Origin of the sequence: Flagellimonas spongiicola, assembly GCF_023502425.1 — a bacterium.
Lineage (GTDB): Bacteria > Bacteroidota > Bacteroidia > Flavobacteriales > Flavobacteriaceae > Flagellimonas > Flagellimonas spongiicola.
This window is the reverse complement of the sequence record NZ_JAMFMA010000003.1, coordinates 57,672-115,342: the sequence shown is the minus strand read 5'-3', so window position 1 is coordinate 115,342 and position 57,671 is coordinate 57,672. Positions and strand designations below refer to the sequence as shown.

Sequence of the window (57,671 nt, the reverse complement as noted above, 5' to 3'; positions counted from 1 at the left end):
ATTTTCTTGTTGTTTTTAGCAATTGAAACTGCACCCATCATTGCCAAATTATTGGCGCCCAAAGGGGAGTACGACTATAAGTTTGAAGAACAAGAGAGCGTTGTGGCCACTTGGGTCACCCAAAAAGTCGAGCAACGTAAGTTATTGTTAGCTACCGATGGTGCCATCAATGAACAGATTTATGCCGATATACGAAATGAGGAGGAACTCTATCGGTATAAAAAGGAGAAGGCAGAGGAATTGCTACGACTACAAGCGGACAGCTTCCATAAGGTGCAGGTGAAGGGGCTTTAATAGGCTCAATTACGCCGTACAACTAAGTGTTTTACAGACCAATTTTAAATGCTATGGCCTGATAAAAGCATTGTTTCCGAATAAATTGACCGGGGAACATGCATTTGTCAATCCAACCGAAGCATCCGTAAACTTAGCAAGGCATTTTAGCTAAAAATCCGTTAACTTCCCTTAGCGTAAGATATAAATCATTAAAACGATTGATATCTTTTATGTTAGCAATAATTTAAGAAAATTGAATCGAATCATTACCGTACTGTTTTCATTGCTTTTAATCTCGTGCGGTAGCGATAAAATTGTCTTTGAATTTTATCCCGCATTTATTACACCTGTTCAATATACTATTGACATTGATAAAGGAATACTGTACCAAGATAGTAAGCAATTTAAGATTGAAGGACACATTCAAGGGTCGAACCACTTAATTAATGTGGAATATGAAATCGACCGAAAGGAGCTAAATACATTTTTGGAAAGGATAGAGTCTGTCAAATTGGACAGTTCAATTCGACATGGACGCGAAGTGCTCGACGGAATTAGTTTTAGGTTTAGTAAAATTAATCAATGGAATGACTCTATTTTTTTGATTTCAACAAATCCAAATAGGCAGGAGAAATATCAGAAGGACTACCAAATTCTGGATGCTTTTTTTGAATTAGCTCATAGTACAATCAAAAACAATAATAAAGGACAAAGCCTTACTGAAAATATTCAGGATTACTTTCATTACGGTTTGCCAATAAAGAGGGTAAGCAATAATCCAATTGAATATCGGGTTTGGGGCAGGATTTCTGGATGTCGAGACGGAAACAACACTTTAGTAAGCCTATTGGACTCTTTACCAAAAAATGAACCCGTAATATTTGATATTAGAAATGGGTCCTTCGCACCTTGCTTGGAAGAGTTATTAAAAGAATTCGAACAGAAAAGACAAATTTACTATTATGGTAATAATGAACTCAATCAATTGGACTTAGATATTGAAACTTTGGAAGACGAACTTTCCGAGGCTGAAAAAGACAACTCGAATGGACTGATTGGTAGTATTAGGATTGAGTTAAAGGAATTAAAAAAAGAGAGGAAGAGAATTGTTGCCGACACGACTTCGAAAACAAACTCATTCAAGACAAAAAAAGAGTTACTAAAAACTATTGCTAACATGGTGTATAATTAATTGCGGGCGGAATTTCCACTTGGAAATTCCTGCAATCAATTATCTTTAAAATCAGGCGGACATTTTCCGTTGGAAAAGTCCGCAACTAATCATACACAAGACCGATAAGTGCCACTGTAATTTTCCACATAACTCATATTATTCTGATAACATCTGAAAGAAATACTATTTAGCGACTTAACTTAACGAGTAGCACGTAACTCAAGACTACAAAAAAAGGGAAATCATAGGATTTTAATCATCCCTAATGGAATACTCTTATTTAAATTGGTAAGGGGCTGTAAAATCAAATATTTATCTTGGAATAGGCCTTAAGCGCAACGGAAAGGCTGTCCTTCCAATGAGGAATAGCCAACTTAAAGGTATTCTTGATTTTAGATTTATCCAGCACACTGAATTTTGGCCGCTCAGCCGGTGTAGGATATTCTTCGGAACGAATGGGATTTAGTTGGACTTCAATCCCAAATTGGTCAAATATTGCCTTGGCAAAATCGTACCAACTGGCCACTCCCTCATTGCTATAATTGTAAACTCCATAGTCTATGCTATGGGCATTTATGATGTGTAATATTACTTTGGCCAAATCTGAGGCATAAGTGGGTGTGCCTACTTGATCATAGACCACTGATAATTCATCCCGCTCATTACCCAGTCTAATCATGGTTTTCATGAAATTATGTCCAAACTCGGAATACAACCAAGAAGTTCTTAGGATAAAATACTCTTCTAAATTGTTAACAATTGCCCGTTCACCTTTGAATTTGGTATCGCCATAAAAACCGATAGGACGTGCAATGTCGTCTTCCAAATAAGGCGTGTTCAAGAACCCATCAAAAACAAAATCTGTGGAGATATGAATCAGCACGGTAGTGCTTTCGTTACAGTTCATGGCCAAATTTCTGGCACCTGACACATTGATGGTATAAGCCAATTCGTTATCCGTCTCCGCTTTGTCCACATTGGTAAAGGCCGCGCAATTGACGCAATAGGCGTAATCTTTTGAAAGCAATTCTTCACGTACAGCGGCAAAGTCTGTTATATCAAGTTCTGCTGATGAGCGAAACTCAAAATCCAGTCCTTTTGCATGACCGCCATCCGCCAATGCTTTGAATGTACTTCCTAATTGCCCGGATGCCCCGGTTACCAATATTTTCATATACCAATTAAATTAATGCGGCACCGCTTCTTTGAAGGCAGGTAACGCTATATCCTTTTCTGAAATGATCAAATCCTCTTGATTTAAAATCCAGTCAATATTAAACGCTGGATCATTGTAAATAATGCCTCCTTCAGATTCAGCATTGTAAAAATTATCGCATTTATAGGAGAATTTCGCTGTGTCACTCAAGGTCACAAACCCATGTGCGCAACCCCTTGGTACGAACATTTGCTTTTTGTTGTTGGAAGACAACAAGGTGGTCACGACCTTCCCAAAGGTTTTTGAGTTTGGCCTAATATCCACAGCAACATCCAACACCTCGCCATCCAAAACGCGTACCAATTTGGCCTGGGCATGTTCGCCTTTTTGAAAATGCAAACCCCGCAATACGCCTTTTAAGGACAGGGATTCGTTATCCTGAACAAAAAAGGGCTTTGCCCCAGTAAGTCGTTCAAATTTTTCTTGGTTGTAACTTTCCATGAAATACCCACGCTTGTCTTCAAAGACCCTCGGTTCCAGGATAAAACAACCTTCTATTTCTGTTTTACGAATTTCCATAGTGCTTAAGATAATACCTCCAATAATCGGGTACTATACCCACTTTTTAGGAAAGGTTCGGTTAGTTTTTTAAACTGATTTTTTGTGATGAATCCCATTTTATAAGCTGAAGATTCAATAGCTCCAATTTTAAGTCCTTGACGTTCTTCAATGACCTGGACAAATTGTGACGCCTGCATTAAGGACTTGAAAGTACCGGTATCCAACCAGGCTGTACCCCTATCCATTATGCTCACTTTGAGTTTTCCTCTTCTTAAATATTCTTGATTGATATCCGTAATTTCCAATTCGCCTCTGGCACTAGGCTCAATGTTCTTGGCAATCTCCACAACATCGTTATCATAGAAATAAATTCCAGGGACCGCATAATTGGATTTTGGCTTCTTTGGCTTCTCTTCTATGGAAAGCACACTACCTTCTTCATCAAATTCCACAACACCATAGCGCTCCGGGTCATTAACGTGGTAAGCATAAATAATTCCCCCATCCGGATTATTGTTGGACTGCAATAAAGTCTCCAAACCGGTACCGTAGAAGATGTTATCCCCAAGAATCAAGGCCACTTTGTCATCGCCAATAAACTTTTCTCCAATAATAAAGGCCTCAGCCAAACCGTTGGGTTGATCTTGGACCGCGTATTCAAATTTACACCCGTATTTACGTCCATCACCCAATAGGCGTTGGAACATTGGTAAGTCATGTGGAGTTGATATGATCAATATTTCCCAAATTCCCGACTCAATTAGAGTGGACAGCGGGTAATAGATCATTGGTTTGTCGTATATGGGCATCAGTTGTTTGCTCACCGCCAAGGTTATGGGGTGCAAACGCGTTCCAGAGCCACCTGCTAATATTATTCCTTTCATTGTTTTGGGGTATTGTGCCAGGATTTCCCTAAGCCAAACTCTTTGTATTGTTTTCGATAAATTTCTTTAAATACCAATCTATGGTTTTATCAATCCCACTTTCAAAGTTCTCATCGGCTTTCCAGCCTAATTCATTTTCTATTTTTGAGGCATCAATGGCGTATCTGAAATCGTGCCCTGCCCTATCCTTTACATAAGTGATCAAATCCTTGTACGACGAGCTATCTTTTCTAGGATGTTTTAAATCTAGGAGCTCACATACCTTTTTTGCTATATAAAGATTGTTTCTTTCGTTTCTACCTCCAATGTTGTACGTCTCACCAGAAACACCATTGAAATAAGCCAAAGCAATTCCCTTGCAATGGTCTAAAACGTACAACCAATCACGGATATTGGAACCATCGCCATAAATTGGAATGGACTCCCCACCCAATGCCTTTCGGATTATGGTTGGAATCAACTTTTCATCATGTTGTTTTGGTCCATAATTGTTGGAGCAATTGGTGGTAACCACATTCATACCATAGGTATGATGGTAACTTCTAACAATAAAATCGGAAGAAGCCTTGGAGGCACTATAAGGACTGTTTGGTGCATAAGGTGTTGTTTCCATGAACAACCCTTCCTTACCTAAAGTACCATATACCTCATCTGTGGAAACATGATGGAATCTTGAATGCTTGTATGCTTCTTTATAGACTCCAGGACTAACCATCCAGTAATTTTTGGCAACATCAATCAAGTTGAACGTGCCTAAAATATTCGTCTGCATAAATGCATCCGGATTTGTAATTGAATTATCCACATGTGACTCTGCGGCAAAATGAATAACTCCCTTGATATCAAACTGTTCAAATAGTTGTTCTATGAGTTTTCGGTCACAGATATCACCTTTAACAAAGGTGTACCGTTCATGCCCTTCCACTTCTATCAAATTGTCCAAATTACCTGCATAGGTAAGAGCATCAATATTGACTAAATGGCTATCGGGATTAGCTTCCAAAAAATAGGGGACAAAGTTGGAACCGATAAATCCTGCGCCCCCGGTTACCAAGATATGAGTCATGAATATTTTACTTTTATTACTTACTTTGTAAATATAATCCTACTTTTTATTTGGGTTCAATTAATGTTGTGAATGGTCGGTTTTTGTTGGTGGAACACTTCAATATAGCTTTTAAAGCGGCCTCAACCTATTATAATGGTCATATTAAGCATGACCGAAAGGAAATTCGTATCAATCCTAAAATCTTTTTCCTACTTTCGTAAAGGACTTTAGCGCTTAAATGGAACACCAAGTTACGGAAAAACCCTATATCCTTGCCGTTGATGATGAACAACTCAATCTTGAGTTACTTCAATTCATATTGGAACGGAACCAATATGAAATCAAAGGCACCAGCGATGACGATTACTTCTTCGAATTATTGGCAGAACGCAAACCAGATTTAATCCTGTTGGATGTGATTATGCCAAGAATTGAAGGATTTGAGCTCTGTGAGAAAATAAAAGAGCACAAAGAATACAAGGACATCCCTATTATTTTCCTTACGGGAAAGGTAAATGTGCAAGATAAAATCAAAGGTTTTGAAGTAGGTGGTGTGGATTATGTTACCAAACCATTTAACGAACAAGAGCTCGTAGCCCGTATACATACGCATGTTGCCTTGGTCCGGGCTAAAAATCAGATTGAGGAACAAGCACTAAATCTTAAGCAATCCAATGATCTAAAAGACCGAATGTTTTCGATTATAGGCCATGACCTTAGATCTCCGCTTAGTGCGGCCAAATTGAAAATGGATTTCATCATGCGGGGTATTATCGACCCAAAAGATGACAAGTTTTTAGACGAAACGGTCTATGATCTATTGAATACAATGGATGAAGCCCTGAATCTTCTTCAGAACCTATTGGGTTGGGCCAAATCCGAAAGTGATCAAATCCAAATGATCCCTGAAAAATTGGATATAAATGATTTGGTTCAGCAGACTTTTCGATTGCTACAGTTAGGTAGTGATCACAAGAAAATCGTTATGGAAAACAATGTCCCCGAAGGCGTTTTTGCATTTGCGGACAATAATATGATCAAAACGGTATTGCGGAATATTGTGTCCAACGCCATCAAGTTCACACCTTTGGAAGGCAGAATCAAAATCAATAGCAAGCTAAGTAAGGAGACTGTTGTAATAGAAATTGAGGACAACGGTAATGGGATTCCAAAAGAGGACATCAAAAAAATCCTGAATCCCAACGAACACTTTAGCAAATTGGGTACTGAAAAAGAACCAGGGACTGGTCTTGGTTTAATTCTATGTCAAAATTTCGTCATCAAAAATGGCGGCAGTTTGAAAATTCGCAGTGAAGTGGGTAAAGGCAGTACTTTCTACTTTGACCTCCCCATTTATTCCGAAGAAAGCTAGGCGATAGCCTCTTTCTGTACACCGCGTTTTGCTCGTTCCCAGTTAACCGATTGATTTCCTTTTAGATACCTTGCAAAGCCAAGAAAAACAGAAAGGTTCATGATGAAAAAATAATAGGGAATAAACAGAACCTTTAATCGAATCTGGCGATTTTCCAAGAACCAACCCAGCAAAGCTGAAGCATAAAACAGTACCTGACCCCAAAACAAAATACTAAATAACCGGAATTCAAATAGCCCTTCGTTCATGGCCAAAATCAAATTAATGGGAATGATCAGCAGTAGTAACAAGGGTGTCAAAGTCCAGCGTAATACTCGATGCGAAATGTATTGGAACGATAAGGTCCCATATTTAAAGAAGTTCAGCAATGGGTGTAATCTAACCACGGATTGGATCCCTCCAGCTGAGATTCGTATTTTCCGTTTCAATTCTTCCTTGACATTTGCAGAGGCAGTTTCAATAGCATATGCTTCCGGATTGTACTGGATGGTGTAACCCGACATGGCAACGCGTAAAGAGATCATAAAATCGTCAAGTAACGTATCGCGCTCTACTTCTTGCCATAATTCCGTTCTAATGGCGAACAATTCGCCCGCTGCACCGACCACAGAATATAGTTCCGCGTCCCATTTTTTTAACTGGGACTCATACTTCCAGTACATGCCTTCACCCGCACCGGCAGCGCCATCCACCGCTTTGGAATAAATCCTTTTTTCGCCAGAAACGCATCCAACCTTGGGATTCCTAAACAAACGAACTATTTCTCGTATGGCGTTTTCTCCTAAATCGGTATTTGCGTCTGAAAAAATAACGATTGGCGTTTTTACAAACTCCATTCCGCGGTTCATGGCTGCTATTTTACCAGCTCTTTCATCTTTATGGTATACCTCAACTCCATCGTAGTTACGCAACAATTCTGGCGTTCCGTCATCAGAGCCATCCGTGACCCAAATCTGTGTTACCTTGTCTTCAGGATAGTTTAGATTTTTGGAATTTTTCACTTTGCGGTCCAAAAAGTCTTTTTCATTAAACGCAGAAACAAAGAGTGTTACCTGAGGTTCATAATCCTCATTCCCTTCAAATTTCTTAGCCAATCCCATAACCCGTCTTAGCTTAATTATTGCAAAAAGCAATATCCCATATCCCAAATAGGAATAGAAAATCACAAACAACGCTATCCAGAAAACTATCTTGAAATACTCCATACTTTTAACGCTTTACGAATTGAAATTAAACTGCCACGAGATTTTTTTTCACCGCTTTTTCCCATGCTCCTGTATCATGATTGTAGGTCTTTACCACCCTGGCTGGATTTCCTACTGCAACAGAATAATCAGGAATATCTTTTGTGACCACACTCCCTCCAGCAATAATGCAGTGCTTTCCGATTGTAACACCAGCAACTACCACGGCATTGGCACCAATCCATGTCTCTTCCTTAACAACAATTGTTGCCGTGGATACCCCTTGGGCGTGAATAGGTTGTGAAACATCTTCATAGTTGTGATTAAGGCCGGACAACACTATGTTCTGAGCCAATCGAACATCATTTCCGATGGTCACTGGTCCAATAATGGTATTCCCCAGACCAATTCGTGTGCGATCTCCAATTTTTACCGGCCCAACGCCATTGTTGACCGTAGAGAAGTCTTCAATAGTGGAATTGGAACCTAACTCAAAGCCGTTCCATGGCAATACGTCCATTCTTGTCCTGCGGCAAATGGTAGCACCTTTCCCCTTTTTGTGATAAAATGGATTTACAAACCATCTGACCCAAAGTCTAGGTTTTGCTTGATTTTTGGGAATCAACATCCAATGTACCAATTTTTTGATCCGATTATTGTTCTTGATTTTTTCCTTGATTCCCATAACTAGATATTTTAAGCTGATTTTTTAATGGCTTCGTAAATTGCCTTTACGTTGTTCTCCCAAGTATGGCTCTTGGCAAATTCAATCCTGCTTTGCTGAAGTTGCTCAGAATTATCCGCAAGCGCTTTTTCTGCCAATTTGATGTATTCCTCTTTTGTACTACCTAAGTACACATGATCTTGGAACATCTCCATGGCTTTGGTCCGGGTTGCCAATGTTGGTTTTCCCATTGCCAAGTATTCATCAATCTTTCTTGGATAATTTCCTATGGTCCAGTCGTTGACCACCTGAGGGTTCATTGCTACGTCAAACCCTTTTACATATGCGGGGAGTTCAGCAGCATCTTTGCTGCCTAAGAAGTGTACATTATCCAATTGGTGAAGATTGGACTTTTTAAAATCGTCATCTTCGGGCCCAACCAATACGATACTCCAATCCTTTTTCGCTTTTGCCATATGTTCCAACAATGCTATATCCAATCGCATACTGGTCAGGTAGCCAACATAGCCTAAAATTGGACCTGGAATTTCCTTGAATTCCGGAGGAACTTCTATTTGATTCTCGGCATCGTTGAACAAGGCCACATCACAGCCTTGACCTACCATGTAACTATTGGGATTATAAAGGGCACCATACTCCGCATACAATGTGGAGTTATTTACCACCGTATCGGCCAATTCGATTACTTGAGGTTCAATACGTTCGCCATGTTTTCTCCAGTAGGGAACCTTTATCAAATAATCCCTCATGTAATACGTGTAGCTCTGTGGTTTTAGAAATTCCTTTAAATGAAGTCCTAAAAACATGGAACTATCATTAAATAGCAATACGTTCTTGAACTTCAACTTATGCATCGCTTCCAAAATATCATTTGAAAAAAGCTTGGCATTTCGCCTATTCAATTTTTTGAAAAGGAAGTGGGAGGGTATCCAATTGATGGATTCTGTCATGGATTTTGGGAATAGATTCCATAAGTTTTCTTGAACTGGAACCAATCCTGTTTCCTCGCCTTTAGCAATGCGAAGCCTTTTTTGAACTTTTTCTGAGTTCTTGTCCCGTTTTAAGGTTGCACGATCCAAAGGTGGATTTACATAAAGCACGCGGTTATGTTTGGCAAATTCAACGGCAATATTTTTACAATTGCTGCCAATTTCTATGTCCCAAGCTTGAATGCCCACAACGATGATATCCTGTCCTTTGATCATATCAATTCTTTTTTAGTTCCGAAAAGACATCTTTATATAGTTTCAGTACGTTCTTTGCCATGGTATCCCAAGAAAACTCTTTAGCGCGTTCTATTCCTTTATCACCAAGCATTTTTGCGAGCATCTTGTCCTCAACTAGGCGTCTCATAGCTTCGGTAATTTCCAATGGCTTTGTAGGATCAACCATCAATGCAGATCCATCACCAGCAACTTCTGGCATTGATGAAGTATTGGAAGTGATAACGGGAACCCCACAGGCCATACCTTCCAAAATTGGAATTCCAAAACTTTCCCGAAGGGAAGGATAAAGGAATATGGTAGCTTGATTGATCAATGCAGGCAAGTCCGCATTGGGAACATATCCTGTCAAGTGAATCAATTCCCTGATTTCCGGACTTCCATTTGCCAGCAATAATTTTTGCAGTTCTTCTTCATCATAGTCCAGCATTACCAATTGGTATTTTCCTGGATATATTTTATTGAAATCGGCAAATGCCTTCAGTACACCTTTGGTGTTTTTCTTTGGATCCGTATTCCCTAAGAAAAAGAAAAAGTTATCAGGCAGATTGTATGCTTCCTTTATCCGTTTCAATCGTACTGGGTTGACCACTTTTTTAAAATGGTTTCCAACACCATTATAAATGGCAGTCAATCGGTTGTCCTTGAATCCGAAATGGGAGTTAATACGTTCTTTCTCGTAGTTGGATACCGTAATGACTTTTTTACTTTTTCGAATCACGGGAGGTACAAAGTACCTTCGATACATATTGCCAAACTTTTGGTACCAGGTACCTTCCTTTTTAAAAAGGCTGATACTCTCCAAATAAATGATATCGTGCAAGGTGGTTATCAAGGGCACCCTTGAGAATAATGGCCCTGTATTACTAGTGCAATGTAGCACGTCACACCCCTCTTTTCTTGCAGCCCTTGGCAGCACAAGTTGTTCCCAACCCGGGTATCCCCATCGAGATTCCAATTCCACGATTTTGAAATTTTCCGCTTTGGGGATGCAAGAGTCATCCAAGTCTGGTCTGACAAAAATGACGTATTCGTTTTCATGGTCTATGTTTTGGAGACTCTTGATCAATTCCAAAGCCACCATGTCCATACCATGTTTCTTTTTCCTAAAAAGGCGTTGTCCTTCAATTCCAATCTTCATAATCGATAACTAAGGATTAACTGTTCCATGTTGGGTATGGATGAATTTTTTGTTGGCCCCTTTTAATTTGAAAAGGGACAAAAACATCAACGCGAATGCCTTTGGCAAGGTCAGAATCGCATTTAATGTGCTCATATTGTAGAATTTTTTAGGTATTGCGAATGCAAATGCAGCTATGGTCAATCCAAAGACCGCATACCACCAAGGAGCTGTAATGACAAGAAGATTCTCAGGCAATACGATTTGAACCAATGCGTAGACTGCCGTGAGTATGGTCACCAAACCCAATAGCAAAACGCGTGGTGGTGAAATCATTTGATAGACCTTGTCAAAAAAATCGATGTTACCTTTGGTAATCAGTTCTTTTAGGCCAGGAAAAAAGTAACGGGCAAAATAGACGAATTGCGCGGATAGCCATCGTTTACGTTGATTAGCGAATACTTCCGATTTCTGTACTTTTTCATCCAAAACCAATGCACCGTTCAAGTATTCAATTTTTATGCGGTTTTTGAGCAATTTCAATTCCAATTCCTTATCAAAACCACCCACGGCATTAACCTTGGCCATGGTAATTTTGAAAAAGTAGTAGTCAAACGCCATACCCGAACCAATCAAAGCAGAGGATAGTCCAAATACCCGATGTCCTTTTCTAAATATGTGATTATTGACTTCTTCACTTATTGCATCCAAAATAGCAAAGGAGGTATTGGTGTTTTTGGCAATACGATGTCCCTGCACTACTTTGTATCCTTGATTGAACGCCTCATTGATTTTTAAAACAAAATCCTTTTCCATGATGTTGTCAGCATCCAATATCAAAGCCACATGGTATTCGTCACCAATTACCTTCATGGCCTTATTCAGTGCTTTGGATTTGGTACTTTTTTCAAAGGAAACCTCTACCAAACGAATTGGTAATTGCCTTAATGCATCCAAGGTTTTTTTCTGAAATGAATCGGCAATTATCACAACTTCATAAAGGTGTGAAGGATAACTTTGCTTAAGTGCACTTTTCGCAACTTCGATAATTACATTGTCTTCTTTGTATCCCGGTATCAAAACAGCAAATTTTCGCTGTTTCACCGATAAAATATCCCGTTCCTTAGCCTTAAAAAGTCCAGCAACCGAAAAGACAAAGACATAGATGGATGCGAACCCAAAATATCCAAGTAAGAGGAACTCTATAAAATTGATAATGATTCTTAATACATCCATCCTCTTCGTATTAACCGGCGACCAATTCCTTAATGGACTGATCTTTTAACAAGTTGTCAAAATATGCTATCGTATGGCCCAATCCTTCTCGAAGCTCCACCTTAGGACTCCATCCTGACAACTTTTCTTGAGCCAAAGTGATATCTGGCTTTCGTTGCATTGGGTCGTCTGACGGTAAAGGCAAATGAATTATTTTGGATTTTGAACCTGTTAGGTCAATGATATTCTCTGCCAACTCCAACATGGTGAATTCTCCTGGATTGCCAATATTTATTGGGCCAATGAACTCATCTTCAGTACCCATCATTTTGATCATTCCATCTACAAGATCACTTACAAACTGGAAGCTTCTGGTTTGCATACCATCGCCAAACACGGTTATATCCTTGCCTTGCAATGCTTGCATTATGAAATTGGATACCACGCGACCATCGTCAGGTTCCATTCGTGGTCCGTAGGTATTAAAAATCCTAACGATTTTCACCAACACATTGTTGAATCCATGATAGTTGACAAACAAGGATTCCGCACAGCGTTTTCCTTCATCGTAACAGGAACGGATTCCTATTGGATTAACATGACCCCAATACCCTTCGGGTTGTGGATGTAATTCTGGATCTCCGTATACTTCACTGGTTGAAGCTTGAAGAATTTTTGCGTTTATACGTTTTGCCAATCCCAACATATTAATTGCTCCTAATACGGAAGTCTTTATGGTTTTTATGGGATTATGCTGATAATGTACGGGAGATGCCGGACATGCGAGATTGTAAATTTCATCTACCTCAAGAAAATAGGGCAGTGTAACATCATGGCGGATCACTTCAAAATATGGGTTGTCCATGAGATGCACTACCTTACTCTTTCTTCCGGTGAAGTAATTGTCCATACATATTACTTCATTTCCTTCATTTAAGAGTCTTTCACAAAGATGTGAACCCACAAATCCGGCTCCACCTGTAACTAATATCCGTTTCATTTTTTTAGGCTTTAACCGTTTCTTTTTTTATGTTTCCAACGGCATCCCTACCAATACTGTAATAGGTAAATTCCGATTCTTCCATTTCTTCTGGATCGTAAATGTTACGACCATCAAAAATGGTTTTCTCTACCATAAGCTTTTCAAGAATCCTGAAGTTCGGCATCCTGAATTCAGACCATTCCGTGACAACAATCAATGCGTCTGCATCAATAATGGCATCGTATTCATCCTTGGCGTATTCTATTTTATCTCCTAGAATTCGCTCGGCCTCTTCCATAGCCACAGGATCGTATGCCCTAACGTTGGCACCCAATGCTTTTAACTCTTCAATAATCACCAAGGCAGGTGCTTCTCGCATGTCGTCCGTCTTAGGTTTAAATGCCAAGCCCCAAAGTCCAAACTGTTTGCCTTTTAGGTTTTCGCCAAAATGACTTTTGATTTTGTTGACCAGTACTGACTTTTGTCTGTAGTTCACACTTTCAACAGCTTTCAATACTTCAAGCGAATGCCCGTACTCATCTGCTGTACGCACCAAGGCCTGAACATCTTTAGGGAAACAACTTCCTCCATATCCAGTTCCTGGATAGATGAATTTGTTACCTATTCGTGAATCTGAACCAATACCTTTTCGTACCAAATCCACGTTTGCTCCTACCAACTCACATAGGTTGGCAATATCATTCATGAAACTGATCTTTGTTGCCAACATGGAATTTGCGGCATATTTTGTCATCTCTGATGAAAAAATATCCATGAACAATAATGGATGACCGTTCATCAAGAATGGTTTGTACAGTCGTTTCATCACTTTTTCAGCACGCTTACTTTCTATACCAACAACAATTCGGTCCGGTTTTAGGAAATCGTCAACAGCACTTCCTTCTTTTAAGAATTCTGGATTGGAAGCTACATCAAACGGAATGCGTACATCACGCTTCTGTAATTCTTCCTCAACTGCTGATTTTACCTTGAAGGAGGTACCCACTGGTACCGTACTCTTGGTAATGATTACTTTGTAATCTTCCATGTGCTGGCCAATTTCACGCGCCACACCCAAGACATATTTTAAGTCTGCACTACCATCTTCATCTGGTGGTGTACCTACAGCGATAAAAACCGCATCACTGTTCTGAATGCCTTTTTTCAAACTTGTGGTAAAGGATATTCTTCCCTTGTCCATGTTACGTTCAAGCAGCACATCAAGTCCTGGTTCATAAATTGGAACTTCCCCTCTGCGGAGCATTTCCACTTTCTTTTCATCAATGTCCACGCAGACCACATTAATTCCGGTCTCTGCAAAGCAAGTACCCGTTACCAAGCCTACGTAACCTGTACCTATTACTGTAATGTTCATAATTTGAAGTGTATTAAGGTTTGTTATGTTTTAAATTATCTTTCGTACCAATCCAAATCTTGGGTACCGCCCGAATTTGCCCAATTGACAAACTTTGGATACTCAATGGTTATTGGAATGGATTCCTGCGGTGGGATAAAATCATCGAAGATGTTCAATGCCCATGGTAGGTTTTTTGTTGTTTTGTAATATCTATTTTGCGATGGATCGCTATCATCATCATTTGTGCCCAATGAGGCCGCCTTACTTGTTGGTGGCATGTCTGGAAGGTGTACTTCCGTTGCCCTTGTTGCATTGGATATCAAGAATGGATTGAAAGGCACCAGTCCTAAATCCTCATAGCTTATTGGGGTATTGAAATCAATTCCCAATTCTATGACATCACCTTCCATTTCAATGGTATTACCAGCTACAAATATTACCGTTTCATCTGCGGCTGTACCAGCTTCTGTGCCATTGGCGTTTAAACTGATGTAGTTGGCATTGATCACTTGTCCTTGCACCTCATCCACAAGTGTTGGATCAATGGGAAATGCCAAAGCAAATCCATTGTGAAGGGCACCACCAATATTGTCTATCGTAAAAGTCCCTTCAATTCTTGTAATTAAGTTGGAAGCGTTGGTAATCAAATTATAACTGTAGGTGACGACCAAATCGTTGAAATCGTAATCTCCTTGGCTAGGCCATAAATCCTCAAACGCAAGTACACCAGTTAGGTTCGCAGTAGGGGAAAAGTTATTGAACGCCTTATTGGTATCAAAAGGGAAATCATCCAATTCATCATTTACACCGTCTCCATCTTCATCATTAGCTGGGATCAATGCAACCACATTGTTCAATTCAATGGACTCAACCGGGTTTGCGCGTGCATAAAAAACCGCATCATTGAAATCATCATCAGAACCCTGATCTCTTCGCAAATCTTCAAATGCCAGGAAATTGATTTCCCTCGCACTATCATACAATTGTACTACATGGGTGTTCAAGTTGGAATTTTCTGGATTGAAACTTGGTTCTGAATAATATATTCCACGACCATCCGTGACACCAGAACCATTCCATCCGTTTGCCACAATAAACCATGAGATTACCGTATTTGGAGGGAATCTCCCCAAATAAACACGATCTCCCGGCACTAGTCCTCCTGAAGACCCAATCATTGAAGTATTTGGAAATATTACATTATGCGCAGCAATCTCATCGGGACTTGCTGGTGCATTTCCTAACTCATAGGAGTAATAACCCAATGCATTTCGATAGCCAGCACCTTCAGAAACAAAGGTGACCCAAACATCAGCCAAATCGGTCAACACCATACTGGTTTCACTACTATTGGCCAAAAACTGTGGATTGGCTATGGGAACCCTGCTGTATTCTGGCAAGGAAGCATTGATATCGTCCAATAAATTTTGTTGAATAATATCCGGTAGTTCCATCTCAGCAGGAACCCCCAAGGAATTGAATCCGCTTAAATATGTATATGTTGCTTTTGCTGTTCTGTTAGTGACTCCCTTACCGGCCATTACATTTCCCGTTGACTTACTTGAACTCGCGCGCTCATAAAGGGGTCTATAATCGAATGATACCGATCCATTTGCTATGGAAAGACGTACATCTCGGGTCAGTCCAATATAATCGGAATACAACAACACACTATCTGCTTGCGCTTGAATGGCAAAGCTTTGTTCAAAGTGCCCGTTCGAATCAAAGGTCGCACGCCCAAATGGTATACTGTCATGGTTGCCCGTTTTACTATATAGCTGAAAAACGGCTTTACTCAAAAAAGTAGGGACATCCAATGTTACATCAACATCTTGTTTAGTGGTATAGTTAAAACTTGCAGCCACATTCAATGCGGCCAGAGGTCCGTCATCCACATTAATATCATCGTCCGTGCTATCAATTGGAGGGTCTAAATCCTTTTCACTTACGCAACCAAGGAAGCCCAAGAGTATAGCTGAAAACAAAATGGATGTTCTAAATTTTTTATACATTACTGTAGGTTTGAATATAGTTTTGTAAATATTATCCTACATTTTAAGAAAGAAAAGTATTTGTTGTATAAGCAAGGTTTCATGTTGTAAATGAAAGCCTTGTAGGTATATATTCGAATTCCTTATCCGTGAAGAAACCGGTATCTATGTACTAGCACCGTGTGTAAGATTCCAACCTATTGCGCGCCAAAATGCCCGCAAATGTTCAAACTCTCTTTTCACCAAGAACTTAAGACTATTCTTGGGAACGGAAACCAAAGACTGAAACAGCATACTGACAACTAGCTGAAAGGGTTTAAAATTTCTTCTGGCAAACAAAATCCGGTTCCGTGAGATGTAATAGGTTTTCAATGGGCTGAACTTGCCTGTTGAAATGGATTCTTTATGAAGGATATAAGATTTCGGTTGATAATAGATCCTGTAGCCTCCCCTTTTAATCATCTCCGCCCAATCATGCTCTTCATAGTAAAGAAAATAGACTTCTGTCATCATACCAACTTTATCAACCACCGTTCTAGGAACCATCATTGCTGCACCATGAATGGATTGGGTTTCTCCTGGCTTATCATATGTACCATCGTCCTTTTGGTGGTATCCGATGCTATTGTTTCTGATGGTCCAATGGTTCATGGGCGTGTAGCCTGCATATTGGATTAAACTTGGGTCCCAATGGAATTTGATTTTAGGACTGACCATTCCGATACTTTCGTCATTTTGGAGCGTTTCTACCAAGGGTTGAATGAAATCAGGTGGCACAATTGTATCATTATTGATAAACAACAAATACCCTCCCTTAGCCTGTTTCACACCAAGATTGTTACCTCCTGCAAAGCCAAGATTTTCGAGACTTTTAATCAAAACGACTTCGGGATATTTTTCTTTTATAATATCCGGATTGTCATTAGGTGATGCGTTATCCACTACAATGATTTCATAGTTGGAATACGTTAGATTTCTGGCAGATTCCAACATGTCCAACGTTACATTGGACTCATTGTAATTAATGGTTATGATTGAAACTAAGGGTTCCATATTTTATAGTTTATGTCGCTTGTAATTCCATTTGGGCTTCTTTTTCAGCCATAATCTTTTTATCTAGTTTGGGTGCAATGAAAATGAACACCATTCCGGTATACATCAAAATACATGTAGGGAATTGTCCGAAAACCCCATTCCCATAAGAGGCCAACATTATTCCGGCCATCCCACAAACCAAAGCGGTAATACGTCCTTTCAACCAATCGTCCCTTATTTTGAACATACAATTGTATGCCCCGGTTATAAGGACAAAAAAGAGAATGAATAAGTGTAGATATAGTCCAACAATGCCCGTATCTGCCCAAACTGCAACAAACCAACTGTCCGTTGCTGTATTGGCCAAAAAGGTATTGGGTGAAAATCGCTTTCCCCAGTTTCCAGTAGATCCTATTCCACCGCCTAATGGTCTTGTGGCCAAATATCCTTTGAGTTTTGCTTGATTTATACGTCGCATTTCCAATGAAGCATCATTGGGATCAAATGCAGTTCGCATTCTTCGTATCTGATCATTATCATTTCCAATGGTGGTGTACTTAAAAAAGACAAAAATTCCTATCCCCGCAACTACTCCAAGAATGATACTTGGGATATGCTTTCTAACTAAAATAAACATAACACCGCCCATAGCTGGTACTGCAATTGCGCCCCGAGTCCCAGATATCATCATGCCTAGTAAACCGGCCATCGCTACTATGCCACAAAAAATTTGAAATTTTCGATTTTTGGCAAACAGCGCCAATACCCCAAATACGACCCCGGTATGTCCCTGCGAAGCTCCAAACTGTCCAGCATCTGAATAGAAGGAAAAAATTCGAAGTTTTCCAAATAAAATGTGTGTTACATCCCCCCCCGCATCCAACCAGGCCTGTTCATAGGAGTCAACACCAAAAATCAGTTGCTGCATACCTTTCATTGTCGCCAAAACGGATAGCAACCCCCATATGACAAAGAAAATATGTAAGTCTTTTTCTTTGTTGAATAGTATAAAAGCCAGGGGCACAAATAACCATTGATATAATGCTAAACCACGCATTGCATAAAACCATGCCGCCACACTAACAGCTTCCGGATTTACAATCTGCAACACAGCATAACCGAACCAAATTGTAACCAATAGTGTCAATTGTGAATTGGCACGTTCCCAGGGAACTTTAATTCGAAAGGCTTTAAAGAACAAAGCCAGATACATCAATACCATCAATCCATCCATGAGCAATCCCCATGTCATAGGAATATATCTTCCTATTCCCAAAACAAAGAAGTTGAATATCAATATCGTAATGATTCCAATTCTAGGTTTCACAAATAAGGCACCCATATACAAAATCGCAAAGGGCAATATCATGATGCCAATACCTGCTACCAAGCCCCTCGTTGCAGTTAAATGAGCTGTTGTGAATACAATGCTCAACAACACCAAAATAGGTAATGGTTTCCTCAAATAATCCGCACCATGTGTAGATTCAAAGGGATTCATTAGCTCAGATGGGTTTTAAGGTTTCTAATGAAGGAAACACTTTCGGAAACAATCTGTCGACTTTGGATTTGAACCTCCTTTTTCAGATAAAAGAACCCGAGGAATATTCCAAGTAAGGTAAACACCACTGTTCCTATGGCTACAGCAATTAAACTCTTAAATACAAAAACGGCCAATACGTTCAAAACAATATTTGCCGTTGTCATGGCCAATACCTTGTAAAGATTCAGTTTTGGCTTGTTTATACTATCCAATAAGACACCCGTAAAACGATCTAGTGGAAGTAGCATAATATATACCGTAAACACCCTGAATATTAAGGTTAACAAAGGCAAAGAATCCAAGTATTCATTCCCACCTAAAAACAAAACCAACTCCTCTGCAAAAACAAAACTTCCCAATGCTACTGGGAAAAACAGAAGGGTAATGATGCCGACATAGGCATAAAATATCTTTTTAGTACCGAACAAGTCACCTTCCAATGCTTTTTTGGACATTCTTGGGTAAGCTGTCATTGCGAAACTATGCAGTGGAATACCCAGAAGATCGGTCAATTTCAATGGAATTGCGTACATCGCAATTCCGACGGAGCCCAAAAACGGACTCATACCAATAATGAAAGTATCTGAGCTTTTCAGCAAGCTAGAACTAATCAAGGTACCCATGGAGTATTTTCCGAAATTGATAAGCTCTTTTTCTACCTTTCTTTTGGCATGTTTCAAGAATACCAACCCATCCCAATTTCTTAGAGAGCACCATACTCCTGACACAGCGTTAACAGCAATATTGACCCAAATAATTTCAATCAGGCCCAGCTGCAACCACCATTGGTTTAACAGAAGAAAAAGACAGAAAAGTCCAACATTCGCAATCCGGACCACCATCATTCTCCTGAAGTTCTGTTCTGCTTGAAACAGGGACATGGCATTATTCCAGCTAAGATTTGAAAGCGCTAGAAAAGGATAGAATTTTAAGAAAAGTGTATACCCGTTATTGATTTCAATTGATAAAAAATTGATGATACCAAAAAGTGACCAACAGATCAAGGTCAAAATGGCAAGTACTATTAAATTGATACGAAAGGTAGCACCCAATATGGTCCTTTGAGCATTGCTATCGGCGCCTGATAGTAAACGTACGGCAGATGTTCTGGTCAAACCAAAACGAAGTAAATCCACAAAGGTTGCCAAGGTGATGAAAAGTACCCATTCCCCAAAGAGTTCTTTATTCAGCTGGCGTGTCAAAAGCATAAAGCTGACCAACCCCATAAATGCCACACTTACATTGGCCATTAAAGAGGAGAGGTTTTTTTCCTTACCTATGTTTTTCAGCTTACCCAACATTATGCCACGGTTTTCTTGGTGAAAAATCTAAACTGAACCACCTTTTTGATCCAGCTTCGGATCAAGGATCGTTTTTTTGGAAGATCTCCAACAACGGTTTCCATTTCCAGGACTTTCACTCCATTTAGAATGATAGTAGGTTCTGGACCGGTAGTTGCTTCATTGAACAATTCCAGGGCGTTTTTATCTGCTTCTCCCCAAGCTCTATTTGCCCTAGTGACCAAAAATGTGTAATCCATGGTAGAGGCTAGCTTAACTGGAAATGGGTTTTTGATAATGCTTGGTATTTCCAAAATCACAAAATCAAAGTCATTGAATTCCGAAATCTCAGCATTTTGATCAAATTCTTGAACATTGGAGATCTTATAAAGTTTATCGCTTATTTCATAAATAATTTTGCTATAAAAATCCCCAGATATCCCTATGTCCTCATCATCATATGTGACATGTAAAATATTATAATCCAACTCACAAAGTTTGGATATCAAATGTTTACAGATAAAGGTTTTACCTTCATTTTCTTGAGTGGAAAACAGCATATTTACCACCGGTGTATTTTCTTTCTCTTTTTTGAATTGATTAAGTATTACATTTCTGGAAATGGCATTTACCGCTTTATTCTGCAAATAGGCGTAGTCTATTTTCTTATTCTTTGCGCTGATAACAGGGAAAATCGAGGACACCTTTAATTCTATCTTGTCTTCTGCCCTATTTGCAGTATTGATGTTACCGTCCAATAGTTCCAAGACCAATATGGATGCAGCAACTAACACGAAGCCAACTATGCCAGCAACAATCACAAGCAACATACGCTTACTTGGCTTAGGACTAATAGGGTAAAAAGGAACTTCGGTAAGTTTAATATTGGATTTCAGTTCCACATTTTGTTGACGCAATTTTGCAAGTCCCAAACTATGTAAGAGGCTTAAATATTCACGTTCCGCGATATCAATTTTACGTTCCAAACGCTTCATTGTAGCTCCTAGTGGTGAAAATTCTTGGTACAACTTTTCAAATTCTTTACGTTTTTCCTCCATCACCTTCAATTGGGCATTGTACCCTTCGTATTCAATCGTATTTTGTAACCAATCCGCCAAAACACTGGTAGATGCCACACTTCTTGTGCTATAATCCGTGGTGTAAAGCGTATCGATATGAGCTGTAAGTTTGCCTTCCAGCTCTTCTATCCTCGTCATTTTTTTGGTGACCTCCACAGCATCTTTTTGTCGTTGCACAGAATCCTTTTCCATTCCCAGGGTCATCATGGACACCTCAAAGTTCAGGGTAGATAGCTCTTTTCGGATTTCCATAATGCTTTGACTGGAAATTCGTTTTCGGTCATGGGTTTCCAATTTGGATTCCAAAACACTTAGTACCGCTCTTGATGCATGGAATTTTCGCTGCACTTCGAAGAATTTGATTTCAAATTCCTCTTTTTCAGCAGCAATGTGTTTTGTTTGTTCGTAATAGTTGATAATGTTGTTCGTTCGATTGAAATCCAACAATTCATCTTCCGCATCATGCAAATGATCCGTTGACTTGTTCAACTGTCCTTGGAAGTATTTTACAACAGCATCAGATTGATTTACTTTGATGTCCGCATTAAGTTGCACAAAGGTTTCACAAAGTATCAACAAGGTGTTTTGGCAAATGGCTGGATCCTCGGACTCAAAATCAATATCCACAAAATCACTGTTGGATATTCTTCGTAAACCTATTCGACCCAAAATCTTTTCAATGCTATAATCCGGATGGTCCAGATTTATCAATTTATAGATGTAGTTGGTATGGTTGGCTTCTTTTAGTTGAACAAAATTCTCATAGGTCTTCTCCGTATCTCCTTTTACCACCAATTCTTTCACTTCTTCAGGTACATCCTCCATTAATTTCAAGAACTTGGCATGGGAGATGATTTTAATGTCGGCACTGTCCAACGCCATATGTTGGGCGAATAATTTAAGGCCTACAATTTCAATAGTGGTACGTGCCTTTATAAGGTTCAAAAGGTTGTCATATGCAGTATTGGTAGCCCTAAAATCAATTTTAGTATTCTCCAATTCAATATTGGAACCTGTTGCTATACCGGTATACACCCTAGCTTTGGAGTTATAGACTTTTGGCTCATCCCGCGTCATATAAAACACTAGGGAACCCAAAATAATGGGCATAGCGACCAAGAGGCCCATATGCCTAACTAGAAGACGTACAAAAAAGAGAAGATTAAACTTCATATTAAATATTCAGTTCTGCTCCAATAATGTTTTCCAATGCCATTACCGAAGAAATAAAATCTGACCGTTGGAGTTCAAACCCCATGGTCGCTTGGTTCATCATTTGTTGCAATCGGGTATACTCAGCAATGTTAATTACCCCATTGGCAAAGTCTTTTTCAGCCCGTATAGATTGTACTCGGAAATTATCTACAATGGATCCTGAAATAAAAAACAGGCGATGTGATTTAAGCAGTTCATTATAGAGATCAACTACTTTTTGTTCAAGTTCCACTTCAGCTACTTGTGTTTCAAAGCGTGCTTTTTCCGCCTCTCCCTTTGCACTTAATATTTTGGCCCTTCGATTGACTATGGCAGCTAATGGTAACCTTAATGACACGCCCACGCTGTATCTACTCTGTTCACTGGAAAACAATTGTTGGCTCTGAGGGTCGCCAGCTATTTGGGAATTACTTAGGTTGTCGAAAATACCATAGTTATAACCGGCTTCGAAATTGATATACTCCAACCAAGCGCGCTGCTCTGATGACACCACGCCATCCCGATATTGTTGTTCAGATATGGTGACCTTAATAAATGGCGAATACGCTTTTGCCATTGCCACCAAAGTATCTATTGGTGGTAATTTTTTGGATATATCATTTTCCTCAAGACTTTTTTCGATAAAATCATTTATAGATTGTCCATAGGATATACTGCATAGCAAGGCCAGCACTAAGAATATTAGGTTCGTTTTTTTCATTGCTATACATTCTCCTTTTGAAAAACAGCTTTAAAGGTTCGGAGTACAATCCACATATCAATCAAAAAAGCATATTTGCTGTTTGCATATTTCACGTATTTTATATCCAAGGATTTACGTTCCTCTGGTGACATCTTTGCTGTTCTTCCTCGGGCTTCAACCTGCCACAGTCCGGTAATACCCGCAGGCCCATTGAAACGATCGGTCCACTCATCTGTTGTTAGCATTTCCGCTTCATAAAGCGGCAAGGGCCGGTTCCCCACAATGGACATATCCCCTTTTAAAACATTGATCAACTGTGGTAATTCATCAATACTCAACTTTCTGATAATGTGTCCCACTTTTGTAATTCTTGGATCATTCTCAAATTTTACAAAAGCACTTTCAGCACTTTCTTTTCGCTTGTTATTGTGCTGAATTTCATCAACCTCGGTATCATCACCAATCAGAACTGTACCTCCAGAAGTTTCAGTTGTAGGGCGTGCTACTTGCTGTTCTTCCACATCATCGTGGATGTATTGGTTTAAATGCTGGAATTCTTTCAAGCGCTTGTCCGCATCTGGATACATGGATCTCAACTTGTAAAAGTCAAAAATCTTGTAACCAGTACCCACTCTTTTGGAGATGTAATAAACTTTTCCTTTGGATTCCAATCGAATTGCTGCTATGAAAAGCAATAGAAAAGGAGATGCAAATAGCAATGCCGAGCTGGCCACTAGGATATCAAAAGAGCGTTTCCAAAAGCCAATTTTATACTCTACTAGATCCCCTTTTGGAGCTGCGATCTTTTCCTTTTTCAGGTTTGCTTTTAATTCTTTTAGGAATTGAACCCGATCTAGAATTCTCCCTGTGGATAATGGTTGGACATAAAAATCATCTATTCCATTTTTTACAGCCTCGGACAAATCGTTTTTATCTCTTGATTTTGCCACTAAAATGAAAGGTATTGCGGTACTATCCGCAAACTTTTCCCTTAAGGTTTTATGAAATTCAATACCTGTTTGTCCAGGTATCTGTTTTTCGCACAAAATAGCATCGACATTTGGGTTTTCTTCTAACCATTTTATGGCCAAGACGGCATTTTTTGCCTCATGAAAATCCAAATTACCGATGTGGGCCTTAAATTGGTCCACAACCGTTTTGTCCATACCTACATATAGCAGGCAAACTTTTTTATCCACTTTTACTTCCATGGTCTATGCCCTAATCAATAACTTTTCAACTCGAATAAGTAGTTCTTCAGGATTAAATGGCTTTACCAAATAATCATCTGCGCCCAATTTCAAACATTGGATACGGTCCGAACTACTGTCTCTACAGCTGAGTACGATAATTGGAATGTTGGAAAAATATCCGCTTTCCTTGATTTTCTCGATCAATTCGAATCCGTCCATATTGGGCATTTCCAAATCGGTGATTACCAAATCTGGAATATTTCCTTCTTGCATCCATGTAAGGGCAGCCATGCCATCTTCCATGGTAGTAACCTGGTAAGATTGTCCTAGGAATTGTGAAACCAATTCACTCAAAGACTGCTTGTCGTCAACCACTAGAATTTTCATAATTACATTTTTTTAATTTGTAGTACTAAACACAATTGAAAAGTAGGATTATTATTACTTTTTATATATTCTATGTTGTCAAATCAAGGGAGTATGTTGTAAGCAACGTATTATGGGAGGTCAGGTAATTTAATACCTTATCGATGTAGCGCACATCGATTTTAGGTGTTCGGTATTCCCACCCACTTTAATTGGGAATTTCTAGAACCTAAATCAAAAGGAAATATAAGATTAGAAGCAATTCAATGCTCCACATTGGAAATCTGTAGTTCTCTAAAAGTATCCTCCAATTGGTTATTGGATTTCAGAAAACGTTCGTTGCAAAATGGGAATGGTTTACCTGGCTCCCGTTTAGGTGGCAAAGCCGTATAAACGTCAACTGGTATGTATTTGAAAGAACCTAGGTTATGAAGATGCATGGCCAGCATCCCGTCATCACAACCGGAGACCGCCTTTAGGTCCGTTTCGTAACCAATTGGTTCAAGAGCATCTCTCCTAATAGCCATGGCAACGGCTCGGATATGCTTGATTTTCGTTGTAAACTTACCTGATAACTTCCATCGAAAATAGACCAATTTCAATTTGTTTCTCAGTCGCATTTTTGGGGATAGCTGAAAGTTATCCTCATAGCTTTGTGATATGGAGTAACATAATACCAAGTCCTTATCAATAAAAAATGGAAGTGCCATTTTATCAATGTAATACGGATCATAAATACTATCAGGATCCATGCTACATAAGATTTTACCCCGAGCCTCAACAAGTCCTTTTTGTCTTGCGTGTGTTATGCCTTGACGGGGCTCACTCACCACCTTGGCCCCTAATTGATTTAAGATGGCAAGACTTTCCTCGTCGGCATTATTCTCTACAAAAATGACTTCGTAAGGAATAATGGTTTTTAAGTTTGAAAGTGAAAGTAAATGGGCTACCAATGTTTCCTTTGCCCTAAAAATTGGGGTGATAAGACTAACAACCGGTTTTTCAACCTGTCGCAATAAATCAAAATAGGTTACCAATCGATTGAAATCCGCATCATTTAAACTTTTAGGTGTAGCTCCAAAATACGATTGATAGTCGGTTACTTTCATCTGAATAACTTTTAGAGATTAAATACGGTCCGGACTTAGAATATAATTGGTTCTTGTGGTATTGAAAATCTCCATCAAGGTGCTATTCTGCCTGCCTATTAAGGAAACCACTTTGTTTTGTCGTGCGGAATCCTGATATAGCTTTTCAAAGAATCGAACAGCAGATGCATCCAAGTCAGTGACACTTTCCAAGCTAACCACTATGCTATCCTCACGTTCTAGCACCGCTTGAAAGTATGAATTCAACGCGCCAATTTGAGGAGTGGTTACCTTGCCTAAAATTTCAAATATTCCTCTGTTCTCTCGTATTTCTAATGACATATGTAAAAAGATTTAATATGAATTTTTTTCTATCATTTAACATTTTCAAAAAGTGTCTATCTATTTTAACGTTCAAAATAGTTTTGTAGTATTTTTCTTTCTTTTAGAGCAAGTTCAATCGCTGCATCAACTCTGGTCTATTGGAGCGACTAATGGGTATCACATTCCGCTCAATTAAGACGCTATTGTCCTGTATATCGACTATTTGGGAGAAATTGATGATGTAAGACCTATGTACTTGTAAAAACCTGGAATCAGGTAATTTTTCCTTGATTTTCTTTAACGTAGAATGTACACGGTACCTCGTATCCGTGGTCTGGATTTCGATATAATCGCCTTTGGCTTCTATCAATTGGATTTCACCAAACTTTAATTTAATCAGACGTCGATCTATATTAATATAAAGCTCATCGTCCTCATTGGATTGAAGCTCACGATCTGATTCAATATTGTTTTTTATGAATGTATTGTACAATTTCATGGCACACTTCTGGAAGCGTTCTGTGGAAATCGGTTTTACTAAATAATCCAGTATAAACTCGTAGCCATAAGCTTCAATGGCAAATTCCTTATCGGATGTTGTCAACACAATTTTGGGCGGATCAACCGCGGTTTCAATGAAATCTACACCCGTAAGTTTAGGCATATGGATATCTAGAAAAACAAGGTCAATCTTGTTATCCTTAAGGAATTTAAGCGCTTCCAAAGCATCAGGAAACTCAGCCACAACTTCCATTTCTGGGATGGCTCGGCAGAGCTCTCTTACAATAGCCCTAGCACTTGCTTCATCATCTACAATTATACACCTCACTTTACCCTATTTTTACGATAAACTCTTCAACAGATGTCAAAATATCAAGGAAGTCTTCCTTGAGTTTGGTGTCTCCATATTTTAAATCTTCTTCATACTTTACAGCTAATTTGTAGCCTCCAGTCAAACCCAAAATTCCTAGTTTGTGCTTGATCTTATGAACGATTTTGGCAGATTCACCTAAGTTATTGGATTCCAGATTTTCGATATAATCATTCTTTTCTTTTGGAAATTCCGCTTGTATGATGCTTAAGAATTTCTTCTCAAATTCCTCATTACCGCCTGAAATTTCCTTGATATAATCTAGGTTGGGTATCTCTGTCATTTCGTTTACTTTTTTATTGTGAAAAAGAAGGTGGTTCCCATGTCTTCTTGAGAAGAAAGCCAAATATCACCTTCGTAGTAATTGATTATCTTCTTTACCAATGCCAGTCCAATTCCAGTAGCATCTGAGTTGTTTTCCAACTTTTTGAACATCCCGAAGATGCCGTTTTGAAGGTGCTTTGGAATACCCTTTCCATTATCTGAGACACTGAACATCCATTCCTTCTCTTCTTCTTTTACATCCAAGAAAATCTGTCCTTCAGGGTTTGCTTCGGTGGCACTTATGGCGTTGGTCAATAGGTTTTTAAACAACTGTTCTATTCGATATTTTCCAGTAAAAAGTGTTGGCAAATTCTTGCTCTTTTTGATCGTAATATTATCCGGAACATAGATTGTTCTCTCTATTTCCTCTATCAAAGTGACCAAATCAATGGCAGATTCGCTTTCTTGTATGGAATCTATGGTTGAATGTCGGAGAATTCCATCTATCAGACTATCCATTTTTGCGAGATTTTGGAAGATCAACTGAACGTTATCACGACTGTTTTCCTTAAAATCCTCTTGTCCATCTTCAAATACCCAACTTACCAATGAATGAACATTCCGAATTGGTGATTTGAGGTCATGTGAGACCATATGGGCATAGTTGTTCAAGGACTCATTCTGTTGCTCCAAATTCTTGAGCAGCATATCTTTTTCAGAAGTGAGTTTCACCAATTTCAAAGCTTGTTTTTCAATATCCTCAACTAATTTTTGTGGGTTGAAATCCAACACGCGATCACTGGTCTTGTCCTGCATGGAGGCAACTGCTTTGCTCAAAGATTCCAATACCTTACGTTGTCCTTCCGTTTCCTTGTTAAGGCGTTGGTTTGCTTGATATAGTTCCTCTGAACTCAAAGAAGTTGCCCGTTGGATCATTTTGAGCTTCTGGTCATAATCCGAATAGGATTTGTCCACAGATTCCAAAAACTTGTCCATGTCTGGATGCTCAAGGAATTCCTTGGGCATAAACTTCTTCAGTTGTCTTTTTAGCAGGGTATGCATTTACTCACTCAATAGGGTTAATGTCATGGTTTGATTGTGCAATTGGCATTCGTTTTTGCCTGCGAAAGGGGCCATCTCTCCATAGGAATAGAATCCTGTGATTTTTGCTTGTTCGCCAATTACATCGGCAACTTCTTCGATCTCATCCTCGGTACGTTGGTCCAAAACCAATTTTCTACCTACACAACTCACCAAAATTGCCAGCTCCGGTTTTTTGTTTCGGTCTCGCATTGCTAATTCTGCGGCGCTAGACGCTCCTTCAGCAATATCATCCATGGTAGACATCATCAATTGTACCTTGGAATTCATTGGCACATCTCCGGCCAATATCATGGAACTAGAATCTTCATCGATGTTAAGAATGGTTCTCACCAAAGGTTCAGATTCATTGTTCTGCTGTACGGTCAAAGGGTAAAGTAAAGCAGCTTGTGGAAGTTCATTGGCCTTCTCTCCTAAATATTTTTTATAGAGATCTAGAGCTGGTTTGCCATCAATTTCATAAAGCACATTGCCTTCAGATTTAGTAATGGTTCGCTCAGGACCAAAGGGTGTCCACCCGCCAAAGTTGGCATAGCTCACTTCCAGTTCTTTCCCATAAAATCCAATGGCAATTACCTCGCCTTGTTTCGGGTTTTCATTATAGGAAGTCAATGTCTTTTCAAATCTTGCACCGTCTCCACAAAGCCCTCCTGTTATGGAAGCTTTAAAACCATCTACGGATTCCAAGCCTTCTATTAAACCGCTTCCATTCACAAAACTCCCATCAGAAACAATGAACATATGACTCAATTGTTCCGTATCAAATTTTTCTGAAATAGCGGCACCCATCTTTTCGATATCCACATAATCCTCAATATTCTCACTTACTATTGAAAAGTTGGTACGCTCAAATTCTATCGCGGTGATAATAATACTCTCTTCAAAAACATTGGTTTCCATTATTTCACCTGAGGTGGATCCAAAAACCAAGTGCCCATCAGGGAATAAATTCTTGATTTCGCTGTGGATGTTTTCATCTTCCAATAAAAATCTGTCACCAAAAACCAATACCAACGGTTCCTTTAGTGGTTGGTTCTGGGAAAATTCCCATTCTCCTCCTTTAATTCGTTTTGCTTGATTTACTTTCATGGCTTTTTACTTTTGGGTTATTTTTTAAGGGTGAAATAGAATGTTGTTCCTTCACCAATTTCACTTTGCAGCCAAACTTTGCCGCTATATCGATCAATAATTTTCTTTACAATAGACAGTCCAATTCCCGTAGATCGTTCCTTATTGCCAATAGATTGGAAAATCTGGAAAATCTTTTCATGGTATTCTTTAGGTATGCCTACTCCATTATCCTTGATACTGAATTCCCAGTATTTTGAATGCTCCACATAGTCTATTTCCACCAGTCCTTCCTTCTTATCAATATTCACTACCGCATTGCTCAAAAAATTCTGGAATAATTGATGGATTTTGGTTTTGTCCGCCTTAATCTTTGGTAATTTCCTTCTTGGCACTATGGAAACATGTTCTGGAATAAAGATGATTTCCTTAATCTCTTGGATTACCTCATTGACATCCACCTCGGTATTATCAAGTACATCGTTGTTTACCGTGGAGTATTTAAGGATACCGGTAATAAGCTTGTCCATACCCTCAATTTTCTCTTGCATCATCTTGAGGTTGTACCGTCCATTTTCATCCAGCGTATCCTTGTAATCATCGTAGAGCCAAGTAGCCAAAGCACTTACACTTCTTAATGGTGATTTCAGATCATGGGAAACAATGTGTGCATATTCCTGAAGACCTTTATTACTGGCCTCCAATTCCAATACCAGGTTTTCTTTTTGTAGTTCAAGGTTTTTCTGATCCGTTATGTCCAGGTGAATTCCAATAGATCCTACTACGTTTCCTGCGTCATCATACCGAGGTGCGCCACTGATCAGCCAAAAACGTTGTTCTCCATTGGCCACTTTTACAGAGACTTCGTAGGAATCTGAAATACCTTTTAATCTTTTCTTGTTGTGTTCCTTGATTTTATCTTGATCTTGAATATCAATTTTAAATGCCTCTGTTGTGTTCTTTCCTATAAGATCATCTGCAGGTATGCCTATCATTTCACTAAAGCTCTGGTTCACCATCAGGATGTTCTCATCGTTGTCCACCTCAACCAGTCCCAAATTCATGTTGGCAATAATACTGCCGTACTTTTCTTTTTGGATTTCGAGATTTTTACGGTAGTTCTTTCTTAATGTAATATCGCTGTAGGTCCATAAATGACCTTGATATTCATCGTTATTGAACAAGGGAATAAAGTCACGTTCAAAAGTTCGACCATCTAACAATTCCAATTCATCGGCAGATATGACTTCTTTTTTCTGGATTACCTCATTGATTCTTCCCAGGGTATCATCTGGTTCAGAAAACATGTTCTTGTATTTGTGAATGGATTTCTCACTATTCACACCTTTCAAAGTATCAGGACTAACTGGAATTCCGAAGAGGTCACAGAATTTTTGATTGGCCAATACGATCTTTCTATTCTGATCTTCCAACAACACGCCTGTTTGGAGGTTTTTAATGAGCGTGGCCATTCGTTCCTCAGAGGCCCTAATTTGCTCCTCTGCCCTTTTTTCCCGGGTTATATCTTCAATCATGGCAACACTGTATTCAATGTTCCCTTTAGAATCCAACACATTACTCATGGAAGTTTTGCCGTAAAGTGTTTTTCCGTTTTTCTTGAAAAATTTTCTGATGATGGTAAATTTCTTGGTATCGTCCTCAAGACTTTTCTTCAGCAAATTCTCATACAAATCACTGTCTTCCAAGGAGGATATATCATTAATGGATTTATTTTTCAACTCTATCTCATTGTAGCCCAGTAGATCTACAAATGACTTATTGGCCTTTAAAATTTTGTCTTTTACAATAAGCAGGATCCCTAGGGAAGAATTTTCAACTATAATGTCCTGCTGTTTCTTTTGATCTTCTAGAAGTTTCTTGATTTCAACCTCTTTGGTGATATCCCGAATTACTCCCTGAGCTGCAATTGGACTGCCATTTTCATTATAAATCAAACTGGCATTTATGTTCACATACTTTTCTCCAACTGTTTTGGTTATTATCTTGGCTTCATAATTTTTTAATATTCCTACCTGCATTAATTTTTGGAATGATTCTGCGGTGTATTCCAAATAATCCGGATGCACAATATTAGAAAGTTGCACCTGTTCTTTGGTATGATCATATCCCAAGAATTCCTTGGCCGATGCGTTCATATTGATCACATTGGTCATCATATCCATGACCACATAGGGATCGATAATGTTTACGAAAGCACTGTCTATCCGATCACCTTTTTTGTTGATCAGACTCTCAAGACGACCATTGGCCTCCTTTAAATGGATGGATGCGTCGTACAACTCTTTCGCCTTGGTCTCCAGTAGACCTTCGGCTGCTTTACGAGCTTTCTTTTCCCGTTCAAGGGCCCGTTTTAATATGGATACTTCGTTACTATCCATTTTGTGTTAGCCGGAATTTTACTTCCGTACCATTTTCGTTTAATAATTTGTACTCGACGTTTACCTTTTTACCGAAATGTTCAAAGGTTTTTTCAATTAACCCATGTGCCAAGGAATACAATCCACGGGACGAAGTATAGATCATCTCTAATGTTGTATCCGATTTGGAAAGCACCTTGAATTGAGGAAGTTCTGCATCTGGGTATAGTTTGCGTACATGCACATGAATATGATCTTCAATACTATGGAGCAAACCAATAGGATTCTTATAGCTCGAAACTACCTCAGGATGGGTAGCTACAAGTCCATTAAACAAGAAAAGACCAAAACTATGTAGTAGTTGGTCTTGTGTTAGGCCTGTCTGTTTACCAAGCTCGGTAATCAAACTTACCATCTCATTAAAATCATAAGTGCCAACGGAAGTGTAGGCACCCCCAGACGGAAGATCACAATTTTCAATCAGGGAATCAACAGTCTCAAGTCCGTAGTTGGACTCGACCATTTCCAGAAATTCGGTAAAAACAATTCCTTTCATAATAAAGAATATTATGATTTAAATGTAGGAATTGTACTACCGTATTATAAAAAATATGTTGTGAAATACGGTTTTTTGTTAGCCTTTGATCAATTCACTGATTTCCCAGTAATCAAAAACCTTCTTCAATTTGGCTTCGTAATCTTCATATTTTAATGGCTTAATAATATAACCAGCTATTCCAATTTCGAAACATTTAAGTAAATCAACGCGGTTTTCAGATGTGGTTAAAATGATAGTTGGTAAGTATTTCAACCTTTCATCTTTTTTGATAACTGAGAGAAATTCCAGTCCACTCATCCTAGGCATATTCAAATCCAATAAAATGATATCGGGCGGAGTTCCCCCATTCAAGATCTCTAAGGCCTCTTCACCATTTTTGGCCTCGATAATCTTGTGCTTTGATTCAAACTTAGAAATTGCTCGTTGCAATTTCATGGTCTCAATCATATCATCTTCTATGAACAGCACATTCATGATCTAATTCGGTTTAGTATACAAAAGTGGGGAACATCAATCAGAAAAAGACTACAAACAAGTCAAATATAAAAAAACTATCGACGAATTGTAGATAACTGTCGATAAAGCATTTCACATTTTTTCAAAATCAAGGCAAGGCCGCCAGTTCGTTCTGAAGTTTTTTGGTCAATCCGCTTACGACTAAATCATACGAATGATCCAATAGTTCTTGTATAAGTTCAGGTGGTAAGCTTTCCAACATTAGGGTGTTCCAATGTTTCTTGCTCATATGATACCCAGGTATGATTTCACCATCATACGCTTCACGCAATTCAATCGCCTTCTCTGGATCGCATTTTAGGTTACACTGTGGTGGTAAACGCTCAAGCGCGACTAAAGCGAACATCTTGCCCATTACCTTAAATACCAATGTAGATTCATCAAAAGGAAATTCTTCGGTCACTCCTTTTTTTCGGATGCACAACTGGCGTAGTTCCTCAACGTTCATTTCGCTACCCCAAATGAATCATAAACAATAACCTTTTCCCATAAATGTTTGCATTCTTCTATGAATGTCAAATGTGGTTGCTCATTCTGATAGCCTTCTTGGGCCTCTGCAGATTCAAATGTAACAATCAAGGAATACGTAAACGAACCATCCACAACCTCTCGGGTAGCTTTTGGCGGCTTACCAATAAAATTGGTCTTGGCGTATGCAGAATTGTCCAAGAACTTTTTTAAAGAGGTTTCAAATAAATTACGATCTGCAGTATTGTCTGGGTCTTTAAACCAGAAGTAAACCGTATGTGCAAATGCAGGGTCAAATGTTTTCATTGAATCTTGGTTTTGTGCCATTGCAGTGCCTAAGCAAAGGCACACTAGTAAAGTTATAACTGTGGTTTTCATATGCTACTTTTATTGCTCTAAAAATTGCTTATCCCTATTCGATATTTCCAAAGCGCTGTAATCCAATTTCCAGCCAATGGTCTCCACGATCTTTTCAACCAATAAAACCGCCTGTAATGCTTCTGTCCGTGCCGTATCCATTAAACCGCTTTCTGGTATCTTTTGTTTGATATGATCTTTGGCTTCCTGATTCAGGTTCGTTAGGTCATTTGGCGTAAAGCTATTGAAAAGTCCATTCTTGATATCATAAAATTGCAATTCAGGTTCAATGGACAACACTTCCGGTCGTGGAAAATTATTTAAGATAATGGTCTTTTTTGCATCGTCTGCTTTTAAATCCAATTTGGAAAGATCATACCCTATATGAGCTTTTGCCTTTACAATGATCAAGGCCTTTTTTTTACTGCTCAATAAACTGAAGAAACCTTCCTTGGTGTTTTCATAATTGTAAATCTCCGCAAAATCACCTTCTACGGACACTAATTTGCAAACACTTCTGATTTTATCCAAGAGCACCGTGGATTGTTGTTTGGTCAAATCCTTGTTCCTTTTTCGTCGGAATAGTGAAAAGAACCAATACATTATAATGGCACCAAGTATTAATCCTAGAATGACTTCTAATAAATCACCCATCTTCTTTACCTATTTTACCTAAGTGTGTGAACTTAAATCCCTTGTCGTACTTAAGCCCATAACCAAAAATACGATCCATTGATGCATGCGAAAACAATATGACGCCTATCAATTGAAGTATTGGATATGCCAAGAATACTCCAATCAAATATAACAAGATGCCTAATCCTTTATGATGGAACACATTATATATGTGAGCTCCCACTTTGTCTCCCAATGCGTAACCAAACATGCCTATATCGGGAAGTAATATCAATACCAAAAACCACCACCAAGCATATTGTAGTTGACTAAAAAGGAATATCCCCAAAATCAGCATGAACAATTCCTCTAACTTTATGATTGTTTTCATACCTATATTATTTTATATAATAATGGCCGACTGGGACTTGCATCGTTTTCAAAAGGTGCCACTTGAAGCTCAAGCACGTAGCTCCCATCCTCAATAGTATTATCCACGTATATAAACTCCGTAATAGTTGCCTGTGTACGAGGATTACCATCGACATCCCAAAATGCCTTGTGACCTGCCAATGCTCCATCATCCTTCTCTTTATCCACGGAAGGCAGATCAACCAATAAATGTTCAATTCCTTTGGATACTAAATACGTTATCGCCTCCCTTAAAAAAAAGGCTGGATTGGTATTCGAGTATTTTGCGGAACACTTGTTAGTGAGGTTGGGGATAGTTCGCACTACCAAAGCCTCTCGTTTTTTATTTCCCAGGGCGTAACGCAGCTGTTTTTCTGATATCACAAAATCATTCCCTATTTTTTCTGGTGCTACAGTGATCAACTCAGCAAAGAAGAAATAACGCTTCAATGTTCTATTGACAGAATGGAACGCCTTTGTTATATGACCCAAACACTCGGTATGTGTCACATGCGAATGTGGATTAAATTGTATCGTATTGAAATTTGTAGAAGCACCTTCCGACACCTTCCCAATAAAATCACCGTCCTCATGTGGTTTAATTTGTGGAGGGTCCAAGTACCATGCATTGATATTGTCCTGTCCCCCTCTCAAGGGAATCGAAATATCCAAGGGTTCGCTTAGGTCCAGTTGTAGATTTCTAGAATTTAAACGAATGGTAGCGATCATACATCCAAGTTAACCATAAATAAATCCGATGCCATGCCATCCGCCAAAAACTTTCCTTTGGTCGTTGTCAATAAAGTATCCCCTTCAACTTTCAACAAACCTGAATCTAGAAAACGTTTACTCTGTTGCTTCAAATAATCCAAATACCGAGGTCCAAATTCAGTTTGGACCCTATCCAAAGAAACCCCCCATATGGTTCTTAAACCGGTCATCACATATTCATTGTAATTATCTGTTATAGACAGATGTTCTTTCTCTGAGGGAAGCACCCCATCCTGGATTGCCTTGGTATACTTTATGTTGTTATTTATATTCCAACTTCTGTGGCGACCGTCAAAGGAATGGGCGGAAGGACCAATTCCCAAATAGGGTTTCCCTAGCCAATACGAACTGTTGTTTCTGGAAAAATAACCTGGTTTGCCAAAATTGGATATTTCATAGTTGATGAATCCATTCGCTTCCAAAAGTTCCAATAGCACATGGAACTGTTCTTGACTTTGCTTTTCATCAATAGGAGCTATTTTGCCTGTTTCAATGAATTTTTTAAGTGCCGTTTTTGGCTCAACGGTCAAAGCATAACTGGATATATGAGGCAACTCCAATTCAAGTGTTGTATTAATATTTGAAATCCATCTTTCATTAGTCATCCCTGGGATTCCATAAATCAAATCGATGGTTATATTTTTAAACACTTCAGCTGCATCTTCCACACATTGCTTCGCCTCTTGCGCATTGTGTGCTCGGTTCATGAGCTTCAAATCTTCATCATAGAATGATTGGATTCCAATACTCAATCGATTGACAGGAGATTGAGCCAGAGCATCGATTTTGGATTTGGGCAAATCGTCTGGATTAGCTTCCAAGGTGATTTCTGGTTCAGGTAGGATGCTATAATTTTCATAAACCGTTCGTATAAGGTCTTCAATTTCGTTGGTCTCTAATACTGATGGTGTTCCACCGCCAAAATAAATGGTCTCTACTTCAATATCCTTGAATTCAGATTGTCGCATTTTCAATTCAATGTGCAATGCGTCCAGAAGCTCCTTTTTTCGACCTAGTTGGGTAGAAAAATGAAAATCGCAATAATGGCATGCCTGTTTGCAAAATGGGATATGGATGTAGATACCAGACATAATAACGGTCAATTGCCCATTGCCAAGTTACGGTGGATTATTTACTATTGACCTTTTTGGGGTTTTGCTTCACGAAGGCTTCCCAACCGGTATAGTGTTTACCCACATCAACACGCCCTTCATTATAGAAGTGGCATACAGCGGCGGCCAAACCATCAGTACTATCCAAGTTCTTGGGTAATGTTTTTAGTTGCAACATACTCTGAAGCATTTTAGCCACCTGTTCCTTACTGGCATTTCCGTTTCCAGTAATAGCCATTTTTATTTTTTTCGGCATATACTCCGTGATAGGTACCTGGCGGGATAGGCCTGCTGCCATGGCAACACCTTGCGCCCTTCCCAGTTTTAACATGGACTGTACATTTTTACCAAAAAAAGGAGCTTCAATAGCAATTTCATCAGGATGATAGGTATCAATGAGTTCCAGCGTACGTTCAAAGATGAGTTTTAGTTTGGTGTAATGGTCATTGTATTTTTTGAGCATTAATTCATTCATTTGAATGAACTGCATTTTTTTGTTCACCACTTTAATGATTCCAAAGCCCATTACGGTGGTACCGGGGTCTATTCCTAAAATTATCTTTTCTGTTGCCAATACTATTGCGTATTTAATACAATGGGAAGTCTAACGCGGATGGCTACCTTAATACCTCGATAAATGGCAGCTTTGACGGTAGTTAAATCATTAAGACGTTCACTGATTAAATCATTGAAATTCTCAATTTCACTTAACACCGCATTACTTTCTTCAAAATTTGTAATCAGGATAAAGCCATGTTCATCCACCTCAAAATCCACATATATGGTTTCATTGAGTTCTGTATTTACTTGAAATTGCAAATCGGAAACTGCTTCCGTAAAGTACCGCATCAGAGTAGCTTGAAAACAATCCCGCTGCACCTCTTTAATCGCCAGTTCATCACACTCCCCAACAAACAAAGGGTAACTGTCCACTTCATTCCAATTGACTTTGATTAATTCATCATGCACCAATTTATCGGTCTTTTCTTGGGTAGACATAAAAAGCTCACATGAGGTAAGCCCCAAGCCTAAAATGAATAAACCCAATAGTTTCCGCATAAAGCCCATGGAATTTGGCTGAAATTACGATTTTTTAGTCTATTCAATTCCAATTTACAATCAGATTTGGTTCACTTAATTGTAACATTTCCTCGCTAAATTTGTCTGATAGGAAAAACGATTATGGACATTGTATTACTCATACTGGGTTTTATTCTGATGCTGGTTGGTATTCTAGGGAGTTTTCTTCCTGTATTACCAGGACCACCGCTCAGCTGGGTTGGACTTTTACTGCTCTATATGACCAAAGCAGTACCTGACAATTGGTGGATATTGGGCGGAACATTGGTTCTTGCCTTGGGCATTACCGTTTTGGATTATGTGATTCCTGCAGCGGGTACCAAAAAATTTGGCGGTAGTAAAGCAGGAATGTGGGGTACCATAATTGGTTTATTGGTCGCCATATTCTTCCCGGTGTTTGGGCCCTTTGGTATTATTATATGGCCCTTTGTTGGTGCTTTGGTTGGGGAATTGGTAAATAAGGCAGATCAAAAAACCGCCATGAAAGCGGCATTGGGTTCGTTTATTGGCTTTTTGACCGGAACCTTTTTAAAATTTGTTATTACAGCAGCCTATTTGGTTTTCTTTATAGTCGTTACGGTAAAATATGCCGGAGATATTTTTTCATTCTAACCATTGAACCTTATCTCCAATTGCACCGCGCGCTCCTGCGTTTACTGGGTCATCAAAATAGCCCATATAAAAGAAACCCAAACATTTTTCTCCTTTATTAAGATCAAAAAATTCATCCATATATTTTATTAGGCCAGGAGAACTCCAATAACTCCCTATTCCAAGCTCAGTACAGCACAACCACATATTCTGAACTGCCATGGCAGTTGCCGCCAACTCCTCCCATTCCGGTAGGCTTTCATTAGGATCCCGTTGCATGCAAATGGCAATTAATGCTGCTGCTTTTGTTGGGTTTTCTTGTAGCTTTTTGATTTTAACCTGTTTTGGTTTTGGGTCGACCTGTTGGTATTTTTCCGATAGAAACTTACCCAATGCCTCTTTGTGACCATTCATTAAAACCTTGAAACGCCATGGTTCGGTTTTTTTATGGTTCGGGGCCCAGTTCGCTGCTTCCAAAATCCGTTCAATGGTTTCTTTGGAAATTGGACGGTCATTGTATTGAACAGGAAAGACACTCCTTCGGTTTTTTATCAAATCAAAAATCATAGCTAAATTTTAGATCATAAATATACTGCTTGCCCAGTTTAAATATGCAAAAGCAAATCCAAGCAGTTTTGCAATGCGGGATTTCTATGATCCTGCTTCCACACCATGGACAATACAGCACGCTGTTTTATGCGCTTTAATTCAATGAATTTCACATCCATTTGAAAGCCATATTGAAGCGCTGTTGGCACAATGGCAATACCTAACTTGTTTTCTACCAGTTTAAAAATGGTTTGTGCATGCACGGATTTATGGGATACTCTAGGCGTGAAACCTCCATCTTCGCAAATACTCAAGACCGTGTCGTAATACAGTGGACTATAATCCTGCGAAAACAAGATAAACGCCTCATCCTTCACTTGTTTGATGTTCTTAAACGAACTGGCCTCCAAGGGGTGGTCTGCTGGTATTACCAAAGAAAAAGTGTCTTCGTAAATGGGTTTTATTTCCAATCCTTTCGCGACTCTGGACAAACGAACGAATCCCAAATCCAATCGATCATGCATTATGGCATTGATCTGCGCCCTATTTGAAAGTTCTTCCAGACTCGTATGTATCAAGGGATACTTTTCTTTCAACTTGAGCAACAGATTTGGTACTACATTTTGCATCGCAGAACCTAAAAAACCAATACGAATCTCTCCCAAGTCCCCTTTTCCAATTTGCTTTAACTGCTTTTTGATCTGGTCTAAATGATTTAAAATGAACTCCACCTCGCCTTTCAAGTATTTTCCAGCCGGTGTTAACTGTACCTTTTTCTTATCACGAATGAAAAGCTGTGTCTCCAAAATTTCTTCCATTTGCTTTATTTGGGTGCTCAGACCTGGTTGGGAAATAAAGAGTTTTTCAGCAGCTTTTCTAAAGTGTAACTCCTCCGCAACTGCCAAGAAATAAATAAAATGTCTCAGTTCAATTTGATAATTCATGCTTATTAATTGTTACAAAAATAAGTATTGGTAATTATTAAACACGAATTCTACCTTTATCTGATAAATAATTAGGTATGAAACAATCCAAAATCTTCCATTTTGGCGAAGATCATTTAACCGCCGGTATTGCCTTGGCCATTGCTGAAGGGACTGTTCAAGGTATTGTATCCGAGCAGTGTTTTGTGAAAATTGAGGAAAGCCATCTTCGGGTGCAGCGAATTGTGGAAAAAGGCAATATTGTTTATGGGATAAATACCGGATTTGGCCCATTATGCAACACCAAAATTTCAAAGGAAGACACTAGGATTCTTCAATCCAATATTTTACAAAGTCATAGTGTGGGCGTAGGCGATCCCATTTCCATCAAATTGGCAAAAATCATGTTGATTTTGAAAATCCATGCGTTGGCAAAGGGTTTTTCCGGAATCGCAAAATCCACCATAGAACGAATGTTATGGCACATGGAAAATGATGCTATTCCTGTGGTTCCTTCCCAAGGTTCCGTAGGTGCCTCTGGAGATCTAGCACCTTTATCACATCTATTTCTTCCTTTGATAGGTCTTGGAAAAGTGCTATTTAAAGGAAAACAAATGCCTACCAAAGAATTATTTAAAAAGAATGGCCTTGAACCTATTGAACTTGGTCCCAAAGAAGGTTTGGCACTCATAAATGGCACTCAATTCATAGCAGCTCATGCCGTTTTAGTGGTTCAGAAAATGCAATATGCTTTGAGGCAGGCCGATATAATTGGCGCCATGATGTTGGAAGGATTACAAGGCTCCATAAAACCCTTTTATGAAGAACTACATGCTTTGCGGCCCTTTAAAGGAAACCAACATGTTGCCGGTAGAATTCGCACGCTATTACAAGGTTCTGAGATATTGGAGGACCATATAGACTGTGAACGAGTACAGGACCCCTACTCTTTGCGCTGTATACCACAGGTTCATGGAGCTTCCAGAAATGCCTGGCTACATCTCAAGGAATTGTTGGAAATAGAGTTGAATTCCGTAACCGACAATCCCGTTATCATTGATGATGAACTCACCATAAGTGGGGGTAATTTCCACGGACAACCCCTTGCCATGGCATTGGATTATGCAGCATTGGCTTCTTCAGAACTTGGTAATATTTCTGACCGTAGAATTTATCTCGCTTTGGAAGGCAACAGTCCCGGCGTCCCCAAATTACTTATGGAGGATACCGGAATCAATTCGGGATATATGATTCTTCAGTACACATCCGCAGCATTGGCAAGTGAAAATAAGAGTTTGTGTTTTCCAGCAAGTGCAGATAGTATACCCACTTCTTTGGGACAAGAAGATCATGTAAGCATGGGATCCATCAGTGGTAGAAAAGCGCTTCGGATTATTGAAAACACTGAAAAAATTCTGTCTATAGAATTGTTGACCGCTGCTCAAGCATTCGAGTACAGAAAACCGCTAAAATCTGGAGTGCTTTTAGATGAAATCCATAAATTCATAAGAACAAAGGTCTCATTTGCTGATAGCGATCGCGTATTTGCAGACGACATTGAAAAAGGTGTCCAAATGATACAAGAAGGAGAAATCATCAATCTTGTGGAGCAAGTTATGACAGATAAAGAATTAACGTGGAAAACGCCACATCAAGTTGAATTTGATACGTTTTGATATTATGGATAAACCAATATTAATCGGTCCGTTTGCACAACTACTGCCCATGTCAAAGTTACCGTTGAAAGGCAGCTTAAAAGATGACAAGTTACCTATTATTGAAAATGCAGGTATCGTTGTTTCCAATGGAAAAGTTGAACGGATTGGGACTTTCAAGGAATTGAATTCAAGGGACTTGGATGTACATAGAGTTGAAGGTTCGCATGTTTGCTTGCCTGGTTTTATCGATGCACATACCCATATCTGTTTTGGAGGAACTAGGGCTAGAGATTATGCGATGAGAAATGCCGGTGTTTCTTACTTGGAAATTGCCAAGGCCGGAGGAGGCATTTGGGATACCGTAACTCAAACCCGTAAAGCATCACAAGAAGAATTAGAAGCTGGAATTATCCGAAGGAGTAATACCCACCTTAAAAATGGCATCACCACATTGGAAGTCAAAAGTGGCTATGGACTGTCGGTAGAAGAGGAATTAAAAATGCTTCGAGCCATAAATAAAATAAATCAAAACGCATCCGTGGATTTGATTCCTACCTGTTTGGCCGCCCATATGAAACCCAAGGATTGGGTCGGTGAAGGTAACTACTTGGATGAAATCATTAATAGCTTGTTACCGAAACTCATTGAAGAGGGATTAACAAATCGTGTGGATGCTTTTATTGAAGAAAGTGCATTTTCACCAATGGAAATCAAACCCTATTTCCAAAAAGCCAAATCTTTGGGAATGGATATCACCGTGCATGCCGACCAATTTACAACAGGCGGCAGTGAAGTGGCCATAGAATTTGGAGCACTAAGTGCTGATCACTTGGAAGCAAGTACCGAAAAGGAAATAGAGCTTTTGGCAAAAAGCAATGTAATCGCCATGGCATTACCCGGAGCATCCATTGGATTAGGTTGTGATTTTACTCCAGCAAGAAAATTATTGGACGCTGGTGGCGCATTGGCCATTGCCAGTGATCACAATCCTGGTTCAGCACCTATGGGCGATTTGTTGACCCAAGCGAGTATTTTGGGCACTTTTGAAAAACTATCCAATACCGAAGTTTTGGCTGGAATTACTACTAGGGCCGCCGCGGCTTTGAATCTATCTGATCGCGGAAGTATCGAACATGGTATGATTGCCGATTTTGTCAGTTTTCCAACCAACAACTATCAAGAAATAACCTATCATCAAGGACAACTGAAACCAAGTAACGTCTGGAAGGCAGGAAAATTAATATTTGAATAAAATCGATATGGAACTGCACGAGTTTAAATCACACATACGTCAAGGAATTCCAGAAAATCTACCGGCACCGCGAACCTATCCAACAGGAGGGAATCCCGCACCGAAAAGAAAAGACATCCTATCCCCAGAAGAAAAAAAATTGGCGGTGCAGAATGCACTTCGTTATTTTCCTCAGTCTTGGCACCACGAATTGGCCCAAGAATTTGCTGAAGAATTGCAGGCTTACGGTCGTATCTATATGCATCGATTCAAACCCAGTTATGAAATGTATGCCAGACCCATTTCTGAATATCCTGCACAATCCAAACAGGCTGCAGCCATAATGCTCATGATTCAAAATAATTTGGATCCTGCCGTGGCACAGCACCCAGAGGAATTAATTACTTATGGAGGGAATGGAGCTGTTTTTCAAAATTGGGCACAATACCTTCTTACAATGAAGTATTTGGCAGAAATGACCGAAGAACAAACACTTCATATGTATTCCGGACATCCCATGGGATTGTTTCCATCATCAAAGGAGGCACCTCGTGTTGTGGTCACCAATGGCATGATGATTCCAAATTATTCCCAGCCGGACGATTGGGAAAAATTCAATGCCCTAGGCGTAACCCAATATGGACAGATGACCGCCGGTTCCTATATGTACATTGGCCCACAAGGAATTGTCCATGGAACCGCCATTACTGTGATGAACGCCTTCAGAAAAGTATTGGACAAGGAAGATACTCCAGAAGGAAAAGTCTTTTTAACCGCAGGTTTGGGAGGCATGAGTGGCGCACAACCTAAAGCCGGAAATATTGCAGGATGTATCACAGTATGCGCTGAAGTAAATCCTGAAGCTGCAAAAAAAAGACATCAACAAGGTTGGGTTGATGAGCTTTGTACTGAGATTTCTGAACTCGTTGCTCGAACCAAAAAAGCCATTAACGGAAACGAAGTGGTCTCTTTAGCCTATATCGGTAATGTTGTGGAAGTATGGGAAAGCTTTTTAGAGGAAGACATTTTTGTGCATTTGGGCTCAGATCAGACTTCGCTACACAATCCTTGGGCCGGAGGCTATTATCCAGTTGGGCTAAGCTTTGAAGCATCAAATGAACTAATGGCGGAAAACCCAACAGCATTCAAAGAAAAGGTACAGGAATCGTTGCGAAGACAAATCAATGCCATAAACAAGCATACTCAAAAAGGCACCTATTTCTTTGATTATGGGAACGCATTTTTATTGGAAGTTTCACGCGCAGGAGGTGAGGTTATGGCATCCAACAACATAGATTTCCGGTACCCTTCCTACGTTCAAGACATTCTTGGCCCTATGTGTTTTGATTATGGTTTTGGTCCGTTTAGATGGGTATGTACTTCAGGAAATCCAAAAGACCTTCAAAAAACCGATGCGATAGCGCTTGAGGTAATGAAATCAATAAAAGCGGCTTCCCCTGAAGAAATCCAACAGCAGATGCAGGACAACATCACATGGATTGAAGAAGCTGAGCAAAATAGATTGGTAGTTGGATCACAGGCTAGAATCCTTTATGCAGATGCTGAAGGACGTGCCAAAATCGCGGAAGCTTTCAATCGCGCAATTGAAAAAGGTGAAATCACGGCTCCCGTGGTTTTAGGCAGAGATCACCATGATGTCAGCGGTACGGATTCCCCTTTTAGGGAAACCAGTAATATTTATGATGGCAGTAAATTCACTGCGGACATGGCCATCCATAATGTTATAGGCGATAGTTTTAGAGGAGCTACTTGGGTATCTATACACAATGGCGGCGGCGTTGGATGGGGTGAAGTGATGAATGGTGGTTTTGGGATGGTGCTTGACGGTTCCGAAGAAGCCTCTCGCCGATTGAAAAACATGTTGTTTTATGATGTCAATAACGGAATATCCCGAAGGAGTTGGGCTCGAAACGAAGAAGCTCTTTTTGCCATCAAACGTGAGATGGAACGCAGCCCAAATTTAAAAGTAACCTTGCCCAATTTAGTGGAAACCGATATTTTGGACGCGTTGTTTTAACCAATGAAGCATTATTCCAACCCAGATAGTAACAATTGGCAAGGGCGTATCAGCAATAAAAGCCTTTATCTTCATGAAAAAGTGAAGTGCGTTCCTTTGATGGAGGTTCCAGAACCTCCTAAGAAATCGATTGCCTTATTGGGGTATGCCTGTGATGAAGGTGTGAAACGAAACCAAGGAAGGGTTGGAGCGGAATATGGCCCGGATGTCATCAAAAAGAGCTTGGCGAAAATGCCCAACCATTTGCCAAGCACGGTTCAACTATACGATGCCGGGAACATTACCTGTCCCGACGGGGACATGGAAGCTGCCCAAAATGCATTGAGTACGGGCGTAACTTCCCTTTTGGACAAAAAGCATTTTCCCATTGTTCTAGGCGGCGGGCACGATGTGGCTTACGGACATTACCACGGCATCAAAAAACATCTGGATTCCAAACAACAAGGGCAATCCATTGGCATCATCAATTTTGATGCGCATTTTGATTTACGTCAAAACGGAAACAACAACAACTCCGGCACACCGTTCTATCAAATTGCCATGGAAAACAAAGCAGAGGAAATTAATTTTAATTATCTCTGTTTGGGGATTCGAAAAGATGCCAACGACCGGAATCTTTTTCAGACGGCCAAAGAACTGGATGTCAATTTTGTGTTATCGGATACATTCCAAATTCAATTTCTAAGTGAAATCAACACTTGGATCAATGCATTCATCAAAACGGTTGACAAAGTATATGTTACCATTGATTTGGATGGATTTTCCTCTGCCTATGCGCCAGGTGTAAGCGCACCTTCGCCAATGGGTTTTACGCCCCATATTGCAGTGGAGTGCTTAAAAACGATTATGGCTTCTGGTAAGTTGATCAGTGTTGATTTTGCAGAAATGAACCCTAAGTTTGATAACGATGGGCAAACGGCTAAATTGGCCGCCTCCTTGGTGCATCACATTGCACACGAACTATTCCCTTAAGATCTTTTACTGACCCAAACAAAAAAAGCCTTCCATATGGAAAGCCTTTCATTGGTGGGCATCACGTTGATACCTCAACCTGATTTCAATCCTTTTACAGATTGAAATCCAACACAACGCGACAAAGATAGGAATGATTTTTGAAAAATTCTGCACATTCTTTATATGGATTTTTTCCGTTTTTTTGGAATTATTCCATAATTTAGCCTTCCCTCAATTAAACAATGAAAAAGACCATTTTACATATGGACTTGGATACATTTTATGTATCCGTGGAACGGATTATCAATACGGAGCTGAAAAACAAGCCCTTATTGGTAGGCGGCACCAGTGACCGTGGCGTAGTTGCAGCATGTAGTTACGAAACCAGGGGATTTGGCGTACACTCTGGCATGCCCATGAAAATGGCCAAGGAACTCTGCCCCGAAGCAGTTGTTATCCGAGGCAATGCCGGGACCTACAGCAAATACTCTGATGTAGTCACCGAAATTATCAAGGAACATGTGCCGCTCTTTGAAAAATCCAGTATAGATGAATTCTATGCGGACCTCTCCGGCATGGACCGTTTCTTTGGCTGTTACAAATATGCTTCGGAAATGCGGAAAAAAATCATTCGGGAAACAGGGCTACCTATTTCCTTTGGCCTTTCCGTAAACAAAGTTGTTTCCAAAGTTGCCACCAATGAGGCCAAACCCAATAACCAGCTTAAGATTGATTTTGGTTTGGAAAAACCGTTTTTGGCACCCCTTTCCATTAAAAAAATACCTATGGTAGGTGACAAGACCTATCAGACCTTACGGAATTTGGGCATTCGTAAAGTAAAAACCGTACAAGAAATGCCCATGGATATTATGCAAAGGGTACTCGGCGTTAACGGCAGGGTTATTTGGAAACGGGCCAACGGTCTTGACAATAGTCCCGTAATCCCTTTCCATGATCGCAAGTCCATCTCCACCGAGCGCACTTTTGATCGAGACACCATTGACGTTATCAAACTAAGGGGAATTCTACTTGCCATGACCGAAAACTTGGCTTTCCAATTGCGTAGAGGGGACAAATTGACTGCCTGTATCGCTGTGAAAATCCGCTATTCGGATTTCAATACATACTCCAAACAAATGCGCATTCCTTATACCAGTGCAGATCACATCCTAATTCCAAAGATTTTGGAACTGTTCAATAGTCTGTACAACAAAAGAATGCTGGTACGTTTGGTCGGCATCCGATTCAGTCATTTGGTATCCGGGAACTATCAAATCAATCTTTTTGAAGATACCGAAGAAGCCTTGAACTTATACCAAGCCATGGATTATGTCCGAAAGAGGTTTGGAAGTAGAAGTGTCCTGCGCGCATCCGCCATGGGAGCAAAGACCATAGGCAGTATGCACAATCCATTTAATGGGGAGCCACCAGTAGTATTGGCCCACCGGAAACAATGAAGAAAACAACCGAAAATTGTATTTGAACTGCCACACATATTACAGTTTGCGTTACGGCACTTTTTCTGAGCTGGAACTATTGAACCTTGCGCAGCAAAACCATGTTAAACGCTTGGTTTTGACAGACATCAACAACACCTCGGCAGGTCTCAATTTTGTGAGAAAAGCACCTGAGTATGGAGTTACCCCGCTTTTGGGTATCGATTTCAGGAATGGCGTACAACCTTGTTTTCTAGGTATTGCGAAAAACAACGAAGGATATCTGGAATTGAACGACTTCCTATCCCATCACCTACACGATGAGCTGGAAATCCCAGCCAGGGCACCCCACTTCAAAAACGCATTTGTCATTTATCCCTTTGAACAGGTGTTGCTGAACGAGTTGGAAGATTTTGAATCGCATGAATTTGTGGGGTTTTCCATTCAGGATTTAAGGCGGCTACCGTTCTCAAGATTGATCAAATTGAAAAACAAACTAGTAGTACAACAGCCCGTTACCTTTCGAAACAAAGCGGATTTCAATGCACATCGTTTACTGCGGGCCATTGACAACAATGTACTCCTAAGTAAGCTTTCCGAAGAAGAGGAAGCGGATGAAGGGGAAAAAATGTTCCCAATCCAAAATTTGGCCGCTGCATTTTCCGAATACCTCTTTATTTTGGAGAATACGGAAAAACTCCTGAACCAATGTAGCATACATTTTGATTTTTCAAACGGACGGAAACCACAAAACCTCCAAAGCTATTCTGGAAGTGTGGATGCAGATGAAAAACTCATCGAAAAATTATGCTATGAAGGCCTCCCCTATCGCTATAAAGAAGTAAACAGCTCTATCCATACTAGATTGGACAAAGAACTTAGTCTCATCAAAAAAATGGGATTTGTCTCTTACTTCTTAATCAATTGGGACATTGTTACCGAAGCTCGAAACAGAGGGTTCTATTATGTGGGAAGAGGAAGTGGCGCCAATAGTATTGTGGCCTATTTACTCCGCATAACCGATGTAGACCCTATGGAATTAGATCTTTATTTTGAGCGTTTCATCAACCTATACCGCGCCAATCCACCAGATTTTGACATTGATTTTTCATGGCGGGATAGACCTGCTATGACCGAATACATATTTGGACGATTTGAACATGTGGCCCTCTTAGGAACCTATGTAACTTTTAAGGAACGAGGTGTGATCCGCGAGTTAGGAAAGGTCTTTGGATTGCCCAAACAGGAAATTGACTTTTTGATTACGGGCAGGTATGACCAGAATAGCTTGGACAGCATGTCCAAACTGGTCCTCAAATACGGAAATCTTCTCAAGGACAAACCCAATTATTTGAGTATCCACGCGGGAGGCATCTTGATCAGCGAAAAACCACTCCATTGGTTTTCGGCCACACATTTACCTCCCAAAGGATTTCCAACCACCCAATATGACATGGTGATTGCCGAAGATGTAGGACTCTACAAATTTGACATACTGGGGCAACGTGGGCTGGGTAAAATCAAGGAAGCCTTAGAAATTGTCGCCTATAATCAACCCGAAAAACACAAACACATAGACATCCATGACATTCAGGGTTTTAAAAAAGATGAGATCATAAACAACCTGATCAAGACGGCACAGTGTATGGGATGCTTTTATGTGGAATCCCCCGCCATGCGCATGCTCCTGAAAAAACTGGAAGTGGACAATTATTTGGGCCTTGTCGCTGCCAGTTCCATTATAAGACCTGGTGTTGCAAGAAGCGGCATGATGCGAGAATACATCTTAAGGCACCGCAACAAGGGAAGAGCAGAAGAAAAGGCACATCCTGTAATGTTGGACATCATGCCAGACACTTACGGTGTTATGGTCTACCAAGAGGATGTGATCAAAGTAGCCCATCATTTTGCCGGCTTGGATCTTGGTGAAGCCGATGTTTTACGACGTGGAATGAGTGGGAAATTCCGATCTCGGGAAGAGTTCCAGAAAGTAAAGGACAAATTCATATCCAATTGCAGAAAAAAAGGATATTCCGACAATCTCATTTTTGAAATTTGGAACCAAGTGGCCAGTTTTGCCGGCTACGCTTTTGCCAAAGGACACTCCGCTTCCTATGCCGTGGAAAGCTATCAAAGTCTTTTTCTAAGAGCATATTATCCTCTGGAATATATGGTAGCAGTACTCAACAACGGGGGCGGATTCTATCGCTCGGAATTTTATATCCATGACGCTCGAATGATAGGAGCTACCATCCATGCTCCCTGTGTGAACAATAGCCATGCAGCCAATTGCATTTATGGCACACACATCTATCTGGGCATGGTCTACCTACGCGACCTGGAAAGCAGGGTCATGGATCGGATCATGAAGGAACGGAGGTCGAAGGGAAACTTCAAATCCTTGGAAGATTTTCTGGACCGTGTCATCATTTCGGTAGAGCAGCTCGCTATCCTAATCCGGATTGATGCCTTCAGATTCACAGGTATAAACAAACACAAATTGCTTTGGAAGGCACATTTGATGCTTTCCAAAAATGACCGTTTGGAACATCCTAAATTATTCCCGCCACGTCATCAAAAGTTCAAAATACCAAAATTGTATACCACCAATCAGGAAACCGCATTTGACCAATTGGAGCTTTTGGGCTTTTGTCTTTGTAGTCCTTTTGAGTTATTGGCAGAACCGCCAAAAAACCAAAATGGACAACGGGATTTACAACACTACCTCAACAAACATATCGACATTTACGGGTACCTGGTTACTGTAAAGAACACCAATACGCATGATGGTAAGCGGATGCACTTTGCCACCTTGGTAGATCAACATGGAGAAGTGTTCGATACGGTGTTGTTCCCCCCTGTGGCAGCCAAGTACCATTTTAGAGGGAAGGGTATTTATCGTTTTTACGGAAAAGTAGTAAGCGAGTTTGCCTTTTTAAGTATTGAAGTCATAAAAATGCAAAAACAGGATTACATTCCCGACCCACGTTATGCAGAAATGAAAACAAGTAAAAAATTACTGAAACCTAAGGCTGTAAAAGAGTAAACCTATTTAAATGCCGGATAACCCGTGATATCGGCCCCTGTAATCAGCAGATGAATATCATGTGTACCTTCATAAGTAATCACACTTTCCAAATTCATCATATGGCGCATGATACTGTATTCACCAGTAATTCCCATACCACCTAAAATCTGACGTGCTTCGCGGGCAATCTTTATGGCCATGTCCACATTGTTTCGTTTAGCCATGGATATTTGCGCCGTAGTCGCCCTGCTTTCATTTTTAAGTTGTCCTAACCTAAAAGCCAACAATTGCGCCTTGGTGATTTCAGTAATCATCTCGGCCAATTTCTTTTGTTGTAACTGATACGCAGCAATAGGCTTACCAAATTGCACACGTTCTTTTGCATAACGCAAGGCCGTGTCATAACAATCCATGGCTGCACCTATAGCGCCCCATGCAATACCATAACGGGCAGAATCCAGGCAACCAAGTGGAGCGCCTAGTCCATTTTTTCCAGGCAATAGATTCTCCTTGGGCACCTTAACGTTATCAAAAATAAGTTCTCCAGTTGCAGAAGCGCGCAGTGACCATTTGTTATGGGTCTCAGGTGTAGAAAATCCTTCCATTCCACGTTCCACAATCAATCCATGAATTCTTCCTTCTTCATTTTTAGCCCATACTACTGCTACATCAGCAAAAGGCGAATTGGAAATCCAAAGTTTGGCACCATTCAATAAAAAATGATCTCCCATATCCTTGAATTTAGTTTCCATTCCTCCTGGATTGGAACCATGGTTGGGTTCGGTAAGTCCGAAGCAGCCCATCCACTCTCCAGAAGCAAGTTTTGGCAAGTACTTTTGACGTTGTTCTTCTGTTCCATAAGCAAAAATAGGGTACATCACCAAGGAAGATTGTACAGATGCAGTAGATCTAACACCACTATCACCACGTTCAATTTCCTGCATGATCAAACCATAACTTATCTGATCCAAACCAGCTCCACCGTATTCTTCAGGGATATATGGGCCAAAGGCACCTATTTCTGCCAATCCACCAATAATTTCCTTGGGGAATTCAGCCTTTTGGGCATAGTCTTCAATTATAGGTGAGATGTCACGTTTTACCCATTGGCGCGCAGCATCTCTAACCAATAAATGTTCTTCGGACAATAAATCGTCTAAGTTGTAGTAATCTGGAGCTTCAAATAAATCTGGCTTCATCAAAAAAAGATTTTATCAAATGTACTAACGAAATATAACTTAACGCAGACCCATTGTTACATTTTTAAATAAAATGGTCGCGTTAGTTTGATATAGTCTTGGGTGTATTGGTGTCTCGCTGTTTCTATAATCAGTTCTTCCTGTTTCGTTTCGACTTTGGCAAATGAAAATTCCATAAGACTGCGTTTTATTTCCGAGTCTTTATTTCCTCTCACCCTAGTAACTCTAATTGGATACATGGCATTCGATTCTGCCATACGAACAAAATTTGCCTCCTCTTTAAAGGGAATAATGACAGCAAAAATCCCATTTGGACTTAATAAGGTCGCAACGCCTTGAATTAGTTCATCAAAAGGCAATGAACTATTTTGCCTGGCCATATCCCTTGAAACATCACCGCTTTCAACAGCTTCAGAATAAAAAGGTGGATTACTAATAATCAAATCATACGTGTCATCGATTTCGTCTACAAACTCATCAAGTCCAGCATGATAACAAAACAATCGATTACCCCAGGGTGAGGCTTCAAAATTCTCAACACATTGTTCGTACGCAGCTTCATCCAGTTCAATGGCATCTATAAGTTCAGCATTGCTGCGCTGTGCGATTTGCAACGCAAGTATCCCTGTCCCGGCACCTATGTCTAAAACTGAAGTCAAATGCTCATCTACAGCTGCCCAAGCTCCGAGCAATACACCATCCGTGCCTATTTTCATTGCGCATTTATCTTGGTTGACGGTAAATTGTTTGAATTTAAAAGGCTTGTCCATCTTAATTAAGATACAAGTCTACCAGGCCCTCTGGAGTCTTAACATGGATAGTCTTGGTATTCCTATCCACTTGGGTGATGATATCATCGCTAATCGGTATCAAGAGTTCCTTGCCGTCTTTTTCCACTTCAAACAACTCTTGGGAAGCACTGTCATTTACAGCTTGTATCACCCCAATATCACCATGGACCTCATCCATTAAAGTAAAACCAACAACTTCATGAAAGTAGAATTTGTTTCCTTCCAAGGCTGGAAGCATAGACAGTGGTAGATAGAGTTCTGAGCCCATAATCTTATCCGCGGAAGTCTCATCTTTTACCTCTTCAAAATCAATACGAAGTAATGCGGATTTATGTAGGCGACAACGTTCAATAAAAAATGGAACCAGATTGTTTCCCAATGAAACAAATACTGATTCCATGTTTTCGTAAATCTCAGGTTCGTCTGTATCGAGTTTAACCAATACCTCTCCCCTAAAACTATATTTTGAAACGATTTTGCCCAGGTAGAAACAATCTTCCTTGCGCATCGTTTTGGGTTTTATTCTTCTTCTTTGGCAGCTTCGGCCTCAGCAGCTGGTGCTTCTTCCGCTTCAGCAGTAGGTTCTTCAGCAGCAACAGCTTCTTCCGTAGCAGCTTCAACAGCCTCTTCAGCTTCTGGTGCAACTTCCTCCTCTACTTCTGGTAGTGCAGCAGCAGCACGCTTATCGCTAACTTCTTTTTCAGCCTCCAAAGCTTTAGCCTTGGCTTCAGCTTTAGCCTTATCCAATCCATCTACTTTTGACGCAACAGCTTTTTCTTTTTCTTCAACCCAGGCTTTGAATTTTTCTTCAACTTGTTCCTCAGTCAACGCTCCTTTACGAACACCACCTAATAAATGATGCTTTAGTAAAACACCTTTATAAGAAAGAATAGCTCTAGCCGTATCGGTTGGTTGTGCTCCATTATTCAACCATTTCACGGAACCATCCACATCCAAGTTTATTGTTGCAGGATTGGTATTTGGGTTATAAGTCCCCAATTTTTCCAAAAATTTACCGTCTCTTTTTGCTCTTGAATCTGCGGCTACAACCCAGTAGAAGGGTTTTCCTTTTTTACCGTGTCTCTGAAGTCTAATTTTTACTGGCATATCACATTAATTTGTAGGGTGCCCGACCCCGATTATTAATTCATTTATTCGCTTGCTCTTTAAGCGGGTGCAAATATACTTGATTTCTTTTAATACACAATGCATTACAACACTTTCTACTCCCGTTCAGCCAATTGATCTTTTCCCAGCACCAATTTCGATTTATGTTTCAAAACCAATGCCTCAATTTCTTGTATTTTCTTTTCATTTCCTTCGGAGACGTCAAACTGTTCTGAAATATCATGTCCCAAATGGTACAAAATTGGGTTTTCATGAATTTTTTTCGGACCAAATTGCCCATAAACCCCTTCTGTAATATAATGAGCTTTGTATTCTCCTAATCTAGCGGCGTACAATTCCGTACCTCGATAGTATAATATGTGGTTTCTAGGACTTGCTTCTCGATGCTGCAGTACGCTGCTAAGATTATAGCTATCCATAACTCTATCTTTGGGCATTTCAACTCCGGCAAAAGCACTAAAAGTTGCAAACAGGTCCATGGTAGAACCAATATCAGTTATCATGCCGGGTTCTACAATCCCTGGGCCCCAAATTATAGCCGGCTCGCGCATTCCGCCTTCCCAAGTAGATCCCTTACCAGCTCGCAGTGGACCCGCACTCCCTCCATTTGTCTTAAAAGGCAACCATGGCCCATTGTCGGAAGTAAAAACCACTATGGTGTTCTCATCCAAACCTTCAGCTTTTAGGGTCGCAATAATCTGTCCAATGCCCTCATCAATTTCTTGCACTACATCACCATACAAACCTCGCTTACTTTTACCCCTTGCCTCATCAGAAGCGAATAAGGGAATATGCGGTAAATTATGTGCCAAATAGATGAAGAAGGGTTCATCTTTATGGGATTTTATATAGGAGATGGTTTCCTGACTGTAGCGCTTTGTTATTGTATTTTGATTGGCCGGACGCTCAACGATTTGCGTGTTCCGTAGTAAGGGAACATTGAAATGTTCCGTTTTGATAGCTTCATCTTGCTGACTCCAATAGTCTCCATTTGGATATTTTGCAATACGATCCATATCATTCGAATAAGGAATACCGTAATAATAATCAAAACCATGATTTGTAGGCAAGTATTCCTCTTTGTGCCCTAAATGCCACTTACCAATACAAGCTGTACTATACCCTGCTTTTTTTAATTGCTCCGCCAGCGTTATTTCCGTAGCTGGAAGGCCATTTTTCGAATCTGGGAACAATACCCGGTGCTTATCACTGGCCATACCATTCCTAACAGGCAGTCTCCCCGTTAATAATGCCGCTCTACTAGGTGTACACACACTAGCGCCGACATAAAAATTAGTCCATTTTTGACCTTCATGCGCCATTTGGTCCAGATTCGGTGTATGTATACTGGGATTACCGTAACAACTCAAATCACCATAACCCAGGTCGTCCGCAAAAATGATGATGAAATTAGGTGGATTATCCGCATTTGCTTGAGCACTTGAGCTTATTGGAATGCCTAAAATAAATGCTAATAATAATACGATAATGGAATGTTTATGTCCTTGGTTCATTTTCATTTGGTTGAAGTTTATTTACTTATTATTATGACTAAAAAGAAGTATAAATGACATCATTTAAGCTATCAAGTCAAAATAACACCCTTGTCCGTTAGGGCTTAAACAAAATTGGAAAATCCTTGGTTAATAACTACTAAAAACTACATTTTAAATTCGACTCACGTTTATATATTTTTAATCTCTTATTTCGACTGAAGCAGATATATGTACCTAATATTTGATACTGAAACCACTGGACTCCCTAAACGTTGGGATGCACCCATAACTGATACGGACAATTGGCCTAGATGTGTTCAAATTGCTTGGCAATTGCATGATGATATGGGAAATTTGGTGGAGCATCAAGATATGCTGGTAAGACCTGACGGGTTTAACATTCCATATGAGTCGGAGCAAGTGCATGGAATTTCAACTGGTTTGGCCGAAGAACAGGGACAAGACCTTATAGAAACGCTGAAAGCTTTTCAGTTAGCCTTGGATAAAGCCAAATTTGTAGTTGGCCAGAATGTAGATTTTGACGTGAATATCATGGGATGTGAGTTCCACAGAATGGGTATAGATACCTCTTTGACCACACTTCCAGTTTTAGATACCTGTACAGAGAAAACAGCCGAACTTTGCAAAATCCCAGGTGGCCGTGGCGGAAAATTCAAGCTCCCAACATTAACTGAACTCCACCAACATTTGTTTGGCGAACCATTTGCGGAAGCGCACAATGCAACTGCAGATGTTGAAGCCACTACTAGATGTTTCCTCGAATTGATTCGGAACGGACATTACACCCAAGAGGAATTGGATGTCCAACCAGATTACCAAAGTCGATTTACGGAAGCCAACCCTCAGGAAATCCAACTTATTGGATTAAAGCATATTAATCTTAAGAAGGCGTCAAAAGCCATTGCTGACGCACTATGGGCCAAAGATACCGGAGGTGTTTCCGAAGAGGACATCAAGGCCAGTGCGGCCGATTTGGCGTCAGCGCAGTTCGCACATTTACATAATCACTCACAATTCTCCGTTCTTCAATCGACGATTAACATCAAGAGCTTGGTTAAGGCAGCTGCAGACCACCAGATGCCCGCAGTTGCACTGACCGATCATGCCAACATGATGGGTGCGTTTCATTTTGTAAAAGAAATCAAGGCGCATAACAAAGGTGTCAAAGAACGGAATAGCGAAAGGGAAGAAAAGGGAGAAGCCATTACGGAAATGGAAATTACTCCAATCATCGGTTGCGAGTTTCAGGTTTGTGATGATCATGGCAATAAAAACATTAAGGACAATGGCTATCAAATTGTGCTATTGGCCAAAAATAAAAATGGGTATCACAACCTAGCAAAAATGTCTTCCATTGCCTATACGGATGGATTTTATTACGTACCTCGAATTGACCGAAATATCGTTGAGAAATACAAAGAAGACGTAATAGCGTTGACCGGTAATCTGTATGGCGAGGTTCCAAATAAAATTCTTAATGTTGGGGAAAAACAGGCTGAAGATGCCTTACTATGGTGGAAAGAAACATTTGGTGAAGACTTTTATATTGAAATGATGCGACACGGCCAAGAAGATGAGGACCGTGTGAATCAGGTGCTTCTTCAATTAGCTGCCAAACATGAGGTTAAATTAGTTGCAACCAACAATACCTATTATTGCGATAAAAAGGATGCTGAAGCCCATGACATCCTTCTTTGTGTAAAAGATGGCGAAAAGCAGACCACACCGATAGGCCGAGGCCGGGGATATCGCTATGGTTTACCCAACCAAGAGTATTATTTCAAGTCATCCGATGAGATGAAATCCCTCTTCAAAGATGTACCTCAGGCCATTTTGAACATTCAGGAAATTGTGGGCAAGGTGGAAGCTTTTGATTTGGCCCGGGATGTACTCCTACCCAAATTCGACATTCCCGAGGAATTCAAAGATGAAGCTGACAAAAATGATGGAGGAAAAAGAGGAGAAAATGCCTATCTAAGACATATTACCTATCAAGGTGCAGAAAAACGATATGGGGAAATCACGGAGGAGATTTCGGAACGCATCGATTTTGAGTTGTCCACCATAGAAAATTCAGGGTATCCCGGATATTTCCTGATTGTAGAAGATTTTATTCGGGAAGCAAGGAATATGGGCGTATCTGTAGGGCCTGGTAGAGGCTCGGCAGCTGGCTCTGTTGTAGCGTATTGCCTTACCATCACCAATATTGACCCGCTAAAATACGACTTACTTTTTGAGCGTTTCCTTAACCCAGATAGGGTATCCATGCCCGATATCGATATTGATTTTGATGATGAAGGACGAGGTCGTGTAATGGATTATGTCATCAATAAATATGGAGCCAATCAAGTTGCCCAAATCATCACCTATGGTACGATGGCAGCTAAATCATCCATTCGAGATACTGCCCGAGTTCTGGATCTACCTCTAAATGATGCGGACAGAATAGCGAAGCTCATTCCCAACATGTCCAAACTCAATAAGATATTTGGGGTTGAAGAAGCAGCACTCAAGAAAAAATTCCGCTCAGATGAGTTGGAAAAGGTCCATGAGCTCCTGAACATTTCCGAAGGTGATGACTTGGAAGGTCAGACGGTGAAGATGGCCCGAGTCTTGGAAGGATCGTTACGTAATACCGGAATCCATGCGTGCGGTGTCATTATTACACCTGATGACATTACCAATTTTGTCCCTGTTGCCACAGCCAAGGATTCCGATTTATACGTTACACAGTTTGACAACTCCGTGGTTGAAAGTGCCGGCCTTCTGAAAATGGACTTTTTGGGACTGAAAACCTTGACATTGATCAAGGACACGGTCAAAATTGTTAAAGCGAGAACCGGGGTGGAGCTGATTCCAGATGAATTTCCATTGGATGACGAAAAAACTTATGAACTTTTCCAACGTGGCGATACGGTAGGGATTTTCCAATACGAATCTCCCGGAATGCAAAAACACATGAAAAACCTCAAGCCTACGGTTTTTGATGACTTGATTGCTATGAACGCGTTGTACCGTCCAGGT

54 protein-coding genes (2 of these 54 cut by a window edge) are annotated in these 57,671 nt (G+C 40.0%); 11 read left to right on the top strand and 43 right to left on the bottom strand.

Translation table 11 applies throughout. The features are described from left to right. Positions 1-294: the final stretch of a DUF4407 domain-containing protein gene (locus M3P19_RS12015; RefSeq protein ID WP_249657925.1), read on the top strand. It extends 807 nt beyond the left edge of the window; only the last 294 of its 1,101 coding nucleotides appear in the window; its start codon lies off the left edge, out of view; its stop codon occupies positions 292-294. Positions 295-724: 430 nt separating this feature from the next. Next, positions 725-1,468: a hypothetical protein gene (locus M3P19_RS12010; protein WP_249657924.1), complete on the top strand. Its 744-nt coding sequence runs from the start codon at positions 725-727 to the stop codon at positions 1,466-1,468. Positions 1,469-1,754: 286 nt separating this feature from the next. Here M3P19_RS12010 and rfbD read toward each other — a convergent pair whose 3' ends face one another. The 4 genes from rfbD to rfbB are packed head-to-tail and all read right to left on the bottom strand — an operon-like array spanning position 1,755 to position 5,117. Further along, on the bottom strand, positions 1,755-2,624 hold the full coding sequence (rfbD, locus tag M3P19_RS12005; RefSeq protein WP_249657923.1) for a dTDP-4-dehydrorhamnose reductase: 870 nt from the start codon (positions 2,622-2,624) through the stop codon (positions 1,755-1,757). Positions 2,625-2,636: 12 nt separating this feature from the next. Next, positions 2,637-3,185 (bottom strand): dTDP-4-dehydrorhamnose 3,5-epimerase, encoded by a 549-nt coding sequence (gene rfbC / locus M3P19_RS12000; protein ID WP_249657922.1) that lies wholly within the window; start codon positions 3,183-3,185, stop codon positions 2,637-2,639. A 5-nt stretch (positions 3,186-3,190) separates the two neighbouring features. Beyond that, positions 3,191-4,051, bottom strand: coding sequence for a glucose-1-phosphate thymidylyltransferase RfbA (gene rfbA, locus M3P19_RS11995; protein ID WP_249657921.1), 861 nt, complete (start codon positions 4,049-4,051; stop codon positions 3,191-3,193). Positions 4,052-4,079: 28 nt separating this feature from the next. Continuing rightward, positions 4,080-5,117: a dTDP-glucose 4,6-dehydratase gene (gene rfbB, locus M3P19_RS11990; RefSeq protein ID WP_249657920.1), complete on the bottom strand. Its 1,038-nt coding sequence runs from the start codon at positions 5,115-5,117 to the stop codon at positions 4,080-4,082. A gap of 220 nt (positions 5,118-5,337) precedes the next feature. Between rfbB and M3P19_RS11985 the strand changes: the two genes are divergently transcribed. Beyond that, positions 5,338-6,471, top strand: coding sequence for a hybrid sensor histidine kinase/response regulator (locus M3P19_RS11985; protein WP_249657919.1), 1,134 nt, complete (start codon positions 5,338-5,340; stop codon positions 6,469-6,471). On the opposite strand, the gene M3P19_RS11980 is transcribed toward M3P19_RS11985, so the two are convergent. The 32 genes from M3P19_RS11980 to M3P19_RS11820 all read right to left on the bottom strand — a co-directional run bounded on the left by M3P19_RS11980 (position 6,468) and on the right by M3P19_RS11820 (position 37,583). Then, complete coding sequence (locus tag M3P19_RS11980; RefSeq protein ID WP_249657918.1) at positions 6,468-7,676, bottom strand: glycosyltransferase family 2 protein; 1,209 nt, start codon at positions 7,674-7,676, stop codon at positions 6,468-6,470. The genes M3P19_RS11985 and M3P19_RS11980 overlap by 4 nt on opposite strands. 25 nt (positions 7,677-7,701) lie before the next feature. After that, the gene (locus tag M3P19_RS11975) at positions 7,702-8,340 is read right to left on the bottom strand and encodes an acyltransferase (protein ID WP_249657917.1); all 639 of its coding nucleotides are present in this window, start codon (positions 8,338-8,340) and stop codon (positions 7,702-7,704) included. A gap of 11 nt (positions 8,341-8,351) precedes the next feature. Further along, positions 8,352-9,545: a glycosyltransferase gene (locus M3P19_RS11970; protein ID WP_249657916.1), complete on the bottom strand. Its 1,194-nt coding sequence runs from the start codon at positions 9,543-9,545 to the stop codon at positions 8,352-8,354. A gap of 1 nt (position 9,546) precedes the next feature. After that, positions 9,547-10,704 (bottom strand): glycosyltransferase family 4 protein, encoded by a 1,158-nt coding sequence (locus M3P19_RS11965; protein ID WP_249657915.1) that lies wholly within the window; start codon positions 10,702-10,704, stop codon positions 9,547-9,549. A gap of 9 nt (positions 10,705-10,713) precedes the next feature. Beyond that, a complete protein-coding gene (locus tag M3P19_RS11960; protein WP_249657914.1) occupies positions 10,714-11,919 on the bottom strand; it encodes a glycosyltransferase family 2 protein in 1,206 nt (401 codons plus the stop codon). Between the two features lie 10 nt (positions 11,920-11,929). Continuing rightward, positions 11,930-12,898 carry a UDP-glucuronic acid decarboxylase family protein gene (locus M3P19_RS11955; RefSeq protein WP_249657913.1) on the bottom strand — a complete coding sequence of 323 codons (969 nt, stop codon included), beginning with the start codon at positions 12,896-12,898 and terminating at the stop codon, positions 11,930-11,932. Between the two features lie 4 nt (positions 12,899-12,902). Further along, positions 12,903-14,255, bottom strand: a complete 1,353-nt coding sequence (locus M3P19_RS11950; RefSeq protein WP_249657912.1) for a UDP-glucose dehydrogenase family protein — start codon at positions 14,253-14,255, stop codon at positions 12,903-12,905. A gap of 35 nt (positions 14,256-14,290) precedes the next feature. Then, on the bottom strand, positions 14,291-16,249 hold the full coding sequence (locus M3P19_RS11945) for an LruC domain-containing protein (protein ID WP_249657911.1): 1,959 nt from the start codon (positions 16,247-16,249) through the stop codon (positions 14,291-14,293). A gap of 144 nt (positions 16,250-16,393) precedes the next feature. Further along, positions 16,394-17,281 (bottom strand): glycosyltransferase family 2 protein, encoded by an 888-nt coding sequence (locus tag M3P19_RS11940; protein WP_249657910.1) that lies wholly within the window; start codon positions 17,279-17,281, stop codon positions 16,394-16,396. Between the two features lie 10 nt (positions 17,282-17,291). After that, on the bottom strand, positions 17,292-18,764 hold the full coding sequence (locus M3P19_RS11935; protein ID WP_249657909.1) for a hypothetical protein: 1,473 nt from the start codon (positions 18,762-18,764) through the stop codon (positions 17,292-17,294). Further along, positions 18,764-20,107, bottom strand: coding sequence for an oligosaccharide flippase family protein (locus tag M3P19_RS11930; protein WP_249657908.1), 1,344 nt, complete (start codon positions 20,105-20,107; stop codon positions 18,764-18,766). The genes M3P19_RS11935 and M3P19_RS11930 overlap by 1 nt, the downstream gene beginning before the upstream one ends. Next, a complete protein-coding gene (locus M3P19_RS11925) occupies positions 20,107-22,338 on the bottom strand; it encodes a GumC family protein (RefSeq protein ID WP_249657907.1) in 2,232 nt (743 codons plus the stop codon). The genes M3P19_RS11930 and M3P19_RS11925 overlap by 1 nt, the downstream gene beginning before the upstream one ends. A 1-nt stretch (position 22,339) precedes the next feature. Beyond that, complete coding sequence (locus M3P19_RS11920) at positions 22,340-23,080, bottom strand: TolC family protein (protein ID WP_249657906.1); 741 nt, start codon at positions 23,078-23,080, stop codon at positions 22,340-22,342. 2 nt (positions 23,081-23,082) lie between these two features. Then, a complete protein-coding gene (locus M3P19_RS16925) occupies positions 23,083-24,273 on the bottom strand; it encodes a sugar transferase (protein ID WP_283777952.1) in 1,191 nt (396 codons plus the stop codon). Between the two features lie 3 nt (positions 24,274-24,276). After that, entirely contained in the window at positions 24,277-24,642 is a 366-nt protein-coding gene (locus M3P19_RS11905) for a response regulator transcription factor (protein WP_249657905.1), read from the bottom strand. A 242-nt stretch (positions 24,643-24,884) separates the two neighbouring features. Then, positions 24,885-25,730 carry a glycosyltransferase family 2 protein gene (locus M3P19_RS11900; protein WP_249657904.1) on the bottom strand — a complete coding sequence of 282 codons (846 nt, stop codon included), beginning with the start codon at positions 25,728-25,730 and terminating at the stop codon, positions 24,885-24,887. Between the two features lie 18 nt (positions 25,731-25,748). After that, positions 25,749-26,051 carry an STAS domain-containing protein gene (locus M3P19_RS11895; protein WP_249657903.1) on the bottom strand — a complete coding sequence of 101 codons (303 nt, stop codon included), beginning with the start codon at positions 26,049-26,051 and terminating at the stop codon, positions 25,749-25,751. Positions 26,052-26,154: 103 nt separating this feature from the next. Further along, positions 26,155-26,862, bottom strand: coding sequence for a LytR/AlgR family response regulator transcription factor (locus tag M3P19_RS11890; protein WP_249657902.1), 708 nt, complete (start codon positions 26,860-26,862; stop codon positions 26,155-26,157). Between the two features lies 1 nt (position 26,863). After that, positions 26,864-27,187, bottom strand: a complete 324-nt coding sequence (locus M3P19_RS11885) for an Hpt domain-containing protein (RefSeq protein WP_249657901.1) — start codon at positions 27,185-27,187, stop codon at positions 26,864-26,866. Between the two features lie 5 nt (positions 27,188-27,192). Further along, positions 27,193-28,230: a sensor histidine kinase gene (locus M3P19_RS11880; protein WP_249657900.1), complete on the bottom strand. Its 1,038-nt coding sequence runs from the start codon at positions 28,228-28,230 to the stop codon at positions 27,193-27,195. Further along, positions 28,231-29,358 (bottom strand): FIST signal transduction protein, encoded by a 1,128-nt coding sequence (locus tag M3P19_RS11875; protein WP_249657899.1) that lies wholly within the window; start codon positions 29,356-29,358, stop codon positions 28,231-28,233. A gap of 17 nt (positions 29,359-29,375) precedes the next feature. Then, a complete protein-coding gene (locus M3P19_RS11870) occupies positions 29,376-31,736 on the bottom strand; it encodes a PAS domain-containing sensor histidine kinase (RefSeq protein WP_249657898.1) in 2,361 nt (786 codons plus the stop codon). Further along, on the bottom strand, positions 31,729-32,271 hold the full coding sequence (locus M3P19_RS11865; RefSeq protein ID WP_249657897.1) for a heme NO-binding domain-containing protein: 543 nt from the start codon (positions 32,269-32,271) through the stop codon (positions 31,729-31,731). The genes M3P19_RS11870 and M3P19_RS11865 overlap by 8 nt, the downstream gene beginning before the upstream one ends. Before the next feature lie 78 nt (positions 32,272-32,349). Beyond that, positions 32,350-32,748: a response regulator gene (locus tag M3P19_RS11860; protein ID WP_249657896.1), complete on the bottom strand. Its 399-nt coding sequence runs from the start codon at positions 32,746-32,748 to the stop codon at positions 32,350-32,352. A 130-nt stretch (positions 32,749-32,878) separates the two neighbouring features. Continuing rightward, entirely contained in the window at positions 32,879-33,238 is a 360-nt protein-coding gene (locus M3P19_RS11855; RefSeq protein ID WP_249657895.1) for an MmcQ/YjbR family DNA-binding protein, read from the bottom strand. After that, entirely contained in the window at positions 33,235-33,564 is a 330-nt protein-coding gene (locus M3P19_RS11850) for a Dabb family protein (RefSeq protein ID WP_313791625.1), read from the bottom strand. The genes M3P19_RS11855 and M3P19_RS11850 overlap by 4 nt, the downstream gene beginning before the upstream one ends. An 81-nt stretch (positions 33,565-33,645) precedes the next feature. Next, on the bottom strand, positions 33,646-34,269 hold the full coding sequence (locus M3P19_RS11845; RefSeq protein ID WP_249657893.1) for a DUF4230 domain-containing protein: 624 nt from the start codon (positions 34,267-34,269) through the stop codon (positions 33,646-33,648). Further along, positions 34,262-34,621, bottom strand: a complete 360-nt coding sequence (locus M3P19_RS11840) for a DUF4260 domain-containing protein (protein ID WP_249657892.1) — start codon at positions 34,619-34,621, stop codon at positions 34,262-34,264. The genes M3P19_RS11845 and M3P19_RS11840 overlap by 8 nt, the downstream gene beginning before the upstream one ends. 2 nt (positions 34,622-34,623) lie before the next feature. After that, positions 34,624-35,370, bottom strand: coding sequence for a cyclase family protein (locus M3P19_RS11835; RefSeq protein ID WP_249657891.1), 747 nt, complete (start codon positions 35,368-35,370; stop codon positions 34,624-34,626). Beyond that, on the bottom strand, positions 35,367-36,503 hold the full coding sequence (gene hemW / locus M3P19_RS11830) for a radical SAM family heme chaperone HemW (RefSeq protein ID WP_249657890.1): 1,137 nt from the start codon (positions 36,501-36,503) through the stop codon (positions 35,367-35,369). Before hemW ends, M3P19_RS11835 begins: the two co-directional genes overlap by 4 nt. Positions 36,504-36,540: 37 nt before the next feature. Continuing rightward, positions 36,541-37,098: a crossover junction endodeoxyribonuclease RuvC gene (ruvC, locus tag M3P19_RS11825; RefSeq protein ID WP_249657889.1), complete on the bottom strand. Its 558-nt coding sequence runs from the start codon at positions 37,096-37,098 to the stop codon at positions 36,541-36,543. Positions 37,099-37,100: 2 nt separating this feature from the next. Continuing rightward, complete coding sequence (locus M3P19_RS11820) at positions 37,101-37,583, bottom strand: hypothetical protein (RefSeq protein ID WP_249657888.1); 483 nt, start codon at positions 37,581-37,583, stop codon at positions 37,101-37,103. Positions 37,584-37,706: 123 nt separating this feature from the next. Here M3P19_RS11820 and M3P19_RS11815 point away from each other — a divergent pair, with 123 nt between their 5' ends. Next, positions 37,707-38,216 (top strand): DUF456 domain-containing protein, encoded by a 510-nt coding sequence (locus tag M3P19_RS11815; RefSeq protein WP_249657887.1) that lies wholly within the window; start codon positions 37,707-37,709, stop codon positions 38,214-38,216. On the opposite strand, the gene M3P19_RS11810 is transcribed toward M3P19_RS11815, so the two are convergent. Further along, entirely contained in the window at positions 38,208-38,762 is a 555-nt protein-coding gene (locus tag M3P19_RS11810) for a nitroreductase family protein (RefSeq protein WP_249657886.1), read from the bottom strand. The two genes, M3P19_RS11815 and M3P19_RS11810, sit on opposite strands and share 9 nt — an antisense overlap. A 38-nt stretch (positions 38,763-38,800) precedes the next feature. Beyond that, positions 38,801-39,688, bottom strand: coding sequence for a LysR family transcriptional regulator (locus M3P19_RS11805; protein WP_249657885.1), 888 nt, complete (start codon positions 39,686-39,688; stop codon positions 38,801-38,803). A 77-nt stretch (positions 39,689-39,765) separates the two neighbouring features. Here M3P19_RS11805 and hutH point away from each other — a divergent pair, with 77 nt between their 5' ends. From hutH to M3P19_RS11775, 6 genes are all read left to right on the top strand, one after another. Then, positions 39,766-41,343, top strand: coding sequence for a histidine ammonia-lyase (gene hutH / locus M3P19_RS11800; RefSeq protein ID WP_249657884.1), 1,578 nt, complete (start codon positions 39,766-39,768; stop codon positions 41,341-41,343). A gap of 4 nt (positions 41,344-41,347) precedes the next feature. Continuing rightward, positions 41,348-42,577: an imidazolonepropionase gene (gene hutI, locus M3P19_RS11795; protein ID WP_249657883.1), complete on the top strand. Its 1,230-nt coding sequence runs from the start codon at positions 41,348-41,350 to the stop codon at positions 42,575-42,577. A 7-nt stretch (positions 42,578-42,584) separates the two neighbouring features. After that, positions 42,585-44,594 carry a urocanate hydratase gene (locus M3P19_RS11790; RefSeq protein WP_249657882.1) on the top strand — a complete coding sequence of 670 codons (2,010 nt, stop codon included), beginning with the start codon at positions 42,585-42,587 and terminating at the stop codon, positions 44,592-44,594. A 3-nt stretch (positions 44,595-44,597) separates the two neighbouring features. Beyond that, complete coding sequence (gene hutG, locus M3P19_RS11785) at positions 44,598-45,566, top strand: formimidoylglutamase (RefSeq protein ID WP_249657881.1); 969 nt, start codon at positions 44,598-44,600, stop codon at positions 45,564-45,566. 224 nt (positions 45,567-45,790) lie between these two features. Next, positions 45,791-47,005, top strand: a complete 1,215-nt coding sequence (gene dinB, locus M3P19_RS11780) for a DNA polymerase IV (RefSeq protein WP_249657880.1) — start codon at positions 45,791-45,793, stop codon at positions 47,003-47,005. A 16-nt stretch (positions 47,006-47,021) separates the two neighbouring features. Beyond that, positions 47,022-50,030, top strand: coding sequence for a DNA polymerase III subunit alpha (locus tag M3P19_RS11775; RefSeq protein ID WP_249657879.1), 3,009 nt, complete (start codon positions 47,022-47,024; stop codon positions 50,028-50,030). Positions 50,031-50,032: 2 nt separating this feature from the next. Here M3P19_RS11775 and M3P19_RS11770 read toward each other — a convergent pair whose 3' ends face one another. The 5 genes from M3P19_RS11770 to M3P19_RS11750 all read right to left on the bottom strand — a co-directional run bounded on the left by M3P19_RS11770 (position 50,033) and on the right by M3P19_RS11750 (position 54,650). Next, entirely contained in the window at positions 50,033-51,211 is a 1,179-nt protein-coding gene (locus M3P19_RS11770; protein ID WP_249657878.1) for an acyl-CoA dehydrogenase family protein, read from the bottom strand. Positions 51,212-51,267: 56 nt separating this feature from the next. Then, on the bottom strand, positions 51,268-51,981 hold the full coding sequence (locus M3P19_RS11765) for a tRNA1(Val) (adenine(37)-N6)-methyltransferase (protein ID WP_249657877.1): 714 nt from the start codon (positions 51,979-51,981) through the stop codon (positions 51,268-51,270). Between the two features lies 1 nt (position 51,982). Further along, positions 51,983-52,510 (bottom strand): ribosome maturation factor RimM, encoded by a 528-nt coding sequence (gene rimM / locus M3P19_RS11760; protein WP_249657876.1) that lies wholly within the window; start codon positions 52,508-52,510, stop codon positions 51,983-51,985. Between the two features lie 11 nt (positions 52,511-52,521). Continuing rightward, on the bottom strand, positions 52,522-53,109 hold the full coding sequence (locus tag M3P19_RS11755; protein ID WP_249657875.1) for a 30S ribosomal protein S16: 588 nt from the start codon (positions 53,107-53,109) through the stop codon (positions 52,522-52,524). Positions 53,110-53,225: 116 nt separating this feature from the next. After that, the gene (locus M3P19_RS11750; protein WP_249657874.1) at positions 53,226-54,650 is read right to left on the bottom strand and encodes a sulfatase family protein; all 1,425 of its coding nucleotides are present in this window, start codon (positions 54,648-54,650) and stop codon (positions 53,226-53,228) included. A gap of 204 nt (positions 54,651-54,854) precedes the next feature. Between M3P19_RS11750 and dnaE the strand changes: the two genes are divergently transcribed. Continuing rightward, a protein-coding gene (gene dnaE, locus M3P19_RS11745; RefSeq protein ID WP_249657873.1) for a DNA polymerase III subunit alpha crosses the window boundary here: on the top strand, positions 54,855-57,671 show its 5' portion. It continues 1,569 nt past the right edge of the window; only the first 2,817 of its 4,386 coding nucleotides appear in the window; the start codon lies at positions 54,855-54,857; the stop codon falls past the right edge of the window.

Coding starts and splice junctions, on each gene's coding strand:
- M3P19_RS11850 (WP_313791625.1), bottom strand. CDS start 33,564: ATGAAAACATTTGACCCTGCATTTGCACATACGGTTTACTTCTGGTTT.
- M3P19_RS11765 (WP_249657877.1), bottom strand. CDS start 51,981: ATGGACAAGCCTTTTAAATTCAAACAATTTACCGTCAACCAAGATAAA.
- M3P19_RS11960 (WP_249657914.1), bottom strand. CDS start 11,919: ATGGATGTATTAAGAATCATTATCAATTTTATAGAGTTCCTCTTACTT.
- M3P19_RS11845 (WP_249657893.1), bottom strand. CDS start 34,269: ATGGGTGATTTATTAGAAGTCATTCTAGGATTAATACTTGGTGCCATT.
- M3P19_RS11835 (WP_249657891.1), bottom strand. CDS start 35,370: ATGATCGCTACCATTCGTTTAAATTCTAGAAATCTACAACTGGACCTA.
- M3P19_RS11750 (WP_249657874.1), bottom strand. CDS start 54,650: ATGAAAATGAACCAAGGACATAAACATTCCATTATCGTATTATTATTA.
- M3P19_RS11955 (WP_249657913.1), bottom strand. CDS start 12,898: ATGAAACGGATATTAGTTACAGGTGGAGCCGGATTTGTGGGTTCACAT.
- hutH (WP_249657884.1), top strand. CDS start 39,766: ATGAAACAATCCAAAATCTTCCATTTTGGCGAAGATCATTTAACCGCC.
- hutI (WP_249657883.1), top strand. CDS start 41,348: ATGGATAAACCAATATTAATCGGTCCGTTTGCACAACTACTGCCCATG.
- M3P19_RS11885 (WP_249657901.1), bottom strand. CDS start 27,187: ATGACAGAGATACCCAACCTAGATTATATCAAGGAAATTTCAGGCGGT.
- M3P19_RS11945 (WP_249657911.1), bottom strand. CDS start 16,249: ATGTATAAAAAATTTAGAACATCCATTTTGTTTTCAGCTATACTCTTG.
- M3P19_RS11805 (WP_249657885.1), bottom strand. CDS start 39,688: ATGAATTATCAAATTGAACTGAGACATTTTATTTATTTCTTGGCAGTT.
- M3P19_RS11920 (WP_249657906.1), bottom strand. CDS start 23,080: ATGAAAAAAACGAACCTAATATTCTTAGTGCTGGCCTTGCTATGCAGT.
- rfbD (WP_249657923.1), bottom strand. CDS start 2,624: ATGAAAATATTGGTAACCGGGGCATCCGGGCAATTAGGAAGTACATTC.
- M3P19_RS11905 (WP_249657905.1), bottom strand. CDS start 24,642: ATGAAAATTCTAGTGGTTGACGACAAGCAGTCTTTGAGTGAATTGGTT.
- rfbA (WP_249657921.1), bottom strand. CDS start 4,051: ATGAAAGGAATAATATTAGCAGGTGGCTCTGGAACGCGTTTGCACCCC.
- rfbC (WP_249657922.1), bottom strand. CDS start 3,185: ATGGAAATTCGTAAAACAGAAATAGAAGGTTGTTTTATCCTGGAACCG.
- rimM (WP_249657876.1), bottom strand. CDS start 52,510: ATGCGCAAGGAAGATTGTTTCTACCTGGGCAAAATCGTTTCAAAATAT.
- dinB (WP_249657880.1), top strand. CDS start 45,791: ATGAAAAAGACCATTTTACATATGGACTTGGATACATTTTATGTATCC.
- M3P19_RS11950 (WP_249657912.1), bottom strand. CDS start 14,255: ATGAACATTACAGTAATAGGTACAGGTTACGTAGGCTTGGTAACGGGT.
- M3P19_RS11855 (WP_249657895.1), bottom strand. CDS start 33,238: ATGAACGTTGAGGAACTACGCCAGTTGTGCATCCGAAAAAAAGGAGTG.
- M3P19_RS11900 (WP_249657904.1), bottom strand. CDS start 25,730: ATGAAAGTAACCGACTATCAATCGTATTTTGGAGCTACACCTAAAAGT.
- M3P19_RS16925 (WP_283777952.1), bottom strand. CDS start 24,273: ATGGAAGTAAAAGTGGATAAAAAAGTTTGCCTGCTATATGTAGGTATG.
- M3P19_RS11865 (WP_249657897.1), bottom strand. CDS start 32,271: ATGAAAGGAATTGTTTTTACCGAATTTCTGGAAATGGTCGAGTCCAAC.
- M3P19_RS11880 (WP_249657900.1), bottom strand. CDS start 28,230: ATGCATACCCTGCTAAAAAGACAACTGAAGAAGTTTATGCCCAAGGAA.
- M3P19_RS11925 (WP_249657907.1), bottom strand. CDS start 22,338: ATGAAGTTTAATCTTCTCTTTTTTGTACGTCTTCTAGTTAGGCATATG.
- M3P19_RS11755 (WP_249657875.1), bottom strand. CDS start 53,109: ATGCCAGTAAAAATTAGACTTCAGAGACACGGTAAAAAAGGAAAACCC.
- M3P19_RS11965 (WP_249657915.1), bottom strand. CDS start 10,704: ATGAAGATTGGAATTGAAGGACAACGCCTTTTTAGGAAAAAGAAACAT.
- M3P19_RS11970 (WP_249657916.1), bottom strand. CDS start 9,545: ATGATCAAAGGACAGGATATCATCGTTGTGGGCATTCAAGCTTGGGAC.
- M3P19_RS11975 (WP_249657917.1), bottom strand. CDS start 8,340: ATGGGAATCAAGGAAAAAATCAAGAACAATAATCGGATCAAAAAATTG.
- M3P19_RS11840 (WP_249657892.1), bottom strand. CDS start 34,621: ATGAAAACAATCATAAAGTTAGAGGAATTGTTCATGCTGATTTTGGGG.
- M3P19_RS11810 (WP_249657886.1), bottom strand. CDS start 38,762: ATGATTTTTGATTTGATAAAAAACCGAAGGAGTGTCTTTCCTGTTCAA.
- rfbB (WP_249657920.1), bottom strand. CDS start 5,117: ATGACTCATATCTTGGTAACCGGGGGCGCAGGATTTATCGGTTCCAAC.
- M3P19_RS11820 (WP_249657888.1), bottom strand. CDS start 37,583: ATGCGGAAACTATTGGGTTTATTCATTTTAGGCTTGGGGCTTACCTCA.
- M3P19_RS11930 (WP_249657908.1), bottom strand. CDS start 20,107: ATGTTGGGTAAGCTGAAAAACATAGGTAAGGAAAAAAACCTCTCCTCT.
- M3P19_RS11895 (WP_249657903.1), bottom strand. CDS start 26,051: ATGTCATTAGAAATACGAGAGAACAGAGGAATATTTGAAATTTTAGGC.
- hutG (WP_249657881.1), top strand. CDS start 44,598: ATGAAGCATTATTCCAACCCAGATAGTAACAATTGGCAAGGGCGTATC.
- M3P19_RS11935 (WP_249657909.1), bottom strand. CDS start 18,764: ATGAATCCCTTTGAATCTACACATGGTGCGGATTATTTGAGGAAACCA.
- M3P19_RS11875 (WP_249657899.1), bottom strand. CDS start 29,358: ATGAAAGTAAATCAAGCAAAACGAATTAAAGGAGGAGAATGGGAATTT.
- M3P19_RS11940 (WP_249657910.1), bottom strand. CDS start 17,281: ATGGAACCCTTAGTTTCAATCATAACCATTAATTACAATGAGTCCAAT.
- M3P19_RS11980 (WP_249657918.1), bottom strand. CDS start 7,676: ATGGAGTATTTCAAGATAGTTTTCTGGATAGCGTTGTTTGTGATTTTC.
- M3P19_RS11770 (WP_249657878.1), bottom strand. CDS start 51,211: ATGAAGCCAGATTTATTTGAAGCTCCAGATTACTACAACTTAGACGAT.
- M3P19_RS11860 (WP_249657896.1), bottom strand. CDS start 32,748: ATGAATGTGCTGTTCATAGAAGATGATATGATTGAGACCATGAAATTG.
- M3P19_RS11870 (WP_249657898.1), bottom strand. CDS start 31,736: ATGGATAGTAACGAAGTATCCATATTAAAACGGGCCCTTGAACGGGAA.
- M3P19_RS11985 (WP_249657919.1), top strand. CDS start 5,338: ATGGAACACCAAGTTACGGAAAAACCCTATATCCTTGCCGTTGATGAT.
- M3P19_RS11790 (WP_249657882.1), top strand. CDS start 42,585: ATGGAACTGCACGAGTTTAAATCACACATACGTCAAGGAATTCCAGAA.
- M3P19_RS11815 (WP_249657887.1), top strand. CDS start 37,707: ATGGACATTGTATTACTCATACTGGGTTTTATTCTGATGCTGGTTGGT.
- hemW (WP_249657890.1), bottom strand. CDS start 36,503: ATGTCTGGTATCTACATCCATATCCCATTTTGCAAACAGGCATGCCAT.